The sequence below is a fragment of the Pseudoduganella violacea genome, from assembly GCF_014191875.1.
In the GTDB taxonomy this organism is placed as follows: domain Bacteria; phylum Pseudomonadota; class Gammaproteobacteria; order Burkholderiales; family Burkholderiaceae_D; genus Rugamonas; species Rugamonas violacea_A.
In genome coordinates this window covers 1-54,741 of record NZ_JACHXD010000005.1, presented here as the reverse complement: position 1 = coordinate 54,741, position 54,741 = coordinate 1, and the positions used below count along the sequence as shown (strand labels likewise).

The window sequence follows — 54,741 nt, the reverse complement described above, 5'->3', positions numbered from 1 at the left end:
CATATGGCGGCTGTGGCGCCGGTCACGCCAAGCCAGCCATAGCATGCCGGCCGCCGCGGCGGGGACGCGGCGGCAGTGGCCCGCTCAGTGCAGCAGCACCGGCTGGCTCATGAGCAGATCGTAGCTGCCGAGGAATTCGTCGATTTCCTCCATGGTCGGCTCGTTGGCGATGAGTTTGTTGACATCGCGGCGGAACGATTGCGCCAGTGCGCCGGCGATGAAGATTTCGCGCTTGCCGCCCTTGTCGACGATTTCATAACCGCCGAAACGCAGGGCTTCCAGCTCGCGGTCGGGGCCGAATTCGACGACGCTATATTGCTCGCTGTTATAGATGAGGTTCATCACGCTTCCTTCACTCCGGGGCAGCGCCAGAAATGGGGCGCCGCGTTCCATAACGAGGTGGGGCTGGCAAAACTGATTTCAAGGCCGCGCCTGATGCACGGGCTGCCGTCCTACAAAAGACCGCTGCAAAACGGGCGTGGCTAGACGCGGCGACGAAGACAGTGCAGCTTGCACGGCGAGGAGCCGCAACGACGCCAGGGCCGTTTTGAAGCGGTCTTTATACGGCGAGATCGGGGCTGAGACGCAGCAAAGCGTCATACGGCGCCGAAGACAGCGAAGCGCGTAGCCGTTCCAGGTGGCTGGCGTCGGCCAGGCTGATAAAGAGCTGCGCCGGGGGACGGCGCAAGATGCGGTGCAATGTTACCCGTAAGACTAGATGGCCGGCGCAGCACAGGCAGCCTGGGGCAATCCTGATGACTTGCGGCCTGCCATCTGCTGAGGCATCGCTTTCATCATACACCAAGGGAGAATTGGCGTCGGCCAATCCTTCCAAAATAATAGCCGTGTGTCTTCCTGGCACCAGCGCGGCCGCGATCGCGCGTTCACGGTCAGCGGCGCGCGCGCCAGTCACCAGGGTGAGACCGGTCACGCCTGGCTTTTCTTGGCCAGCTTGCCCGGTTCCACGCCCAGTTGCTTGAGCTTGCGGTAAAGGTGGGTGCGTTCCAAGCCGGTCTTCTCGGCCACGCGCGTCATGCTGCCGCCTTCGCGGCCCAGGTGGTGCTCGAAATACATGCGTTCGAAGGCATCGCGCGCTTCGCGCAGCGGCAGGTCGAAGGACAGGTTGAACATCAAGCCTTCGCCGTTCGGACGCGGCGCCATGATGCCTTGCGGCGGCAGCGCGGCGGCCTGCACGCCAAAGCCCACCGGCGCGGCCAGGCTGCCCTCTTCGGCCACCGGCGGCGCGGCTGGACGCGGCGCCACCAGCGGCGCGCGCACCGCTTCCTGCGCGCGGCTCAAGCCGGCTTGCACGGCTTTCAGCAGCTTTTGCATTGCAATCGGCTTTTCCAGGAAGTTGAGCGCGCCGATGCGCGTCGCTTCCACCGCCGTATCGATGGTGGCGTGGCCCGACATCATGATCACCGGCATGGTCAGCAGGCCGTCGCGCTGCCATTCCTTGAGCAGCGTCACGCCATCCGTGTCCGGCATCCAGATATCGAGCAGCACCAGATCGGGCGCGCCGGCGGCGCGCGCGGCGCGGGCCTGCTGGGCGTTTTCCGCCAGCTGCACCGCATGTCCTTCGTCGCCCAGAATTTCCGAGAGCAACTCGCGGATCCCCATTTCATCATCAACTACGAGAATGTTTGCCATCTATCCCTGCCCCTCTCTCTCATTTTTCGCTGATCCCAGGCACTGCTATTGTGCCTGAATTCTTTGCAATGATTTTATTTGTCATTCAATATTACGCCAACTGCACCGGTGCCAACTTTAACAGCAAAATCAGGACCGAAGCGCCACTTCTATCGACATGGTTCTGGATATCGATCCGGCCCCCATGTTCGTCGATAATCTTCTTCACCATCGCCAGGCCCAGGCCGGTGCCGCGCGCCTTCGAGGTGACATACGGTTCAAAGGCCCGCGCCAGGATTTTCGGCGCAAAGCCGGGGCCATTGTCGCTGATGACCAGGCGCACCGCGACACGCGAACCGCCGTCCGCGCTCTGGTAATGGATCGCCTCGGTGGTCACGTCGATGCGCGGCGCCGGATTGCCGCCCGGCTGCTCGACCAGCGCATCCTGCGCGTTCTGCAGCAGATTATGGATCACCTGGCGCAACTGCGTCGGATCGCCCATCACCAGCGGCAGCACCGGCGCCAGGTTCAAGCGGATAATATCGTGTCCTTCGCCGCCCGTGTACATATGCAGGATTTCTTCCAGCAGATCGTTCAGGTCCAGCTCTTCCAGCACGGCCGGCGGCGCTTTCGCATAGTCGCGGAAATCGTCGACCATGCGCTTCATCGCCGCCACCTGGTTGACGATGGTGGTGGCGCTCTTGTTCAGAAGCGCGACGTCGGCCGGCTCGAGCTTGGGTTCAAGCTTCATCTGCAGGCGCTCGGCCGAGAGCTGGATCGGCGTCAGCGGATTCTTGATCTCGTGCGCCAGGCGGCGCGCCACCTCGCCCCAGGCCATCGAGCGCTGGGCCGAAATCACGTCGGTGATATCGTCGAACACCACCAGGTAGCCGCTGCCGTGCTGCTCGAGCGGCAGGCGCGAGCCGCGCGCCAGCAGGATCAGGTCATGCTCCTCTTCGCTGCCGGCCGGGCGCGGAATCTCGATCTGGCGCTGCCAGTGCAGTTGCACGCTGCGGCCGGCCGCCGTGTGCGCGCTCTGCGCCGAGAAGGCGGCGATCACGGCGGCGGCGAATTCCTGCATGCCGGCGACGGCGGCCAGCGGCTGGCCCACCAGCGTCACGCCGGCCTGCTGCAGGATGCGTTCGACCGAATCGTTGCAGGTGACGACGTGGAATTCGCTGTCCAGCACCATCACCCCGGCCGACATATTCGCCAGCACCGACTCCAGGTGGGCCTTGGCGTTTTGCAGCGCGATGCGGTTCTGTTCCACCGTCGTGCGCGCGTCCGACAGCTGGCGCGTCATGGTGTTGAAGGATTGGGTCAAGGTGCCCAGTTCATCGCTGCTGGCGACGATGGGGCGCGGCGACAAGTCGCCCTCGGCCACGGCGCGCGTGCCTTCGGCCAGCAGCAGCAGGGGCTGGGCCAGGTCGTTGGCGATCAGGAAGGCGGCCGCGATGGCGCCGAACACGGCCAGCAGCAGCGTCAGGGTCAGCGTTTCCACATACATCTTGCGCAGGCCATCGCGCGCCACGTAGCGCTGCTTGTATTCGCTGAGCGCAATGCGCAGCAGGTCGCCGTCCTTGGCCAGGCGTTGCGGCGCGGCCTGGATCACCTGCAGATAACGCGGCGCCAGGCGCGAACCGTTCGGCTGCACCGTGTCCGGCACCTCGATCAGCACGCGCAGGCGCAGCACATTATTGGCGTCCGGCTGGGCCGGGACGCCGCCGCCGAAGCGCTCGTCGCCGAGCTCGTTGCCGCCTTCCGGCGCCGCATACGGCGTGCCCGACTGGGCCTGGGCCAGCATCACGGTGTTCGGCAGGTCGGCGCTCAGGTTGACGCGGCGCTCGCCCATGGCGCTGACAATCAGGCCGCCTTCGGCGTCGACGATGATGGCGCTCTGGGTGCCGGGATGGCGCTTGACGAAGCGCGACAGCACGGCCGGCGCCACATAGAACGGCTCCTGCGCCAGCACATTGACGGTCTGGCGCGCACTCGCTTCCAGTTCGGTGAGCTGGGCTTCCAGCGCGGCGCGGCCCAGGTCGACGCCGGCGTCGAGCGCCTCTTCCACCCGCACATTGAACCAGGATTCGATCGAGTGCGACACGAACTGCACCGAGACCAGGAACACCACCAGGCCGGGCAGCACGCCGATGCAGGCGAACAGCAGCACCAGCCGCGTCATCAGGCGCGAGCCGAACTTGCCGCTCTTGTAGCGCGCGTAAAGACGGAACAGGGAGACGCCGACCAGCAGCAGCAGGGCCACGGCCACGGCCGCGTTCAAGCCGAGCAGCCAGGAATAGTAGCGGTCGAAGAAGCCGGAATTATCGGAAGCCGAAGCGAGCAGGAACAGCAGGATGCTGCAGGCAGCGCCGGCGACGACAAACAGATACCGCAAAGCCGACGACACGCTTATTCCGCCCTGTACTGGAAGGATTTCTTGTTTTCCAGGCGCCACTCGCTGTTATTGAAGGCGTTGACCTGGATGGGTTTGGGCAGATAGTCGCGGTCCATGCCCATGCGCAGCGTGACGTTGTAGATCTCGCCCACTTTCAGCGCGCCGCGCGGCGCCACTACCCAGCGGTTGGGACGGCGGATGAAGAACAGGGCGTCGTCCAGCGAGGGAAAGCTCTGCTGCACGCTGCCGATCACATTCACATGGTATTGGCGCGTCAGCACGTTGTAGGCGATGCGCGTGGTGCGCTTGGCCACCACGGCCTTTTCGTCGAACCAGTACCAGCGCCGCCGCGTGAACTCGATGGCGGTGGTGAAGTACAGCTGGATGCCGCTTTGCAGCGCCTCTTCCAGGCCGTGATTCAGGTCGAAGGAATAGGCAGCCGACAGGCGGTAGCCCTCTTCGGCCGCCTCGATATAGGCGCGGGTGATCTCCACGGTTTCATCGGCAGCGCGTGCAGCCTGCGGCAGCAGGCAGGCAAGCAGAAGCAGCAACTGGCAAAGCAGATGTCGAAGAAAGCGTTGGGTCACGTGCGGGGTGCTCTTTAAATCCGTCAGTAAACTCGCCAGAAAACAGGGAAAAAGACTACGCATTTTTCTCGAATAACGCGTAGAACAAGCCATCGTGATCCTGTCCGGCGCCGCCTGCGGGCAGCAACTGACCGGGCGCATCGAGCCGCGTGGCGCCATGGCGCACCGCGAAAGCGGCCGCCTGCGCCTCGGATTCCTGCGGCCACAACGAGCATGTCACGAACAGCAATTTACCATTGGGCCTTAACATCTGCCAAAGATTGTCTAAAATTTTGGCGGAAAGTGTTGCAAGTTGGAGGGTGTCGGACTTGCGGCGCAGCCAGCGGATGTCCGGGTGGCGGCGCACGATGCCGGAGGCGGTGCACGGCACGTCGGCCAGGATGCGGTCGAACTGCTGGCCGTCCCACCAGCCGCGGTCCTGCGCTTCGGCGGCCTGCAAGGTGGCCTGCAATTGCAGGCGGTCGAGATTTTCCTGCACGCGCTGCAGGCGCTTCGGATCGGCGTCCAGCGCTGTCAATTTAACATCAGCCAGCTCCAGGATATGGCAGGTCTTGCCACCGGGCGCGGCGCAGGCGTCCAGCACGCGCATGCCGTCCCGCGCGTCGAGCAGGGTGGCGGCCAGCTGGGCGCCGGAATCCTGCACCGACACCAGGCCCTCGGCAAAGCCCGGAATCAGCTGCACGCCGACCGGCTTGGCCAGGCGCACGGCCTGCGGCCCGATCTGGCTGGCGGCCAGGCCGGCCTGCTCCAGCAGTTTCAGGTAAGCGTCGACCGTGCCCTTGCGCGCATTGACGCGCAGGGTCAGCGGCGGCGGCGCATTGCCCGCTTCCAGCACACCCTGCCAATCCTGGGGATAGGCGGCGCGCACCGCATCCATCCACCACTGCGGATAATTCCATTTGGCGGTGGGCTGCAGCAGGGCCGTTTTCAGCAGATCCTGGCGCTCGCGCAGGAAGCGGCGCAGCACGGCGTTCATCATGCCCTTGGCGCGCGCGGCATCCGGATGGGCCGCCGCAGCCGTCACGGCCTGGTCGACCACGGTGAATTCTTCATACGGCGCGGCCGCCCCTTCGGCCGCCGCCATCAGCGGCAGGGCGCAGGCCAGCAGGGCGCCGACCAGCGGCTCCGGCGCCTTGGGCGTCATCAGCGCGGTCAGGGCTTCGCTGCGGCCCAGCTGGCGCATGGCGCGGTAAGCGATGTCCTGGATCGCGCCGCGCTGCTGGGGCGACGCGCCGCTGCTGGCGAACACCCCGGCCAGCGCTTGCGGCAGCGCCGTGCCGCCGCGCACCTGGACCACGGCATTGGCCGCGCCCAGCAGGGCGAAAGCCAGCGAGTCGGGTTTCAGGTCGGCCTTGAACTGCGTCTGCAAGGCGGGTTTCAGGTCGCGATGGTGGCTGGCCCGCAGCTTGGGACGGTCGGCCGCGGCCGGCTTGGCCTTCAGGGTCAGCGTTGAACGCTTGTTCATATATTAATCCGTGGGTGGCGCGCGCCCGCCCAGCATCGGGGCCGGACGGTCCCTCGTGAGGCCGTGTTGAGCGCGGAATTCTGCAAAGGGTGGATTGTAGCGGTTCGCGGCCGAATATTGCGGATTTCCCTCATTTACGCGCGAAATTCGGCAATCGGCACGCTTCTTGGCACCGCCAGGGTCAGTCTCTGCGATTTGATGCGCTCAATTTCGTGCATGGTCTGCGCACTAAAATAGTCGGCCGCACAATGTGGGCAGTGATACAGCGGGATATTCTCTATCAGCAGCAGATGCTCGTTTCGGCCAAAGTGGCGGATCACGCGGCGTACTTCCAAGCCCACCTCGCCGCAATACACGCAAGGCGCGTCAGACAAGGTAGACGGTGATGACGACAAGGGTGACGTGGTCGAATCCGAGCTTGACAGCGGCTTCAGCGTCCCGTCCATCGCCGGTCCGGCCCCGGATGAGGTATTTGCGTTCTCCCCATTCATAGTCCCGCTGACGTTCGACAATGCGTCCGCTGAGGATAATGCTTTCGAGATCGAAGATCGTGAGGTTGTCATCGTCCAATCCTTCCGCCGCATGCAGGGAAACTACGTAGTTCAGCGAGCGAATGCAGTCCCGAATCCGGCTGATCGAAGCTTGTCCCATCGCTTCATTGTAGCGGAAGTGCGATTCGACGCATTTTCAGGGGAAATCGGGACGATCCCCGCGCGTGTCCATGCCTGTGGCAAACCAGTATAATGTCCCCTCTTTCAGACGTTAGATAGCGCGGCCCGGCCGCCCCCACAGATTATGCTCGCCCAACAAAAACAAGAGATTATTGCCCTGTTCCAGGCCGCCCTCGCACCGATCCTGGCCGGCACCGAAGTGAACGCCAACGTGGTGCTGGAGCGTCCGCGCGATGCCGCCCACGGCGATGTCGCCTGCAATATCGCCATGCAGCTGGCCAAACAGCTGAAAATGAATCCGCGCGAACTGGCGCAGAAAATCGTCGCCGCCGTGCTGGAAAACCCGGCCGGCAAAACCCTCGTCGCCAGCGCCGACATCGCCGGCCCGGGCTTCATCAACCTGCGCGTGACCGAGGCGTCGAAGCAGGCCGTGGTCAACGCCATCCTGGCGCAAGGCGCCGGTTTCGGCCACAGCACCGCCGGCAGCGGCAAGCATGTGATCCTGGAATTCGTCTCGGCCAACCCGACCGGCCCGCTGCACGTGGGCCACGGCCGCCAAGCGGCGCTGGGCGACGCCCTCGCTTCGCTGTTCCTGGCGCAGGGCTTCGGCGTGACCCGCGAGTTCTATTACAACGACGCCGGCGTGCAAATCCAGACCCTGGCTTCCTCGGTGCAGGCGCGCGCGCGCGGCTTCAAGCCGGGCGACGCGGAATGGCCTGAATCGGCCTATAACGGCGACTATATCGCCGACATCGCCGCCGACTTCCTGGCCAGGAAAACCGTGTCGGCTTCCGACAGCGAGCCGGTCACCGCTTCCGGCGATGTGAACGATATCGATTCCATCCGCGCTTTCGCCGTGATCTATCTGCGCAACGAACAGGACATCGACCTGCAAGCGTTCGGCGTGAAGTTCGATAACTACTACCTGGAATCCTCGCTGTACGCCGACGGTAAGGTGGAAGAGGCGGTGGGCGACATGATCGCCAGCGGCCACACCTACGAGGACGGCGGCGCCCTGTGGCTGCGCACCACCGACTTCGGCGACGACAAGGACCGTGTGATGCGCAAGTCCGAAGGCGGCTACACCTATTTCGTGCCGGACGTGGCCTACCATCTGGTGAAATTCCAGCGCGGCTTCACCCAGGCCATCAATATCCAGGGTTCCGACCACCACGGCACCATCGCGCGCGTGCGCGCCGGCCTGCAGTCGCTGAACAAGGGTATCCCGCAGGGCTACCCTGACTATGTGCTGCACAAGATGGTGACGGTGATGAAAGACGGCGCCGAGGTGAAAATCTCCAAGCGCGCCGGTTCCTACGTGACCGTGCGCGACCTGATCGAATGGTCGGGCGGCGGCGACATCACCAAGGGCCGCGACGCGGTGCGCTTCTTCCTCATCTCGCGCAAGGCCGATACCGAATTCGTGTTCGACGTCGACGTCGCGCTCAAGACTTCGGACGAGAATCCGGTGTACTACGTGCAGTACGCCCACGCCCGCATCTGCCGCATGCTGGAACAGTGGGGCGGCGACGAAGCCACGCTGGACAAGGCCGACTTGTCGCCGCTGACCGCGCCGAGCGAGCAAGCCATGCTGGCCACCCTGGCCCAGTATCCGGAAATGCTGGCGCGCGCCCAGGCTGAACTGGGGCCGCACCAGGTGGCCTTCTACCTGCGCGACCTGGCCGCCAACCTGCACAGCTTCTACTTCGCCGAGCGCGTGCTGGTGGACGACGAGGCGCTGAAACTGGCGCGCCTGGCCCTGGTGGTGGCAACCCGCCAGGTGCTGCGCAATGGCCTGGGCCTGATCGGCGTCTCCGCGCCGAACCAAATGTAATTGCGAAGGACTTCCCGCACAATGACTTTCCGCCCTATTTCCGTGCAACGCCAGCAAGGCAACACCCTGGTTGGCATCATCATCGGCCTGGTCATCGGTCTTGGCATCGCCGTCGTGGTGGCGCTGATGATCACCAAGGGCCAGTCGCCGTTCACCGACCGCGCCAGCAAATCCGGCAAGGCCAGCGAACCGGCGGCAGGCCAGATCTCCGATCCGAACAAGCCGATGTACGGCAATAAGGACGCCGCGCGCGACGCGGCCAAGGACTTCGCGCGGGAAGAACCGAAAGCGCCGGTCGTGCGCGAGACGCCGGCGGTAACGCCAGCGCCGGCGCCAGCCGTCGCCAAGGAGACGCCGAAAGCGCCGCCGCAGCCGGACGCGCTGCAGCAGGTGGTGGACCGCATCGAAGCGCAGAACGCGCCGAAGACGGCCGCCAAGGCGCCGGCCACCGGCGCGCCGGCAGCTCCCGCCACGGCGCCCGCCGCCGCCGGCGACGAGAAATGGGTCTATTATCTGCAGGCTGGCGCCTTCCGCGAAGCGGCCGACGCCGAGAACACGCGCGCCAAGCTGGCCCTGATGGGCTTCGAAGCCACCGTGTCCGACCGCAGCACCGACACCGGCGTGCTGCACCGCGTGCGCATGGGGCCATTCACCCAGGTGGAGGCCATGAACAAGGTGCGTTCCAAGCTGTCCGAAAACGGCGTCGATGTCGCCGTCGTCCGCAACCAGCGCTGAACCAGCGCATATTCCTGAACGGAGCCACGATGCAATTGCTGAAGAAGATACTCGCTGTCCTCGCCCTGTGCAGCGTGGCGCTGGGCGCCTGCGCCTCGCCCGCCGATCCGAAAAACGGCGTCGAATACACGACGCTGCCGACGCCGCAGAATACCGACACCGGCAAGAAAATCGAGGTGATCGAGTTCTTCGCCTATTACTGCCCGCACTGCAATGCCTTCGAGCCTTCGCTGGCCGAGTGGGTGCGCAAGCAGGGCGATAATATCGTCTTCAAGCGCGTGCACGTCCCTTACGACAACAACACGCTGCCGCAGCAGCGCCTGTTCTACACGCTGGAAGCGCTTGGCCAGCTGGAGCAGTACCACGCCAAGGTCTTCGCCGCCATGCATAAGGAACGCAACCGCCTGCGCAGCGACGACGCCGTGTTCGAATGGGCCGCCAAGAACGGCATCGACCGCAACAAATTCGCCGATGCCTACAACTCCTTCGGCGTGGCCGCCAAGGTGCGCCGTTCTGGCGCGCTGATGGAAGCCTACAAGATCGACTCCTGGCCCGCCATCGTCATCGACGGCCGCTTCCAGACCGCGCCGCATATGGCGCATTCGGCCGCCGGCGGCGCGCAGGACGAAGCGGCTTACCACCAATCCGCCCTGACGGTGATGGATTATCTGGTAGCCAAGGCCAAGTCTGAAAAGAAGTAATATCCACCCCGGCGCGGCTGGGGATCTGAGCCCATCATGGCACTGAACCGCGTTTTCATTACCGGCGCATCGAGCGGCATCGGCGCCGCCCTGGCCATGCAATATGCGAAACAGGGCGCCACGCTCGGCCTGCTGGCCCGTCGCGGCGACGCCCTGCAGGCGCTGCTCGCCACCCTCCCCAATTCCGAACGCCACCGCGCCTATGCGGCCGACGTGCGCGACAGCGCCGCCCTGCGCGCCGCCGCCGCGGACTTCCTGGCCCATGCCGGCGGCGTGGACGTGGTGATCGCCAATGCCGGCATTTCGCACGGAACGCTGACCGAACTGGAAGAAGACTTGCCGGTATTCGAAGCGGTGTTCGCCACCAATGTCATGGCCACCGTCGCCACCTTCTCGCCCTTTATCGCCGCCATGCGCGCGCAGGGAACGCCGGCGCGCCTGGTCGGCATCGCCAGCGTGGCCGGCGTGCGCGGCTTGCCGGGCGGCGGCGCCTATAGCGCGTCCAAAGCCGCAGTGGCCACTTACTGCGAATCGCTGCGACTGGAAATGCGGCCGTACGGCATCCAGGTGGTTACCATCGCCCCCGGCTATATCGACACGCCGATGACGCAGAAGAATGCCTACGCCATGCCCTTCCTGATGGCGCCCGATCGATTCGCCTCCGCCGCCGTGCAGACGATCGCGCGCGGCAGCCGCTATCGCGTTATCCCATGGCAGATGGGTGTGGTCGCCAGAGTGCTGCGCCTGCTGCCCAATTTTATTTACGACCTGGCCTTTACAAGGGCGCCGCGCAAAGCGCGCAAGACCGCGATATGAACAACGACACCAACACCACGCTGAACGCAGCGGCCATCGCGGCCGGCTGCGCCGCCAGCGCCTCCCGCATCGCCATCGAAGTGGTGGCGGAAACCGGCTCCACCAATGCCGACCTGCTGGCGCGCCTGCCCGGCGCGGCGAAGGCCACCGGCGAAGCCGCCGCGCTTGGCCAGGACGGCCAGGACGCGCTGGGCGATACCGGCCTGCTCGACGGCCCCACCCTGCGCATCGCCCATGTGCAGACGGCGGGACGCGGCCGCGCCGGCCGCCCCTGGCTGTCCGCGCCGGGCGCCTCGCTGACCTTCTCGCTGGCCTGGCCCTTCAAAGGGCCGCTGCAGCAGCTGGCCGGCCTGCCGCTGGCGGTGGGCGTAGCCATCGCCGAAACCGTCGCCTCGCTCGGCGTGCCGGTGCAATTGAAATGGCCGAACGACGTGCTGCGCGACAGCGCCAAACTGGCCGGCATCCTGGTCGAAACCCAGAGCGCGTCCGATGGCCGCATCTGGGCCGTGATCGGCTGCGGCATGAATCTGCTGATGCCCGACGAACTGGAAGCGGGCATCGGCCGCAGCGACGTCGCGGCCGCGCCCTGGCTGGCGCAGATGGAACGCAACGCGCTGGTGGCGGCCCTGCTCAGCCGCCTGGCCGGCGCGCTGGCCGAATTCGACGATACCGGCTTCGCCGCCTTCGCCGAACGCTGGAACGCGCTGCAAGCCTGGCGCGGCGAACCGGTCAGCATCCTCGACCAGGGCCAGATCGTGCAGCAAGGCTTGGCGGCCGGCGTGGACGACATCGGCCGCCTGCTGCTCGACACGCCGGCCGGCCGCGTCGCCGTGCTGTCGGGCGATGTCTCGCTGAGGCGCGCTTCATGAAGCTGTTGATCGACGCCGGCAATACCCGCATCAAATGGGCCTTGGTGGACGAGACGGCCGCCACTCTCGGCGCCTGGCTGGCCTCCGGCGCCGTCATGCACGCCGATGCCGCGCGCCTGGGTGGCGACTGGCAAGCCGCCTTGAGCGCCCTGCCCGGGCGCAGTGTGCACGGCGTGCTGGCCGCGAACGTGGCCGGCGCGGGCGTGCGCGACAACCTCGAACGCATGCTGGCCGCCGTGCCGGGCCTGTCCGCGCTCACGATCGAATGGTTCGCCTCCGTACCCGAACGGGCCGGCCTGCGCAACGGCTATCGCAATCCCGGCCAACTGGGCTGCGACCGTTTCGCCGCCGCCATCGGCGCCCATGCGCTGGCGCCGGGCCGCCCCATCATCGTCGCCAACTGCGGCACCGCCACCACCATCGACGCGGTGACGGCCGACGGCATCTTCCTCGGCGGGATGATCCTGCCCGGCCTGGGCCTGATGGCCACTTCGCTGGCGCGCAACACCGCCCAGTTGCCGCAGATCGCCCAGGACGCCGCCCTGCCCGCAGGCTTCGCCGATAACACCGACGACGCCATCCTGAGCGGTTGCCTGGCCGCGCAGGCCGGCGCCATCGAACGCGCATTTACCCTGCACGGCGCCAGCGAATGTATTATCTCGGGCGGAGCGGCGCCGTATATCGCCCACACCCTCGCCCTGCCGCACCGGCATATCGAGAACATCGTCATGATTGGATTGCACGCTACCGCGCGCAGCGCCTGAAGGATCGACCGTGCTGAAACTGTTCTTCTTCCTGCTGCTCGCCGCCAATGCCGCGCTGTTTGCCTTTGGCGAAGGTTACCTCGGCCACTTCAGTGGCAGCGAACGCGAACCGGCGCGCCTGCAAAACCAGCAGAACGCCGACAAGCTGGCCCTGGTCAGCGCCGCCAAAGCCAGCGCCAACGTCGCCGCCGCCGCGCCAACGCCGCCGCCCGTGGCGAAAGACGAACCGGAAACCATCGCCTGCCTGGAAGTCGGCAACTTCCTGCTGCCCGACGCGCGCCGCTTCGAAGCGCAGATCGCCGCGCTCGACCTGGGCGACCAACAGGCGCGCCGCAACCTGCCCGGCCAGGAAATCACCGGCTACATCGTCTACATCCCGCCGCAAGGCAGCAAAGAAGGCGCCGACAAGAAAGCCGGCGAACTGCGCGCCCTTGGCGTCACCAACTACTTCGTGATTTCCGACAGCGGCCCGCTGCGCTGGGCCATCTCCCTGGGCGTGTTCAAGACCGAGACCGCCGCCCAGAACCTGCTGGCCGCGCTCAACAAACAAGGCATCCACAGCGCCCGCAGCGCACCGCGCATGAGCGCCAGCAAGCAGATGGCCTTCCAATTCCGCGGCATCAGCCGCGAAACCAAAGCCAGCCTGCTGCAAATCGCCGAGAAATTTCCCGCCCAAGAAAGCCGCGCCTGCAAATAAGCCCGGCCCGCCATTTGCGCAATATCAAACAATGTCCACCCTGGTGTCAGGCACCACGGTCGGACATTCTTTGATCTAACGCAAACAATGTCCTACTCTGGTGCCTGACACCAGGGTGGACATTGTTTGCGCTGGATCAAACGCTGTGGCGGGCTTAGCGCTGGATGATGAGGGGTTTGAGCTTGAGCGTCGTGGGCAGGCGCTGGGCGGCTTGGGCGGCATCCTGGCGGCTGGCGAAGGGGCCGCCGTACAGGCGATAGATGCTGCCAACCTGGACGATCTCGTAGTCAGGACCACTGCCGGCGGACATCAGCTGGGTGCGCGCGGCTTCGGCGTTTTCCTGGCGCGAGTAGGCGCCCAACTGCAGGTAGAAGTTGCCTTGGCCTGCGGCGGCGCTGGCCGGTGCCGCCTCACCGGCTGCCTGTACGTTGTCGCTGGCGGCCTGGATGCCGCCGGTGTCGGTACCGGCTGCGCCAAGCGGGCTCGCTTGCGCTGCCGGTGCGGCGTCCGACGAGCTGCGGCTGACAGCCAGCATCGGCGCGGCTTTGGGCATCGCGCGCGGGGTCTGGCCGCCTTGCTGCCAGGCTGGCGGCTGCGCAGCCGCTTGCGCGGCTTGCACCGAGGCAGTCTGCACGGATGCGGATTGCTCGGACGGCAGCGCCGTCAGGCGCGCGCCATTGTCGCCGCTTTTCTTGCGCGCGTCCGCCATGGCCGCCATATCGGATGGCAGCAGGCGCACCACTTCCAGCTGGTGGCTGCCTTTGGCCAGCAGGCCCAGTTTCAGCGCAGCGGTGTAGGAGACGTCGATGATGCGGGTCGAGTGGAATGGTCCGCGGTCGTTGATGCGCACCACCACCACGTTGCCGTTGTCCAGGTTCGTGACCTTGGCATAGGATGGAATCGGCAGCGTCGGATGGGCCGCCGTCATCTTGTACATATCGTATAGCTCGCCGGACGAGGTGCGCTGACCATGGAATTTCTTGCCGTACCAGGTGCCCAGGCCGCGCTGCACGAAGGGCTTGTCGCCGGAGATCGGCGTGTAGGTTTTGCCCAGCACCACGTAGGGGCGGTTGGCGCGCGGCAGCGGCGGCTCTTCGCGCGGTTCGGCGTCCGGGGTTTGCAGCAGGTTGGGCGGCGGATTCTCGCCCGGGCCGTCATCCTTATAGTAGCCGCCGCGTCCGGAGTTCGCCGGCGGCAGCACCGGCACGCCGGGTTCCTGGGCGCGCGGCTTGGCGGCGGGCGGCGTGGGAGCCGGCTTGGCGGGAGGATTGAGCGGCACGCTGGTACATCCGGCCAGCGCCAGCAGGGCCAGGGCGAGCGCACCGGCCGCGCAGCGTTGAAGGGTGTTTTGCATCATGTCTGTACCAGCTTTCTGTGACGTTGAATACTCATCAGGATGCCCGAGGCCAGACCCAGCGTCAGCAGCGCGGTGCCGCCGTAACTCATGAATGGAAGAGGCACCCCGACGACCGGCAGAATGCCGCTGACCATGCCCATATTGACGAAGGCATAGGTGAAGAAAATCATGGTGATGGCGCCTGCCAGCAGGCGCGTGAAGAAGTTGGGCGCGCCGCCGGCGATCATCAGCCCGCGCCCGATCAGCAGCAGGTAAAGGAACATCAGGAAGAGATTGCCCGCCAGGCCGAATTCTTCCGAATACACGGCGAAGATGAAGTCGGTGGTGCGCTCGGGGATGAATTCGAGGTGGGCCTGTGTGCCCTCTTTCCAGCCCTTGCCGAACATGCCGCCCGAGCCCACGGCGATGGTGGACTGGATGATGTGGAAGCCTTTGCCCAGCGGGTCGGAAGTGGGATCGATCAGGGTCAGCACCCGTTCGCGCTGGTAGTCGTGCAGCATGGACCAGGCCACCGGCATGCTGGCCGCGCCCATCAGCACCAGCGCCGCCAGCGCCTTCCACGACAGGCCGCCCAGGAAGATCACGCAAAAGCCGGCGGCGATCACCAGCATGGCCGTGCCCAGGTCGGGCTGGCGCATGATGAGCACAGTCGGTACCAGCAGCAGCACGGCGGCAATGGCATACGCGTGCCAGCGCAACTGGCCCTGGTGCTGCTGGAAGAACCAGGCCAGCATCAGCGGCACGGCGATCTTGGCGAATTCGGAAGGCTGGATGTCGATGACGCCGATGTGCAGCCAGCGCCGCGCGCCCAGCTTGATCACGCCGAACAGCGCCACCGCCACCAGCAGCATCACCGTGACCACATAGGCGGGCAAGGCGATGCGCATCATGGTCTGCGGCGAGACGTTCGCCACCACCCACATGACGAAGAAGGACATGCAGATATTGCGGATCTGGTCCTCGATCTTGCCGGGAATGCCCATGCTGGCCGACATCAGCGTGAACAGGCTGGTGGTCAGCAGCATGATGAGGATGAGCATCAGCGGTATGTCGAAGACCGCGAAATAGGGACGCAGACGGCGCGCCAGGGAACGTCGTTCATTGATGGACATGCTTACCTCACTCTTTCTGGCGCGGCGGCACCGTGGCGGGCGGCCGCTGCGCCGGCTGCGGCGCGGGCCTCGGCCCCGGCGCGGCTTGCGCGGGCGCTGTCGCAGCGGCAGGCTTGCCGGCAGGCGTAGCGGGGACTGCTGGATGGGCTGGCGCGGCGCCCGGCTTGGCGCCATGGCTGTGCGGATGCGCGTGGCCGGCAGCGGCGGGCGGCGTGACCGGCGACATCAGCGGCGGCTCGGCCTGTGACTGCTCGGCGCGGCGCTGTTCCATGATGGCGGCGATTTCCTCCTCCTCGCTCAGCTCCTCGATCGGTTGCAGCGATTCGGCGTCCTCCTTCGGCACCTTGGTCGTATCCTTCTCGGTCGGGCGTTTGCCCAGCAGGTAGAAGTCCAGCACCTTGCGCGCGATCGGCGCCGCCACCTGGCCGCCGAAGCCGGCATTTTCCACGATCATGGCCAGCACGATGCGCGGCTTGTCGGCCGGGGCGAAGGCGGTGAACCAGGCGTTGTCGCGCAGGCGTTCCGGCATGGTGGCCGCGTTGTACTTCTCGTTGGCCTTGATCGCCACCACCTGCGCCGTGCCGGTCTTGCCGCCCACGGTGTAGCCGGCGCCGCCGAATGAGCGGAAGGCCGTGCCGCCAGGTTCGCTGGTCACGCCCACCATGGCTTCCTTGATGAAGTCGATGTTTTCCTGCTTGAGCGGAATGCGGTAGCTTTCCTTCGGCACGGTCAGCTTGCGCGCCTTGGTGGCGCCGTCCTCGACGATCTTCACCAGGTGCGGCTTCATCACCACGCCGTTATTGGCCAGGATGGACACGGCATGGGCCACCTGCAAGGGCGTATAGGAGTTGTAGCCCGAGCCGTTACTGACCGAGATCGTGTCGCCGCCCACCCATTTGCCGGCACGCGGATTTTTCTTGAAGCGGTTCTGCTTCCATTCCTGCGAGGGCAGCACGCCAGATTTTTCGTTTTCGAGGTCGATGCCGGTCGGCTGGCCGAAACCGAAGGGCTTCATGAAGTCGTGGATATTGTCGATGCCCATATCGCGGCCCAGGGCATAGTAGTAGGTATTGCAGGACACGACGATGGACTTGCGCATATCGACGGTGCCGTGGCCATACACCACGTCGTCGCGGAATTTGTGGTTGCCCAGGTAGTAGTAGCCAGGATCGTGGATCGCCTGGCTGGTGGTGCGCTTGCCCAATTCCAGCGCGGCCAGCGCCATGAAGGGCTTGAAGGTGGAACCCGGCGCATAGGTGCCGGACAGCGGACGGTTCACCATCGGCTTGTCGAGCGAGGTATTCAGCTCGTTCCAGCTTTGCTGGTCGATGCCGTCCACGAACAGATTGGGGTCGTAGCCGGGACGCGAGACATAGGCCAGCACGTCGCCGGTCGACGGCTCGATCGCCACCAGCGCGCCGCGCCATTCGCCGAAGGCCTCTTCCGCTACTTTCTGCAGTTCGATATCGATGGAGAGAATCAGGTTGCTGCCCGGCGTGGGCGCCTTGCGCGACAAGGTTTGCACGGCGCGGCCGCCGGCGGACACTTCCACCTCTTCGTAGCCGGTCACGCCATGCAAATAGCGCTCGTAGCTCTTTTCCAGGCCTTCCTTGCCGATGTAGTCGGTGCCGTTGTAGTTGGAGGCATCGTCGGACGCTTCCAGCGTTTTCTTTTCGTTCTGGTTGATGCGGCCGATATAGCCGATCACGTGGGAGGCCACCTCGCCCAGCGGATACTGGCGGAACAGGCGCGCCTGGATTTCCACGCCAGGGAAACGGAAGCGCTGGGCCGAGAAACGCGCCACCTCCTCGTCCGTCAGACGGGTGCGCAGCGGCACGCTCTCGAAATTCTTGGAGTCGTCCAGCAGCTTCTTGAAGCGGCGCCGGTCCTTGGGCGTGACCTCGACCAGGTTTGCCAGTTCGTCGATGGTGGCGTCCAGCGGAATGCGCAGCTTGGACGGAGTGATCTCCAGCGTGTAGGCCGAGTAATTGCGGGCCAGGATCACGCCGTTGCGGTCCAGGATCAGGCCACGGTTGGGCACAACCGGCACCAGGGCAATGCGGTTGTCCTCGGCCTTGGCGGCGTAGTGGCTGTGCTGAATGACCTGCAGCCAGATGAAGCGCGCCAGCAGCAGGCCAAAGCAGACAAAGACCAGCAAGCCGATCACCGCCAGACGGCGGCGGAACAGCTGGAGTTCGCGTTCGTTATTCTTCAGTTCTGTCATTGCAGCGCTACTCAGATCGGACGCGTATGGTCTTTATCGACGGCGCGCCGCTGCGGCGCCAACAGCAAGGCGCTGACCACCGGCCAAAGCATGACAGCCACGAAGCTCTCGATGAAGTAATACCAGCTGGGGAATTTGCCGGACACGATGAAACGCACCGTCAGCTGCACGGTCTGGGCCAGCAACAGCAGCGGCAGCACATGCAAGGCCTGGGTCGAGACGCGGAACCAGAGCACGCGGCGGTGGATCATGATCGCCAGATAGGACAGCAAGGTGTAGGCCAGCGCATTTTCGCCCAGCAGCGTGGCGTCATGCACATCCATCAGCAGGCCAAGCAGGAAGGCGGTGCCGATGCCGACCTTGCGCGGCTGGTGCACGCCCCAAAACACCAAGGTCAGCGCCACGAAGTCCGGCACGCCGACGAAGCGGCCCCAGGGCAGGAGATTCAGCAGGAAGGCGCAGAACAGGCTGAAGGCAATGAACAGGGGGCTGACCGGCAGCAGAATATATTGGGGGCGGTTCATCGCGCGGTCTCCCTGGCGTCATGCGGTTTAACGGCTTGCGATACGGCTGCAGGTGATGCGGCGGCCGCTCCCGCAGGGCGCGGATTCGTGCCGGGAGCGGTTCCGGACGGCGCAGCGGCGGCGGTGGGACGCAGGTTGGGCACTGGCGCGGCAGCAGGTGCAGCGGCGTTGCCGGCGGGACGCAGCGCAGCCGCAGGAGCGGCTGGTGCGGCAGCCGAGGGGCTGGCGCCGGCCGGCGCGGTGGCAGCGCCGGGAACCGCTGCAGCGGGGGCGGCAGCACCGGTTGCGGCGGCCGCGCTGGCAGCCGGGCCTTTCTTCTTGCCGGGCTTGATGACTTCTTCGGCCGGCGGACGTGGCAGCATGTCGGGCGGCGACATCAGGACCAGCAGTTGGCGGTTGCGTTCGATGCCGGCCAGCGGCTGGCACACCACGCGGCCGAACGCGCCGTTGGCATTGTTCTCGACCTGGATCACGCGCGCCACGGCCAGACCGGCCGGATACACGCCGTCGATGCCGGAGGTGATCAGGATGTCGCCGACCTGCACGTCGGCATTCGGCGCCATGAAGCGCAAATCCAGGTTGCCGGACTGGCCACGGCCATAGGCCACGCTGCGCAAGCCATTGCGCAGCAGTTGCACCGGAATGGCCTGCTCCTTATCGGTCAGCAGCGTCACTTCGGAGGTAAAAGGGAAAACACGCGTCACCTGGCCGACCACGCCTTGGCTATCGATCACGGGCAGGCCCAGGGCCATGCCCTGCTGGGTGCCGCGGTCGAGCACCACCTTGCGGGCGGCAGCGTCGCGCGCCTCATACAGGATCTCGGCCAACATCGACTTGCCCGGCACGTGCTCGCGCGCGTCGAGCAGGCGGCGCAGCTGGTTGTTCTCGGCGAGCAGGAGCTGGGCCTGCTGCAAAGTCTGGGACGTGGCGATCTGCTGCTGGCGCAGATCGCGCACCTGCTTTTCCATGGCCGACAGCGTGGAGAAGTAACTGCCCACCCCATTCATCGCGTCGCGCGGCAGCAGGGCCGCCATCTGCAGCGGATACAGCACCGTGCCGACTGCCTGGCGCACCACGCTCAGGGCGCCCAGGCGGGCGTCGGCCAACAGCAGTCCGATCGAAATAAAGGCGAATAGCATCACCTTGGCGCGGGCGGATGCGCCTTGCTTGAAAAGCGGCGGAGGACTGTATTCCATGACTTCCAATAAGGAAGGGCGGCTCGCGCCGCCCTCTTAAACAACTTACTCGTAGGAGAAAATGGACCCCAGCTGGTCCATGCGCTCCAGTGCCATGCCCGAGCCGCGCACCACGCAGGTCAGCGGATCTTCCGCCACCAGCACCGGCAGGCCGGTTTCTTCCATCAGCAGGCGGTCCAGGTCGCGCAGCAGCGCGCCGCCGCCGGTCAGCATCATGCCTTTTTCGGCGATGTCGGCGCCCAGTTCCGGCGGGGTCTGTTCCAGCGCGTTCTTCACGGCCGACACGATATTGTTCAGCGGGTCGGTCAGCGCTTCCAGGATCTCGTTGGACGAGATGGTGAAGGAGCGTGGAATGCCTTCCGACAGGTTGCGGCCCTTGACTTCCATTTCCTTGACTTCGGAACCAGGGAAGGCGGAGCCGATGGCTTTCTTGATCGCCTCGGCGGTTTGTTCGCCGATCAGCATGCCGTAGTTGCGGCGGATGTAGTTGACGATGGCTTCATCGAATTTGTCGCCGCCCACGCGCACCGAACCTTTGTACACCATGCCGCCCAGCGAGATGATGCCCACTTCGGTGGTGCCGCCGCCGATGTCGACCACCATCGAGCCGGTCGCGTCGGACACGGGCAGGCCGGCGCCGATCGCCGCCGCCATCGGCTCTTCGATCAGGTAGACCTGGGAAGCGCCGGCGCCCAGCGCCGATTCGCGGATCGCGCGGCGCTCGACCTGGGTCGAACCGCAGGGAACGCAAATGATGATGCGTGGCGAAGGACGGAAGAATTTGGAGTCGTGCACCATGCGGATGAACTGCTTGAGCATCTGCTCGGTGACGGTGAAGTCGGCGATCACGCCGTCCTTCATCGGGCGGATCGCCTCGATATTGCCAGGCACTTTGCCCAGCATCTGTTTTGCTTCCTTGCCGACCGCCTGGATCGTTTTCTTGCCATTCGGGCCGCCTTCCTGGCGGATGGCTACGACCGATGGTTCATCGAGCACGATGCCCGAACCGCGGACGTAGATAAGGGTGTTGGCCGTGCCCAGATCGATGGCCAGATCGGAAGAGATATACCTGCGTAAAAAACCAAACATGAGTGTCCTGTAGCGCTGTGCCCGCGCGGTGGGCAGTTATCGGGAGTCCTGTGCAGATGCCGCAGCGCGGGAATTCAGCGCCAGCAACGCATCAACCCGCCATTCTACCTTATAATCTGCGTGTTATTTGGCAAAAATCCACAGGAAAATGCGGTCCCGCGAGCCAGATTTTGCGGGCTATTCGCCGGGGTTTATACGTCAGATAGCAGAAATTTTAAGTAAATTATCAATAACATAATTAACGCGCGGCCCCGCCCGCGCTTCACGCCATGTCCCTGACACCATCCGACGTAAAACGCATCGCCCATCTGGCCCAACTGGAAATGGATGAGCAGCACTCCGCTGCCATGCTGGATAAGCTGAACGGCATCTTTGCGCTGGCCGAGCAGATGCAGGCGGTGGACACCGACGGCGTTGCGCCGCTGAGCCATCCGCTGGCCGCCCACATGGACAATATCGCCCTGCGCCTGCGCGAAGACGCGCCGACCGAGCCGAATCGCCGCGAAGCCTACCAGCAGGTCGCGCCGAAGACCGAAGACGGCCTATATCTGGTGCCGAAAGTGATCGAATAAGCCCGCGCCCCGCTCTGCTTCTTCGCGCCGCACTGCCCCGCACCGCCGAACCGAATTGACGAAACCCATGCATACCAAAACGATTAAAGAGCTCTCCACGCTCCTGCAAAACAAAGAGATCAGCGCCACCGCGCTGGCCACGCATTTCCTCGACCGCATCGAGGCGAGCGACCTGAATGCCTTCCTGCACGTGGACCGCGCCCTGACCCTGGCCCAGGCGGCCGAAGCCGACCAGCGCCTGGCCGCCGGCAATGCCGGCCCGCTGACCGGGGTGCCCATCGCCCACAAAGACATCTTCGTCACCAAGGACTGGCGTTCCACCGCCGGCTCGAAGATGCTGGCCAACTATGTCAGCCCCTTCAACGCCACCGTGGTCGAAAAATTCAACGCCGCCGGCATGGTCACGCTGGGCAAGCTCAATTGCGACGAATTCGCCATGGGCTCGGGCAATGAGAACTCGGCTTTCGGCCCGGTGCTGAATCCCTGGGACAAGAAAGCCGTGCCGGGCGGCTCCTCGGGCGGCTCCGCCGCCGCCGTCGCCGCGCGCCTGGCGCCGGCCGTCACCGGCACCGACACCGGCGGCTCGATCCGCCAGCCGGCCGCCTTCTGCGGCATCACCGGCATCAAGCCGACCTACGGCCGCGTGTCGCGCTTCGGCATGATCGCCTTCGCCTCCTCGCTCGACCAGGGCGGCCCGATGGCGCAGACGGCGGAAGACTGCGCCCTGCTGCTGTCGGCCATGGCCGGCTTCGACGAGCGCGATTCCACCAGCCTGTCGCCGGAACAGGGCGGCGTGCATGAAGACTTCAGCCGCGACCTGGAGCAGCCCCTGACCGGCCTGCGCATCGGCGTGCCGCGCGAATACTTCGGCGAAGGCCTGGCGGCCGACGTGGAAAAAGCCGTGCGCGCCGCGCTGCAGAAATACGTGGAACTGGGCGCCACCCTGGTCGATATCTCGCTGCCGAACACCAAGCTGTCGATTCCAGCCTACTACATGATCGCCCCGGCGGAAGCCTCGTCCAACCTGTCCCGCTTCGACGGCGTGCGCTTCGGCCACCGCGCCGCCGAGTACAAGGATCTGCAGGACATGTACCGGAAAACCCGCGCCGAAGGCTTCGGCCCCGAGGTGCAGCGCCGCATCATGGTCGGCACCTATGTGCTGTGCCACGGCTACTACGACGCCTACTACCTGAAGGCGCAGAAGATCCGCCGCCTGATCGCCCAGGACTTCGAAGCGGTGCTGAACGGCCCGAACGCCGTCTGCGACGTGATCATGGGTCCGGTGGCGCCGAGCGTGGCTTGGGACATCGGCGACAAGGCCGACGATCCGGTGGCCAACTACCTGGCCGACATCTTCACCCTGTCCACCAGCCTGGCGGGCCTGCCCGGCATGTCGATCCCTTGCGGCTTCGGCGAAGGCGAGAAGAACGGCAATCGTCCGGTCGGCCTGCAAATCATCGGCAACTACTTCAGCGAAGCGAAGCTGCTGAATGTCGCCCACCAGTACCAGCTGGCGACCGACTGGCACAAGCGCGCGCCCCAGGGCATCTAAAAGAACACAGGAATAGCGAGAACAATATGGAATGGGAAGTCGTTATCGGTCTTGAGAACCACGTGCAGCTCACGACCGGCTCCAAAATTTTCAGCGGTTCGCCAACCACTTTCGGCGCCGAACCCAATACCCAGGCCAGTCCGGTGGACCTGGCCCTGCCCGGCGTGCTGCCGGTGATGAACAAGGCGGCCGTAGAGCGCGCCATCCGCTTCGGCCTGGCCGTGGGCGCCAAGGTCGCGCCGCGCTCCATCTTCGCGCGCAAGAACTACTTCTACCCCGACCTGCCGAAAGGCTACCAGATCAGCCAGTTCGAAGACCCGGTGGTGCAAGGCGGCCAGCTGACCTTCGGCTACGAGAAGGATGGCGAATTCGTCACCAAGACGGTGAACCTGACGCGCGCCCACCTCGAAGAAGACGCCGGCAAATCGCTGCACGAGGACTATCACGGCATGTCGGGCATCGACTTGAACCGCGCCGGCACGCCGCTGCTGGAAATCGTGTCCGAGCCTGAAATCCGCAGCGCCGCCGAAGCCGTGGCCTACGCCAAAGCCCTGCACGGCCTGGTGGTCTGGCTCGGCGTCTGCGACGGCAATATGCAGGAAGGCTCCTTCCGCTGCGACGTCAACGTGTCCGTGCGCCCGAAAGGCCAGAAGGAGTTCGGCACCCGCTGCGAGATCAAGAACCTGAACTCCTTCCGCTTCATCGAGGAAGCCGTGCACGTCGAAGTGCGCCGCCAGATCGAGCTGATCGAAGACGGCGGCAAGGTGGTGCAGGCGACCCGCCTGTACGATCCGGACAAGAAGGAAACCCGCGCCATGCGCAGCAAGGAAGACGCGCAGGATTACCGCTACTTCCCCGATCCGGATCTACCGCCGCTGACCATCTCGCCCGAGTGGATCGAGCAGGTGAAGGCCGATATGCCCGAGCTGCCGGCATCCATGCGCGCCCGCTTCATCGAGCAATACAAGCTCTCCGAGTATGACGCGCTGATCCTGACCTCGTCCAAGGCCATGGCCGGCTACTACGAAGCCGTGGTGGCGCAAGCCGGCATGGACAACGCCAAGGTCGCGGCCAACTGGCTGATGGGCGACGTCTCCTCGACGCTGAACCGCGCCGACGTCGGCATCGAAGAAGCGCCGGTCACGCCTGCGCAGCTGGGCAATATGCTCAAGCGCATCGCCGACGGCACCATCTCCAACAAGATCGCCAAGGAAGTCTTCGGCGCCATGTGGGAAGCCAAATCGGCCGACGACAACCTGGTCGACGCCATCATCGAAGCCAAAGGTCTGAAGCAGATTTCCGACGTCGGCGCGCTGGAAGCCATCGTCAACGAAGTCATCGCCAACAACGAGAAGTCCGTTGAACAGTACCGCGCCGGCAAGGAAGCGGCCATCAACGCCCTGATCGGCCAAGCCATGAAAGCCTCGAAAGGCAAGGCCAACCCCGGCCAGCTGACCGAGCTGCTGAAGCAAAAACTGGCGGGCTAAGCCAGCCGCATCAGCGCTTTATTGACTTTTATCCCCGCTCTGATAACTTTATCAGTGTGGGGATAAAAGGAGATAAAGCGTGTCCGCCTTCTACTATCCACGTCCCGCCCTGGTACAAGCCCTTCTCGACGCCATGTCGGGGCAAGACCCGTTCAGCGATGCCGCCAACGGCATTTTTCTATCGGCCCCACGCCGCACCGGCAAGTCCACTTTCTTGCGCAACGAATTGCTGCCCGCGCTTGAGTCGGATGGCAAACTGCTTATCTATGTCGATCTCTGGAGCGATCGCAAACGCGATCCCGCCGCGCTCATTGCCAGCGAAATCTGCGCCGCATTGAAACACCATCTGCCAGCGCTCGTCCGTGGCGCCCGCAGCGCCGGCGTCAGTCAGTTGACCATTGCCGGCTGGCTGAAAATCGATCCCGCCAAGGTAGGGACGATCGAAGGCCTGACCCTGCCCGACGCGCTCAAAGTCCTGCACGCCGCCGCTGGCAAAGCCATTGTCCTCATCATCGACGAAGCTCAGCATGCGCTCAGCAGCGAAGATGGCGAGGCGACAATGATGGCGCTGAAGTCGGCGCGGGACCAGCTCAACCGGCCGGGAGATACCAAGCTATTCCTCATCATGTCGGGCAGCGACCGCGATAAATTCCTGCGCCTGCTGAATAGCAGCGCAGCGCCCTTCTACGGTTCGGCCATTTCAAAGATGCCGCTGCTGGACGCCGCCTTCATCGCCCAGGCCGCAGCAAAGATTGAAGCTGCGGCACCTCATCTCATGCCGGTCAACAGGGATAAGCTGGAGCGTGCCTTTGCCCGGTTTGGTCATAGACCCCAGGCTTTTCTTGCCGCGTTGAGCGAGGCTGCAAACGCCCTGCACCAGCCCAGTCCAGGATTCGAGGATGAAGTGCTGCACGCGGCGGAACGGCAGAGCGCAGAAGAGGAACAAGGAATGGCGAATTTGTATCTGGCCCTGCGGCCGCTGGAACAAGCCCTTGTCTGGCGCATGCTTGAGCAAGGCGGCCGTTTCCGCCCGTATGATGCCGCGGCCTTGGCTTTCTACAGTGAGCATGCTGGCGAAAAGGCCAGCACCGCACAAATCCAGAACATCATCGAGGCACTACGCTCCCAGTCCCCGTCCCTCGTGCGGAAATCAGCCAAGGGGGAATATGCCATCGAAGATGTCGGCATGTACGAATGGTTCCAGCGCCTTGTCGCCGCCGGCGCCTGGCCGCCAATGGCGGAGAACTAGGCCGCGATGGCCAGGCGCTCGCCCATCCAGCGCAGGATGTCGGCGAAGATGGCATCGCGGTTGGTTTCGTTGAAGTTCTCGTGGTAGTTGGCCGGGTGGCGGTGATAGTCGAGCAGCTTGCCGTCGATGGTCTTCAGCATGGCTTCGCTGGCGTCGGCGTTGGCCAATTTGTCGTCGCCGGCCACCACGGCGTAGATAGGGAAGCGCCAGGTCGGCATCTGCTCCACCAGGCCTTTTTGCGCCTGCTGCAGGGCGTAGCCGAAGCGCGCCGTGATTTCGGTGGCGCGGATATTGTCGCGCTCATCGGCGTAGTGGCGCGCGGTGATGGTCTTGTCGTGGGTCAGCTTGTCGGTCAGCGATTCCAGCGGCACTTTCATGGTCGGCATCACCGCCGCGATCAGGCCGGACAAGGCGACCAGGATGCCCGGCACCTTGATCGCATTCACATAGTAGGGCGAGGACAGGATGAAGCCCTTCACCGTCTCGTCGCGCTGCAGGCGCTCCAGTCCCAGGCGGGTGGCGATCAGCGCGCCCATCGAATGGCCCATAATGAAGACCGGCAGGCCGTGGTAATGCAGGCGCACCCAGTGCAGGAAGAGTTCCGCCTCGTCGAGGAAGATGTCGAAATCGGGAATGTCGACGCGGCGCGCGTTTTCGTGGCCGCACATATCGAAGCTGACGGTGGCGAAGCCGTACTGGCGGAAGTAGAGCGCCGGCGTCACGTAATCGCCCGCATGGGCCATGCCGCCGTGCAGGGCCAGGATCACCGCATGCGGCTGCGCCGTTTCCCACACATGCACCTTGCGCTCCACGCCGCCGCGGCCCTTGAACTGCGCGATCCGGTCTTCCGAAAATCTCATCCCTGCTCCTTATTAGAATAATTATTGGCCGCCGCCCGCCGGTTTCCAATTGCGGCACATGCGCTCCGAAGCCATCTTCACGTATTCTTCCAGCGGCGGCATGCCCATCTCGGCGCGTCGCTGCGCCAGCTGCTCGGGCGCATCCACCGGTTTGGGCTGCCAGACACCCGCTGCCACACAGCCTCCTTGCGTGCCATAACTTTGCATGCCACCGCCGTTGACGGCGACACGATCGCGCAGATACGCCACTTCCTTACGGCTGACCTGATGCGAAGGCAACAGCTTTTCCATCTGCGCCAGGGCTTCGCGCTGCCAAGCCGGATTGGCGTCGTCGTGCTGCGCCAGCAGCCAGGCGCCCTGCGCAGCCTGCGGTCCGACCATGGACAACGCAGGCCAGCCATGCTGGCGCACGATCTGCTGCAAGCGCCGCGTGTGCGCAGCCTGCAGCTCGGCCAGCTTCTGTTCGCCCATCGCCGTCGCTTTCAGGGCTTGCTGGTCGCGCTCGCCCAGCCGCAGCAACTCATCGCGCAGCGCGGGATGACTGACGTCCAGCCCCAGCGCCGGCAAGGCCAGCATGCAGGCCAGCAGCACGCCCGGATTTCGCCATCTTCCTTGCAAACCGATTCCCTCCACAATTGCTTAGCATCCAAGATCCTGGCTCAGTATAGCCAGAATTGCAACGGACGGGCAAGCTGGCGCAAATGCCTACGCCGGCCGGATAGGAATGGTTCCGGCGTGGCGGCGCGCGGCCGTTTGCGCGGCGAGGGCGGCGCGAATGCCGTCCAGGCGGCGGCCGTCGCGGTACAGCAGGTTGTAGCTTTCAAACGGAATCATCTTACCGTCCGGCTGGGCGAAATGGACGCAGGATTTCTTGAGCGCCCGCACGTCGAGCGAATAGGCATCCATGAACTGCACGATCAATACGCGGAACACATTGTCGTAGCGCAGTTCGGACGGCGCAGCCACCAGCGGCAGGCAGCACATCAGCTCCGACAGGCAGTTGGCCTGCGATTCGGGCGAATGGTTGGTGGAGAACAGCTTGAAAACCTGCTCCTTCACCATGCCATGCATGGCCGGGTCGCGCTCGAACACGATGGTGTTGCCGCTGCCCTCGACCAGGGTTTGCGGGTCGAGATAGCGCGTCAGCGGCAGCGCCTTTCCGGCGCTCTTGATGGCATAGGCCATGGCCAGGGTATCGGGGTTGCAGGGCACCGGCACCACATCCTGCAGGGTAAACAGGGCGCTCTGCTCGGCGATCTTGCGGCGGATTTCCGATACCGTCAGACGATGCAGGCGCGGATCATAGTGCTCCACCCTCCCCGCATCCTGGATCGGCTGCAGGGTCACGCCACGCACACAGGGCTGCTGCAGGGCGAAATCGATGATGCTGCCGATTTCGCCGTCATTCAAGCCCTTCTTCAGCGTCACGACCAGGGTGGTGGAAAGGCCGGCTTCATTCAGGTTGGCCAGTGCCTGTTGGCGGATGCGGCTCAGGTCCGCGCCGCGCAACTCGCGGTGCACCTCGGCGTGCAGGGAGTCGAACTGCAGGTACACTTCCACGCCCGGCGCATAGCCGGCCAAGCGCTGCACGAAGGCCTTGTCCTGCGCCAGCACGATGCCGTTGGTATTCACCATCACATGCTTGATGGGGCGCGCCTTGGCCGCGTCCAGGATCTCCCAGAACTGCGGATGCAAGGTCGGTTCGCCGCCCGAGAGCTGCATCACATCGGCCTCGCCTTCATTCGCCACCACGGTGTCGAGCATGCGCAGCACTTCCTCCAGCGGTTTGTGGCGTTCGCGGTGGGTGCCGCTTTCGGCGTAGCATACCGGGCAGTTCAGATTGCAGTTATCGGTGATTTCCACCACCGACAGGCAGGAATGCTGCATATGGTCGGGACACAGGCCGCAGTCATAGGGACAGCCATATTCCATGCGCGTATTGAAGCGCTGCGGCATTTCCGGATGCTTGACGAAGACCTCGCGGCACAGCCGGTAGTATGCGACGTCGTCGCTGACCAGCACCCGCTCGGCGCCATGGGCGCTGCACCATTTGTCCATGAACACCTGGCCGTCCTTGAAGAGGATCTTCGCCTCAACCGGATGCAGGCAGCTGGAACACACCGAGGTGGTGGTGTCGTAAAACAAATAGGGGCGGGTTTTTCTGCTCACGCGGGGACTCTTCGGGCTTGTTGAACAATCAGCGGGGTGTAGCACAGCAGCGCCAGCAGGCAGACCAGCTGAATGCCGCTCAGGCCCGCGCCATAATCGTAGGGCAGCGGCTTGATGGCGTCGACCAGCAGGCGCCAGGCCAGATAGCCCGCCAGGTAAAGTTTGAAGGCGAAGCCGGATTGACCGGCCCAGCGCGGTCGCTGGCGCAGCAGCCAGCCTCCCCAGGCCAGCACGAACAGCATATCGTAGAGCTGGGTAGGATGGCGGGCCACGCCGTCGCCGAAGTCCACGCCCCAGGGCAAGGCGGTGAGCAGGCCGTAAGTGCCGTCGTTCAACCCTGCCAGGAAGCAGCCGATGCGGCCGATCACGGTGCCGACGATCAGCGGCAGGATGAACTGGTCGCCAGTGGAATGGCGCACACCCGCCATTTTCTTGGCCAGCTCCACCCCCAGCAAGCCCCCCAGCAGGCCGCCGACGAGCGATTGTCCGGCCGCCCAGGCGCCCAGGCTGGTCGCCGCGCTTTGCCATAGGTGGGGATATTCGATCCAGAACACCAGCTTGTTGCCGATGGCCGCGCCCAGGATGCAACCCAGGACCACGGCGAAGGAGCTGCCTTGCAGGACGCCCTCCTGGCTGGCGCGGCGGCGCTGCCAGCGATACAGCTGGAAGCCGCCGGCCAGGGCCAGCCATTCGCATAGCAGATGAACCCATTGCGCCGTCTGCGGCGTCAGGAGCAGGGCCTTCATGCCTCCGGTTTGCGGCCGGTATCGGCGCCGGCGGCTGCGCGGCGGAACAGGAGCCGGTAGATGACCAGGCCGCAGCCGGCCGCGATGAGCAATCCCAGCGCGCCAAGCAAGAGCAACGCTGACGCGTACCCTTCGCTGCCCAAGGTCAGGCCCAGGGCGCCGCACAGGCCGAAGCCCACCATCAAGACGCTGCAGGCGATCACGCACAGGGCGCGGGAAAGAGGCGTCATCGCGTCAGGAAGTGATGCTCAGGGTGATGCCCATTTCCGTCAGCAGGCTCAGATCGGCCAGGGAGAAATCCAGGCTGTTGGCGCCCTGTTCGGGCTCGGCGACGGTGAAGGCGATACGCAGCTCGGCCGCGATCGACGCCACGTCGAAGGTGATGCCGCGCGCCTCGCACTCGTGCAGGTAGGCGCGGATCTGGCGCATCAGGGTGTCGGGATTGCTTTCCTCGCCCAGATTGACATAGAAGCCGTTGTCGATGCGCACCCGGCCATCGGGCCGCACATCGCCCTTCTTCCAGTCGCTTTCCGGCTCGCTGGGCAGACCATCCCGCACGTCGGCCACGGTGGTCTCGTCACCGTAGACTTTCAAGCTAGCGATATTCATTCTTGCTCCGTTCTAATGTTGTAGCAAAGCAAGTACAGTCTAGCATAGGACGCGCCGCTGTCCAGCGGCGCACCGCAGAAGGCCTGCGCCAAATCAGGCCACGCCGTAGCGGCTGCGGTAGGCGGCCACCGCGTCGGTATATTGCTGCAACTGCGGATCGGCGGCGGCACCCGACAGGTAGCCGAACAAATCGTCCAGGTTGCCGATCGAGATGACAGGAATTCCATAGTTCTGGCTGACTTCCTGCACCGCCGACAGTGCCGACATCTGGCCGTCCTTGCCGGCGCGCTCCATGCGGTCCAGCGCGATCAGCACGGCGCAAGGCTCGGCGCCAGCGGCGCGGATCATCTCCACCGATTCGCGCACCGAGGTGCCCGCCGAAATCACGTCGTCGATGATCACGACCTTGCCTTGCAGCTTGGCGCCCACCAGGGTGCCGCCTTCGCCGTGGTCCTTGGCTTCCTTGCGATTGTAGGCGAAGGAGGTGTTGCGGCCCTTGCCGGCCAGCGCCATCGAGGTGGCCGAGGCCAGGGTGATGCCTTTATAGGCGGGGCCGAACAGCATGTCGAATTCCACGCCCGAGTCGAGCAGGGTCTGGGCGTAGAAATCGGCCAGGCGCGCCAGGGTGGCGCCGTCGTGGAACAAGCCCGCGTTGAAGAAATAGGGCGATTGGCGCCCTGCTTTGGTCGTAAACTCGCCGAAGCGCAGCACACCCGCCGCGACGGAAAACGCGATAAACTCTTGCCTCAAATTGCTCATAATGCCTTATCCAGTAGTGAACTGCCTGTATTTTAATCTCCCAGCCAACCTATGCCAAAAATCATTTCCGCAAACCTGAACGGGATCCGCTCCGCCGCCAAAAAAGGCTTCTTCAACTGGATGGGCACGCAGTCGGCCGATTTCATCTGCGTGCAAGAGCTGAAAGCCCAGGCCTCCGACATGACCGAGGAATTCCTCAACCCGCACGGCTACCACGGCCACTTCCATTACGCCGAGAAGAAAGGCTATTCCGGCACTGGCATTTATAGCAAGATTGCGCCGGACTCGGTGCAGATCGGCTTCGGCAGCCCGGAATTCGATGCCGAGGGCCGCTACGTGCGCGCCGATTTCGGCGACCTGACCGTGATCTCGGTCTACTGCCCTTCCGGCTCCTCCTCGCCCGAGCGCCAGGAAGCCAAGTTCCGCTTCATGGACCTGTTCCTGCCGCACCTGCTGCAGCTGCGCGCCGAAGGCCGCGAAGTGGTGATCTGCGGCGACTGGAATATCGCGCATAAAGAGATCGACCTGAAAAACTGGAAAGGCAACCTGAAAAACTCCGGCTTCCTGCCCGAGGAGCGCGCCTGGATGACCAAGATTTTCGACGAAGTCGGTTTTGTCGACGTCCACCGCAGCATCGATCCGCGCGAAGAGCAGTACACCTGGTGGAGCAACCGCGGCCAGGCTTACGCCAAGAACGTGGGCTGGCGCATCGATTACCACGTCGCCACCGCCGGCATTGCGGGCAAGGCCAAGACCGTCAGCGTCTACAAGGATGAGAAGTTCTCGGATCACGCGCCGCTGATCATCGAGTACCATTGAGGGTATGAATACCGTACTTGTACTTTTCTTCCTCACCATCCAGAGCAGCTACCAGCGCAACGAGGAGTCGGAAGCCACGGAAGAGGCTTTCGACACCATCCAGTTCATCGTGACGGACAAGGGCGCATGGCGCGTGAAGACCTTTGCCAGCGACCAGGATGTGCACGCCTGGGCCATCCAGGAAGTGCCGGACGATATCATCGATCTGGCCGTGGACAGCACCAACGAGGAATACGGCGACGTGATCGCGCAAGCCTTCATCCTCGAAACCAACAAAGGCATCGCCGGCCTGCAGCGCGAGCTGCGCCAGCGCGGCCTGTCCGAGCATCTGGAAATCGCCCGCACCGGCATGCCTTACTGGACGCCGGAAGGTTCCAGCTACAGCGCCAAGTCCTCGCCCAACAAGCCGCTGGCCCATTAAGCGGCGAGCTTACAGGCTGCGCCGGCTTTCGAAGTAGCGCCATTCCCCGGTCAAAGGATCGGGGAAGCCGATGGCGCGCGCCAGCAGCTTGAGCGGCTGCGACACATCGTCTTCCTTGCAGGGCAAGGCCACCGGGTAAAACGCATCGTTGACGATGGGGATGCCCAGCGCCGCCAAGTGCACGCGCAGCTGGTGCTTGCGCCCCGTGTGCGGCCATAGCCGGTACAGCACCTGGCCGTCGGCGCGCCGCTCGGCCACGTCGATCATGGTTTCCGAATTGGGTTCGCCCGCCTCTTCCTTCATGATGAAGAACTTGTCGCCATCGACCATGCGGCTGCGGTAGAGGAAGGGGAAGTCGCGGCCGTCCAGCGCGCCAGCCAGCGCCTCATACTCCTTCTGCACCAGGCGTTTCTGGAACAGCGACTGGTAAGCGCCGCGGCTGTTCAGGTTCGAGGAGAACACCACCACGCCCGCCGTTTCACGGTCCAGGCGGTGGATCGGCACCAGATCCTCGATGCCCAGCTTGCGGCGCAGGCGCACCAGCAGGGTTTCCTGCAGAAAGCGGCCGGTCGGAATGGTGGGCAGGAAGTGCGGCTTGTCGGCCACCACCAGGTGCTCGTCCTGGTAGATGATCTCTTCCTCGAAGGGGATGGGCGTTTCCGCCTCCAGCTCGCGGTAGTAGAAGATGCGCAGATTGCGACGGTAAGGGCTGTCCGGCCCCAGCGCCCTGCCCTCGCCATCCACCACGTCGCCGCGCGCCATGCGTTCGCGCCACTGTACCTCCGTCACGGCCGGGTAGTTATGCGCCATGAAACTGATCAGGTCGGGCCAGTCGCCCTCGGGCAGCCACAAATAGCTGGGCGTGACGCCGTCGCGCATGGGCAACGGCGCCTTGCCGTGAAACTTGACGGTGGAGGACATCTCAGCGCTTGTTCGGCAGCGGCGTCGTGCGGTAAGGCGGCAGCGCGGCCACCGTGGTGCCGCGCGAGCGCGCATACACCGGCAGCACCAGGGGCATGCTCTTGTTCATATCGGCGATGCGCGAATCGCCGCTCGGGTGGGTCGAGAGGAATTCCAGCGGCTGGCGCGCATTGATGGCGCCCATCTTCTGCCACAGCGCCACGCCGGCGCGCGGATCGTAGCCGGCGCGCGCCGCCAGGTCGATGCCCACCAGATCGGACTCGGTCTCGTCGCCGCGCGAATACTTCATCACCAGCACCTGGGTCACGGCGCCCGCGCCGGCGTCGGTCAGGCGCGGATCGATGCCCAGCCAGGCCGACAGTGCCGCCCCGCCCACCTTGGTGGCGATGGACGTCAGCTGCGAAGCGCCGGCCCGCTTGCGCGAGTGCTCGCGCAGGGCGTGGGCGATTTCGTGCCCCATGACCATGGCCACTTCATCGTCGGTCAGATTCAGTTTGGTCAGGATGCCGCTGAAGAAGGCGATGCGCCCGCCCGGCATGCAGAAGGCGTTCACCTGGTCGGAATTGAGCAGGTTCACCTCCCATTTCCAGTCGGCGGCGGCCGGATTCCAGCGCGTGGCATGCGGAATGATGCGCTGGGCGATGGCGCGCAGGCGCTGCACCTGGGGATGGCTGGCGGGCACCAGCGCATCCTTTTGCTGCGCCTCTTTCAGCAGCTGAGTGTATTGCAGCTTCGACTGTTCCTCGAACTGGTGGTCGTCGGTAAAAGCGCGCAGGCGCGACAGGCGGGTGACGGGGATGCCGTCCGCCTGCTCGTTCTGCGGCAAGGGTTGCTGTGCCTGGGCCAGGCCGGCGCTGAAGGCCAGCGCCAGCACCGCCAGGCGGTGTTTATACGTCTTCATGTCTGCGTTTCCCGTTTGCCGCCTGGCCGTGCCGGCGGCTTTTAGTTGCCTTTCCTTTTGCGCAGGCGGAAGACGGCCAGGTCGCCGCGTAAATTCGGCAGCACGCTGACGATATTGCCTTCCGCCAACGCCACGCATTCAATCACTTCCAGACCGCACTCCTCGGCCAGCTCCTGGAAGTCCTTGATCGTGGCGCAGCGCACGTTGGGCGTATCGTACCACTGGTAGGGCAAGGATTTCGATACGGGCATGCGGCCGCGCAGCAGCGCCACGCGGTGCGGCCAGTAGGCGAAGTTGGGGAAGGAGATGATGGCCTCGGCGCCGACGCGCACGATATCGCGCAGCAGCCTTTCCACATGCTGCATCATCTGCAGCGAGGAAAGACACAGCACGGTGTCGAAGGAATTGTCGCCGAAGATGCCCAGGCCGTTTTCCATATCCTGCTGGATCACGCGCACGCCGCGTTTGGTGCTTTCCAAGACCTTGTCATCGGCCAGTTCCAGGCCATAGCCGGTGCAGCGCTTGCCGCTTTGCAGATACTCCAGCATCACGCCGTCGCCGCAGCCCACATCCAGCACGTGGGCGTTTTCCGGCACCCAGTGGGCGATGAAAGCCAGATCGGGACGGGCTTTTTTCAGATCGTCGAAAGTCATGCCTGCAGCTCCTTCCACACCTGCTCGTAGTAGGCGCGCACCATATTCATGTATCGGGGGTCTTCCAGCAGGAAGGCGTCGTGGCCGTGCGGCGCGTCGATCTCGGCGTAGGTGACTTCGCGCCGGTTCGACAACAGGGCCTGCACGATCTCGCGGCTGCGTTCCGGGGAGAAGCGCCAGTCGGTGGTGAAGGAAGCGAGGAAGAACTTGGCCTTGGTCGCGGCTAGGGTTTTCGCCAGGTCGCCGCCATGGGCGCGCGCCGGGTCGAAATAGTCGAGCGCCTTGGTGATCAACAGATAGGTGTTGGCGTCGAAGTATTCGGAGAACTTGTCGCCCTGGTAGCGCAGATAGGATTCGATCTCGAAATCGATGCCGAAGCCGAATTTGTAGTCGCTGCTTTCGGCGATATCACGCAGCTTGCGGCCGAACTTCTCGGCCATATCGTCGTCCGACAGATAGGTGATGTGGCCCACCATGCGCGCCACTTTAAGGCCGTTTTTCGGCACCACGCCGTGCTCGTAAAAATCGCCGCCGCGGTAATCCGGGTCGCTCAGGATGGCCTGGCGCGCCACGTCGTTGAAGGCGATATTCTGCGCCGACAGCTTGGGCGTGGAGGCGATCACCATGCAGTGGCGCAGGCGCTCGGGATACATGATGCTCCAGGCCAGCGCCTGCATGCCGCCCAGCGAGCCGCCCATGACGGCGGCGAACTGGGTGATGCCCAGTTCATCGGCCAGGCGCGCCTGGGCCGCCACCCAGTCCTCCACCGTGACCACGGGGAAGGCGGCGCCATACGGCTTGCCGGTGGCGGGATTGGCGTGCATCGGACCGGTCGAACCGAAGCAGGAGCCCAGGTTGTTGACGCCGATGACGAAGAATTTATTGGTGTCGAGCGGCTTGCCGGGACCAATCATATTGTCCCACCAGCCCACGTTCTTGGGATTGTCGGCATACACGCCGGCCACGTGGTGGGAGGCGTTCAGTGCGTGGCAGACCAGCACCGCGTTCGACTTGTCGGCATTCAGGGTGCCGTAGGTTTCATACATGAGCATATAGTCGCGCAGCGAGGCTCCGCTTTGCAGCTGGAGCGGCGCGGCAAAATGCATGGTTTGCGGCGATACGATTCCTATGGAAGACATGTGTTAATCAGGTAGCTGTGAAGGTACAGCGCGGCCCCACGGGCCATCTATCGATGCGGCCTCCCGTGATGATGGGCGCCGCAGACTAGCCGCGCGCGCCGCCACAATGGCTGGCGCCGCGCGCGGGCGGATTTACATCGTTTGCAAGGCCTGAACCGCTTCGGCGATCGCGGCCGGTTCCATGGCGCGCAGGATCTTGCGCGTCTGCGGCACGACCGTTTCCAGATCGCTGTTCAGGATTTCCTGCTTGACCGACAAGAGCTGCGCCGGGTGCATCGAAAACTCGCGCAAGCCCATGCCCAGCAACAGACGGGTCAATTTGGTATCGCCCGCCATTTCGCCGCATACGCCGACGTCGATGCCGGCCTTGTGGCCTGCGGCGATGGTCATGGCGATCAATTGCAAGACGGCGGGATGCAGGGGATTGTAAAGGTGCGCCACCTCATAATCAACCCGGTCGATGGCCAGGGTGTACTGGATCAGGTCATTGGTGCCGATCGAGAGGAAGTCCATGCGCTTGACGAACATGGGCAGGGCCAGGGCCGCCGCCGGAATCTCGATCATGGCGCCGACCTGCACTTCCGGGTCGTATTTGATGTCCAGTTCGCGCAGCTGGGCCTTGGCCTGCTCGATCATGGCCAGCGACTGGTCGATCTCGAAGGCGTGCGCCAGCATCGGGATCAGGATGCGCACCTTGCCGAAGGCCGAGGCGCGCAGGATGGCGCGCAGCTGGGTCAGGAAGATCTGCGGCTCGGACAGGCAGTAACGGATGGCGCGCAGGCCCAGCGCCGGATTGAGCGCCGTGTGCTCGCTCTGGTCGAGCGGCTTGTCGGCGCCGATGTCCAGGGTACGGATGGTGACGATGCGGCCCTTCATGGCGGCCACGGCGCGCCGGTACTGCTCGAACTGCTCGTCCTCGGACGGGATATCGCTGGCGCGGCCCATGAACAGGAATTCGGAGCGGAACAGGCCGACGCCGCTGGCGCCCGCCTCCAGGGCAGCCGGGCAGTCGTCGGGCAGCTCGATATTGGCCAGCAGGGTGATGGCCGTGCCATCCTTGGTGACGGCCGGGGTTTTCTTCAGTTTGCTGAGCTTCTTGCGCGCGCGCAGGGCGGCCTGCTGGCGTTCGCGGTACTGCTCCAGCACCAGGGCGCTGGGCGTGACGATCACCACGCCGGCATCGCCGTCGATGATGACCCAGTCGTCCTGCTTGATCAGCTGGGAAGCCTGGGACATGCCGACGGCGGCCGGAATATCCAGGCTGCGCGCCACGATGGCGGTGTGCGAGTTCTGCCCGCCCACATCAGTGACGAAGCCGATGAAGGAGCGGTCGCGGAATTTGAGCATGTCGGCCGGCGAGATATCGTGGGCCACCACGATCATCTGGGCCTGGAATTCGTCGCCGGCGGCCGGCGTGATGGCGGTGGGCAGCGGCTCGCTGCCCATCAGCACCTTCAGCACGCGCTCGGCCACCTGCTGGATGTCGGCCTTGCGTTCGCGCAGATAGGGGTCTTCGATTTCGTCGAACTGGGCGGAAAGCTCATCGATCTGGGTCAGCAAGGCCCATTCGGCGTTGTAGTGGCGGCTGCGGATGATATCCAGCGGCGCCTCGGAAATCATGGGGTCGGACAGGATCAGGGCATGGACGTCGATGAAGGCGCCCAACTCGGTCGGCGCGTCCTTGGGCAGTTCATTCCACAGCGTTTGCAGCTCGCGGTGCACGGCGGCCAGGGCCTGCTGCAGGCGCTGCACCTCCGCTTCCACATTTTCTTCGGCAATCAGATAGTGCCGGACATCGAGGGCCGCAGGCGTCAGCAGGTGGGCGCGGCCGATGGCGATGCCGCGCGATACCGGAATGCCGTGGAGCGTGAACGATGCCATGGGCGGATAGGTATGGGTTCGCGGATGGCTGCGGTCCCTCGGCATTACTCGCCTTCGCCGAATTTGTCGTTGACCAGGGCGGCCAGGGCGTTGATGCAATCCTGCTCGTCGGCGCCGTCGGCTTCCAGCGTCACCTTGGCGCCCTTGCCGGCGGCCAGCATCATCACGCCCATGATGGACTTGGCGTTGATGCGGCGCGCATTGCGGGTCAGCCAGACGTCGCTCTGGTATTTTGCGGCCAGTTGGGTAAATTTGGCGGAAGCACGCGCATGCAGTCCAAGCTTGTTGATAATCTCAAGTTCTTGCTGAATCATATAGTCTGTCTTCTCAATCAGGGATGCGCTGCAAAAACCGCCGCTGCCAGCCGGAGCTAACGGCGGCTACTGTGGGCCTGCATCAGACCCTTATCCTGTTATCGACCCGCACCGCGCCGCTTTGGGCGCCGGCCAGGGCCATCTCCACCACCACATCGAGCGTGTCGCGCCGGTAGGTGATCGCGCGCAGCAGCATCGGCAGGCTGATGCCGGCGATGACTTCCACGCGGCCCGCGTCGGCCAGCTTGTTGCAGCAGTTGGCGGGCGTGCCGCCTTTGATATCCGTGATCACCAATACGCCCGAACCGTCGTCCAGGCGCAGGATCGCTTCGCTCGCCATTTTCTGCACTTCGCCCAGATCCTGGTCCGCCACCACGTCGATGGCTTCCAGCCGCTCTGTCTGGCCGCGGAACACATGGGCCACCGCGGCCAGGAAAGCCTGGCCCAGCGGCGCGTGCGTCAACAACAATATGCCAACCATATCCTCGTTATCCTTGCTGGCCCGCTGCCGCTTCCAGCGCGTCGATGAACATCGCGGCCACCTGGAAGCCGCTTTGCTGGGTGATCTCCTGGAAGCAGGTCGGGCTGGTGACGTTTACCTCGGTCAGGCAATCGCCGATCACATCTAATCCTACCAGCAAGAGGCCACGCGCTGCCAGTACGGGGCCGAGGGTTTCGGCAATTTCACGGTCGCGCGCCGACAGGGGCTGGGCCACGCCCGTGCCCCCGGCGGCCAGATTGCCGCGCACCTCGCCGGCTTGCGGAATGCGCGCCAGCGAATACGGCACCGGTTTGCCGCCGATGACGAGGATACGCTTGTCCCCCTTGACGATTTCGGGGATGTATCGCTGCGCCATGATGGTGCGGCTGCCGTTGGCCGTCAGGGTCTCGATGATGGAACCCAGGTTCAGGCCGTCGGCCTTGACGCGGAACACGCCGGCGCCGCCCATACCGTCCAGCGGCTTGAGGATCACATCGCCATGCTCGGCGTGGAAGGCGCGCAGGCGGGTCTCGTCGGACGTCACCAGGGTCGACGCGGTGAACTGGGAAAACTGCGCGATCGACAGCTTCTCGTTATGGTCGCGGATGGCGGACGGCTTGTTGAACACGCGCGCACCCTGGTTTTCCGCCAGCTGCAGCAGATAGGTGCCGTACACGTATTCCATATCGAAAGGCGGGTCCTTGCGCTGGACAATGGCGTCGAATTCGGTCAGACGCATCTCCTGCGACTCCTCGGCGCGATACCACTCGTCGGCGGCGCCGGTCAGGATGATGCGGGCGGCGTAGGCCGTCACCACGCCGTTAGTCAGCGCCATATGATGCTGCTGGAAGGCGTACACCTCGTGGCCGCGGGCGGCCGCCTCGGCCATCATGGCGTAGGTGGAATCCTTGTAGATCTTGAAGCTGTCCAGCGGGTCGGCGAGAAAAGCGATTTTCATGGGCGCGTCCATTCGAAGTAATGGCTGATTTTAGCCGAGATTCCCAAGCGGCATCGGCGGGCGCCCGCGCTGGCGCGCCCCCGGCCTGCGCCTTAATACACTTCGGGGTTCGGGTCGGTGCGTTCCATTTCCAGCGAAGCGGCCAGCAAGGCCAGGCGCGCCACCACGCCATACACGTAGAAGCGGTTCGGCGCGGCGGTGCCCGGCTTGGCTTTCAGGTCCGGCACGGCGTGCTGCTGGGCGAAGGCCAGCGGCACGTATTCGGAACCGGGCGCGTTCAGGTTCTGGTCCACGCCACGCTCGGCGTGCACGCGGTAGAAGCCGCCCACCACGTAGCGGTCGATCATATACACCACCGGCTCGGCCACCGCATCCTTGATGCTCTCGAAGGTCGGCACGCCCTCCTGGATATTCAGGTCGGTGACAGCCTTGCCGTCCTTGATGACGAACATCTTCTCGCGCTGCGCCTGGCTCAGGTCTTTCAGTTCGGCCGCGTCGCGGATGCTGATGATGCCCTTGCCGTAGGTGCCGGCGTCCGGCTTGATGATGACGAAGGGCTTTTCCTTGATGCCATATTCCTTGTGCTTCTTGCGGATCTTGGCCAGCAGGGTGTCGACATTGGCGGCCAGGGCTTCCTGCCCCTCCCCGCTCTGGTAGTCGACCTGCTCGCATTTGGCGTGGAAGGGATTAAGCATCCACGGGTCGACGCCAATCAGCTTGCCGAACTTCTTCACCACCTCGTCGTAGGCGGTGAAGTGGTTGCTCTTGCGGCGCAGCGCCCAGCCGGCGTGCAGCGGCGGCAGCAGGCTCTGTTCATGGATATTCTCCAGGATCGAGGGAATGCCGGCCGACAGGTCGTTGTTCAGCAGGATGGTGCAGGGATCGAAGTCCTTCAGGCCCAGACGGCGGCCATTGGGGGAGCGCAGCAGCGGCTCGACCACCAGCATATTCCCGTCCGGCAGCGCCAGCGGCGTCGGCTGGGTCACTTGCGGATCGAGAGAGCCGAGGCGCACATGCAGGCCGGTCTGGCGGAAGATCTGCATCAGGCGCGCCACGTTCTGCCAATAGGTCGGGTGGCGCTGATGGATTTCCGGGATCATCAGCAGATTGCGCGCGTCGGGACAGTATTTGTCGATGGCGGCCATGGCCGCCTGCACCGACAGCGGCAGCATCTCGGTGGCCAGGTGGTTGAAGCCGCCGGGGAAAAGATTGGTGTCCACCGGCGCCAGCTTGTAGCCGGCATTGCGCAGGTCCACCGAGCAGTAGAACGGCGGCGTGTGTTCCTGCCACTCCAGACGGAACCAGCGCTCAATGGCCGGCGTCGCGGCCAGGATTTTTTCTTCGAGATCGAGCAGCGGTCCAGTCAAGGCCGTGACGAGGTGGGGAACCATGCTTACATCCTTGTCAATAAACGGGTGCGGTTAATAACGCATCAAACGACGCACCTAGCGAATTCACCAGATTGGGGCAAAACATGCAATTAAAAGCCTTCAAATGCAAAAAAGGCGCCCTGGTGCGGGGCGCCTTGAACGAACCGCGCAAGGGCGGTCCGGCTGTGCTCAGGAATGGTAGGCCGATTCGCCGTGGCTGGTGATATCCAGGCCTTCGCGCTCCTCTTCTTCCGGCACGCGCAGGCCGATCACCATATCCACCAGTTTGTATGCAATAAAGGCAACAACGGCGGACCAGACGATGGTGATGCCCACCGCCGTGGCCTGGGTCGTTACCTGGCCGGCGATCGAATAGTCAGCCGATGCCTTGTTGGCAACATAATCCCATACGCCCTGGCCACCGAGCGACGGCGCGGCAAACACGCCGGTCAGGATGGCGCCGAGAATACCACCTACCCCGTGCACGCCGAACACATCGAGCGAATCGTCAGCGCCAATCAGGCGTTTCAGTCCATTCACGCCCCACAGGCAGATAATACCAGCCAGCAAGCCGATGACCAAGGCGCCCATCGGGCCGACGTAGCCGCAAGCCGGGGTGATGGCCACCAGACCGGCCACCGCGCCCGACGCCGCGCCCAGCATGGAGGGCTTGCCTTTCAAAATCCATTCGCCGAACAGCCAGGAGGTGGCGGCGGCGGCCGTCGCCAGCAAGGTGTTGATGAAGGCCAGGGCGGCGATGTCGCCCGCTTCCAGCGCCGAACCGGCGTTGAAGCCGAACCAGCCCACCCACAGCAGCGAGGCGCCGACCATGGTCAGGGTCAGGGAATGCGGCGCCATGGACTCGCGGCCATAGCCGATGCGCTTGCCGATCAGGATAGCGCCGATGATGCCCGCCACAGCGGCGTTGATGTGCACCACGGTGCCGCCCGCGAAGTCGAGCGCGCCCTTCTGCCAGATGAAGCCTGCCTTGGCCGTTTCCGTGGCCAGGGCGTTGGCGTCGGTGATGGCGTCCGGGCCGGTCCAGAACCAGACCATATGCGCCACCGGCAGATAGGAGAAGGTGAACCACAGCACGACGAAGGCCAGCACCGCGCTGAATTTGGCGCGTTCGGCGAAGGCGCCGACAATCAGACCGCAAGTGATGGCGGCGAACGTGCCCTGGAAGGCGACGTAGATGAACTCGGGGATCACCACGCCCTTGCTGAAGGTGGCGGCGGTCGTAAAGGCGCCCTTGGCCGGATCGTAGATGCCCGCCAGCAGGGCGCGGCCGCCGCTGCCGAAGAAGGCGTTGCCCTCGGTGAAGGCAAGCGAGTAGCCGTACAAGCACCACAGCACGATGATCAGCGAGAAGATCATGAAGACCTGCAGCAGCACCGACAGCATATTCTTGGTGCGTACCAGGCCGCCATAGAACAGTGCCAGCCCGGGGATGGTCATCAGGATCACCAGCAGGGTGGCGACGAACATCCAGGCGGTGTCGCCCTTGTTCGGCGTGGGCGCCGGCGCGGCGGCGGATGCAGGAGCCGGGACTGCCGCCGCTGGGCTGGCGGCGGGCGCCGTAGCAGCAGCGGCAGCAGCAGCCGGCGCAGCATCGGCCGGGGGCATGGCTGGCGCGGCGGCCGTGGTCTCAGCCGGGACTGCCGCGGCGGCCGGTTTGGCATCCTGCGCCGGCGCGGCATGGAAGAAGCCCAGCGCCAGCACGACCGCCATCCCCGCGAAAACTGTTTTTATAGTTTTTTTCATTCAGATTCCCCTTAGAGCGCATCGTTGCCGGTTTCGCCGGTACGGATGCGGATAACTTGTTCCAGGTTGTAGACGAAGATCTTGCCGTCGCCGATCTTGCCGGTGCGCGCGGCGCGCTCGATGGCCTCGATGGCCTGGTCGACGATGGCGTCGTCCACGGCCGCCTCGATCTTGGTCTTGGGCAGAAAGTCGACCACGTATTCCGCGCCGCGATACAGCTCGGTATGGCCTTTCTGGCGGCCGAAGCCCTTCACCTCGGTCACGGTGATGCCTTGCACATTGATGTTGGAGAGCGCTTCGCGCACCTCATCCAATTTGAAGGGCTTGATAATGGCGGTGATCATTTTCATTTGGGCCTCGCTTAGAAGATTTTCGAAATCGTGAAGACGGCGCCGCCCTTGCCCAGGTTCTTGCCGTCGCGGCCCACATAGGCTTCGGTGTTGGTGCCCACATAGGCCAGGGCCAGCGTGGCGACGCCGAAGTCCTTGCTGACACCCACCTTCCAGTCGGTATAGCTGGACGCGCCATTGTTTTTCACGCGCTGGCGGCCCACATGCAGGTTGAGGGTATAGCCTTGGTAGACGTCGTAGTTGATGGCGCCATCCAGATAGCCGCTGTTCTTGCTGTCGGCAAAACCGAACAGATTGGTCAGCGAATGCGAATACTTGAGCGTGGCCGGGCCGAAACCGATCTGGCCATACAGCTCAAAGGTGTTCGCGCTCGGATGCAGCTTATTGGAAGGATAGATATAGCCCAGGCCACCGACGTCGTAGCTGACGTCCTTGGCGATTTCGCCGCGCTTGCCGGCATAGACATCGGCCTCAATGCTGCCGTCGCCATTGGCATCCTTGATCCACTTGATGGTGGAGAGCCAGGCGCCGGCATACAAGCCGCTGGGGTTATTCACCCAGTCCGCGCCGCCTTGCAGCGCGGGTTTCAGGCGCGTTTGCGAGATACCGCGGTAACGGTAATCGCTGGTCACGGCCAGATTGTAGGAGAACTCGTTGTCCGGTTTCGCCTCGGGTGCGGCTTGCTGCGCATGGGCCAGGCCTGCTCCAAAAGTTGCCAGGGCAAGCAATGCGGAGGCGAGAGTCAGGTTCATGGTCTTATATTTCATGGCGATTTCCTTTGGATGAACTTTTAATGCGGTTTAAAATTCAGGGGATCGACAAGCTTCACCACGACTCATTAGCAGAATGCGTGCCAGCAAGTGTTGACACGCGGACAGCTGATTACATAGCAATTTTGCATTGTTTCGCACCAAATGGATGCTGGAATCGCACTGGCGTGGTGCAAATCCAACCAAAGCACGGAATGACCATGGACATGAACAACTTCTTTAATGACTTGCAAAGCAAGATCAATCAGGCCATCGAAAACTCGCCGGCCAAAGACATCGAAAAAAACGTGAAGGCGATGATGACCCAGGGCTTCGCCAAACTCGATCTGGTCACGCGCGAGGAATTCGAAATTCAGGCGCAAGTGCTGGCCAAGACCCGCGCCCGCCTGGAACTGGTGGAAGCCCGCCTGGCCGAAATCGAAGCCAAACTGGCGGATGAGAAGTAAGCAGAGAGAATTGCCCCGCGATGGCGCAGACGCGCCATCCATTTCAGTGCAGGCTCAAGGCAGAGGACAATCGGCGCTAAGCTGCTCATGCAGCACGCCGTCGATGCTGTCGTCGCCCGCAATCACCAGGCGCCCCGCGCCGACCGGCCGCTCGTCGTCGGCACGCCAGACCACGTTGGCAAAGGCCGAACGCCCTTCCCCGATCACATACACCTGATGCAGCGTGCAGCTGACGCCTGCGCCTTTTTCTATGCTTTTATGACGCAGGGGAACAATGCGCTGCACGCCGCCAAAGAGATGCTCCGATTGCCGGATCAAGGCGGCGGCCTGCGCGTATTCGTCGCAGAAAAGGATTTCCCAGCACATGCCGCCAAGCACGGCGAACACAAAACCGCTGAGAACGATAAGACTTTTTTTCATGCTAGGTCTTCCAGCCGATTTACAAACATTTCTGGAATGAAATAGCAGTGTACCCGTTTAGCGCAACTTTGTCAAAGTTGCAATAATTACTCCATCCACTGCGCCGCGCTTCGCGAAGGGTGCTTGCCGCCCAGCGCCTCGGTCAAATAGCTGACGAAGGAGGTGATGCGCGAGGACAGCGCCGTGTTGCGGTAGTAGACGGCGTGAATCGGCTGGCGCACATCCTGCGTGTGGCGCGCCAGGATCTGCACCAGCTGCCCGGTGGCGCGATCCTGCTCGGTCATGAAGTCCGACAGGCAGACGATGCCGGCGCCGTCGAGCGCCAGCTGGCGCAGCGTTTCGCCGCTCGATGAGCTGATCGCGGGCGTGATGCGCAGCGGCTCGCCATCGGTACCGAGGATGGGCCAGACATTCAGCGACTCGGGCTGGGTGAAGCCGAGCAGCGCGTGCTTGGCCAGATCCTCGGCCTTGCGCGGCGTGCCGTGGGCATCGAGATATGCCCGGCTGGCCAGGATGCGCACCCGGCTGCTGCCGATCGGGCGGCTGTGCAGGGTGGAGTCCTTCAGGCGGCCGATGCGGATGGCGACGTCGGTGCGCCGCTCCAGCAGGTCGATGATGCCTTCATTGCTGTTCAACTCCAATTCCACCTGCGGGAAGCGCTCGCGGTAGCCGCGCACCAGCGGCACCACCACATGCAGCATGAAGGGTGAGGCGGCATCGACCCGCAAGCGGCCGGACGGCAGCTCGCGCCGCGCCAACATCTGCTCCTCCGCGTTTTCAACCGAGGCGATGATGGCGCGCGCGTTCAACAGGAAGGCATGGCCCTCCTCCGTCAGTTCCAGGCGGCGCGTGGTACGGCGCAGCAGCGTGGTGGCCAGCTTCTCCTCCAGCCGCCCCAGCGTGCGGCTGGTGGCCGACACGGTGAGGCCGAGCTGCTGCGCGGCGGCGGTGATGGAACCGGAATCCACCACGGCGGTAAAGGCCTGGAGTTCGTCGAGCGTGATTTTCATTTTTGATTTCAAATCAAGATAATTTCGCTTATCTACTAGTTTTTCTGCAAAAGTATAGCAGCTAGACTGCGCTCCATTCCTCATCAAACCATGGATGCCCAGCATGCCACTTGCTCTTCTCGCACTGACCATCAGCGCTTTCGCCATCGGCACCACCGAATTCGTGATCGTGGCGCTCGCCCGGTTATGAATCGCTGATCGTGGCACGCATTCTTACCGGTCTGGCGCACGGCGTATTCTTCTCGGTCGGCGCCATCATCGCCACGACGCTGGTGCCGAAGGAAAAAACCGCCAGCACCATCGCCACCATGTTCAGCGGCATGACGGTGGCCTTTGTCGCCGGCATCCCGCTCGGCACCTTCATCGGCCAGCACTTCGGCTGGCGCGCCGGCGCCACTGCTGCGTCAACTCAGCGTGCTGACGCAACCACGCCTGCTGCTGGTGTACGCGACCGCCGCCCGCTGGACGAGACGCTGGCGAAGATCGGGGCCGAGGTTCTTCCGGTTTTCCATATTTGATCTGAAATCAAATATTTTTGACTTTTAACAGCGTTTATCTCATCAGAAATCAAGTCCAGAATACTGGCAGATCACAACGATCCATTCAATTCAAGGAGCACATAGTGAGCACTATCCCCGCCTTCGGCCTCGGCACCTTCCGCCTGCAAGACCAGGTTGTCATCGACTCGGTCAGCAACGGCCTGGAACTGGGCTACCGCGCCATCGACACCGCCCAGATCTACGGCAATGAAGCCGAAGTTGGCGCCGCGATCGCCGCGTCCGGCGTGCGCCGCGAAGACCTGTTCCTGACCACCAAAATCTGGGTCGACAACTACAGCCCCGAGAAGCTGGTGCCGAGCCTGAAGGAAAGCCTGGCCAAGCTGCGCACCGACTATATCGACCTGACCCTGATCCACTGGCCGGCCCCCGGCAATGGCGTGGAGGTCGAAACCTTCATGAAGGCGCTGGCCGAAGCCAAGGCGCAAGGCCTGACGCGCCAGATCGGCATCTCGAACTTCAATATCGAGCTGACCAAGCAAGCCATCGCCGCCGTCGGCAAGGATGCCATCGCCACCAACCAGATCGAACTCAGCCCCTACCTGCAAAATCGCGCCCTGGTCGAATTCCTGCAAAGCGAAGGCATCCACGTCACCTCCTACATGACGCTCGCTTACGGCAAGGTGTTGAGCGATCCGGTGGTCGGCGCCATCGCGCAACGCCTGAACGCAACCCCGGCCCAGGTGGTACTGGCATGGGCGCTGCAACTGGGTTACTCGGTGATTCCATCGTCCACCAAGCGCGAGAACCTCGCCAGCAATCTGCTGGCGCAAACGCTGCGCCTGGGCGCCGAAGACATGGCGCAGATCTCCGCGCTTGAGCGCAACGGCCGCGAAGTCGATCCAGCCGGCCTCGCGCCGCAGTGGGACTGATCGCAGCACCACTCTCCGTCAACCGTCCGCGGCCCACGGGCCGCGGCAATTCCAGGACCACATCATGACCCAGGACACCTTGTTCCAACCGCTGCAACTCGGCGCGCTGACCCTGCCGAACCGCATCGTCATGCCGCCGATGACACGATCTCGCGCCAGCCAACCCGGTGACGAAGCCAATGAGCTGATGGCCGCCTACTACGCGCAGCGCGCCAGCGCCGGCCTGATCGTCAGCGAAGGCACGAACATCGCACCGCTCGGCAAAGGCTATGCGTGGACGCCCGGCGTGCACACGCCAGCGCAAGTGGCCGGCTGGCGCAAGGTGACCGACGCCGTGCATGCGGCCGGCGGCCGCATCTTCGCCCAGCTCTGGCACGTCGGCCGCTTGAGCCATACCAGCCTGCTGGGTGGGCAGCAGCCGGTATCCTCCTCGCCGCTGCAGGCCAAAGGCGTGAATGTCTTCATCGCCGGCGACGACGGCAGCACGCCGGGCTTCGTCCAGGCCTCCGAGCCGCGCGCCCTCAGCGTGGCGGAAATCGCCGAAGTCGTGGAGCAGTACCGCGCCGCCGCCCGCAATGCGCTGGCCGCCGGCTTCGACGGCGTGGAACTGCATGGCGCCAACGGCTATCTGGTGAACCAGTTTATCGATTCGAATGCCAACACCCGCACTGACGCCTACGGCGGCTCGCTGGAGAACCGCCTGCGCTTCCTCGGCGAAGTGGCACAGGCGCTGATCGCGGCCATGGGCGACGCCTCGCGCGTCGGCATCCGCCTGGCGCCGCTGACCACGCAAAACGGCTGCGTCGACGACGATCCGGAAACCACCTATCTCGCGGCGGCCAAACTGCTGGGCGAACTGGGCGTCGGCTACATCCATATCGCGGAAGCCGACTGGGACGATGCGCCGCTGATGCCGCTGGAATTCAAATGGAAGCTGCGCGAGGTGTATTCCGGCGTGCTGATTTATGCCGGCAAATACACGGCGGAACGCGCCCGCGAAGCGCTGGCCGCAGGCTGGGCCGACCTGATCGCCTTTGGCCGCCCCTTCGTCGCCAATCCCGACCTGCCCGAGCGCCTGCGCACCGGCGCCCCGCTGGCCCAGCACGACCGCGCCACGCTGTTCGGCGGCGGCGCTGCCGGCCTGACCGACTATCCGGCGCTGGCCGCGGCCTGAAAGCGGCAGTCGCGGCAAGCCTGACAGACTTGCAATGATCGCCGACAAACGGAGTCCATATTTGCGGATGGGCTCCGTTCTGTTTTTGCGGCAGCGCAAAGCCGGCAGCGGGCGCGCTTTTACGATAGCCGGACACTGTTCCCGTCTGGAGGTAAACCGATGAGCCTCGCCGTTCTGCGCAGCCGCGCCTTGGCCGGCATGGACGCCCCCGAAGTCGGCGTCGAAGTGCATCTGGCAAACGGCCTGCCCGCCTTCCATATCGTCGGCCTGGCCGAAACCGAAGTGAAGGAGGCGCGCGACAGGGTGCGTGCGGCGATCCAAAATGCGGGCTATGAAATGCCTGCCCAGCGCATCACCGTCAGCCTGGCTCCGGCCGATCTGCCAAAAGAGTCGGGCCGCTTCGACCTGCCTATCGCCATCGGCATTCTGGCCGCATCGGGCCAGATTCCCACGCGCGGCCTGGAACAATATGAATTCGCCGGCGAACTCTCCCTGACGGGCGCCCTGCGCCCCATACGCGGCGCGCTGGCGATGGCCTTCGCCATGCGGCGCAAGCAGACCAGCAAGACACGGGCATTCATCCTGCCGCTGGAAAATGCCGAGGAAGCGGCGTTGGTGAGCGAAGCGCTGATCCACCCTGCCCGCTCGCTGTCACAGGTGTGCAGCCATCTTTGCGCCGTGACCGAGGAGGGGCGCCTGCCGCGCCATATTGCGGCGGCCTTGCCGCTGCCCCCCTGCTATCCCGACTTTGCCGAAGTCAAAGGCCAACGCGTGGCCAAGCGCGCGCTGGAAATCGCGGCGGCCGGCGGCCACTCGATCTTGCTGGTCGGCCCACCCGGCAGCGGCAAGACCATGCTGGCCAGCCGCTTCGCCGGCCTGCTGCCGCAGATGACGGATGAAGAGGCGCTGGAGGCAGCGGCGGTACAATCGCTGAGCGGCAAGTTCCAGGCCGCGCTGTGGAAGGTGCGGCCCTATCGCGCGCCCCACCATACCTCGTCAGGCGTGGCCCTGGTTGGCGGCGGCAGCTGTAAAAATTCAAATTAAATGAGAATGTTCAAATTAAATGAGAACGTTCGAATTCGGTGAGAAAACCTAAGTTATCCTCGGGCTGATCAATAATAAGCGGCTTATCGCTGTTCGCGGAAAGCATCAACGCAAGGAGGATAGACTGCTGCTGGCCAAGTGAAGCTTCGAGAATTCACGCCGAACGGTTCGTGGCTCGCCCGCGTCGTCGAAAACCTGTTTGCTAACCTGTAGCTTCGGAACGTCATACAGCGCAACACGCTCGAGCGCAAAGCGAATCGATGGAGGGGAGAGCCGTTCCAATACTCCCCTTGCCTCAGCGGCGTCGAAGGCTTATGCGCCGTCTTTAGTCCGCAATTCTGTCAGCGGTGTGGGGTCGTTTGCTTCGATCGACTCAAGCAATTAGACCAGCTTGGCGATCTCAGCCATCCGGTAACTCAACAATGAACGAGGGATCAAACTGCGCATTCTGGGCGCCGCCATCACGGTTAATATAGCCGCACGGATTGCATACGACCCGACATTTGCCAATTCGGTAGTCCATTGTTTCATGCATATGTCCGTGTACCCAGAGATCGGCTTGCGCGACTAAGTCCTCCATCTGAGATGCGTAAGCTGCAGACGACAAATCGCTCCGGTATTGCCCCGGAACAGAGCGCATTGATGGGGCCATATGTGTGATCACCACAGTGCTGCCAGCGAACGGCTCTGCAAGCTTCTTTTTGATCCAAGACTTGTGCGCCGCGTGGAGTTGCGCCGTATCAGCTGCACGCAGCTTCCTATACCCTTTCTTCGCCAGGCGAATACGCTTGTAATCGGTCATGGCTGATTCCGCCTCACGCATTGCGTCGGCCCGTGTATCATCGCCAAACAGCTTGAAGTCGGTCCACAAAGTCGCACCTATAAATCGAACGCTGCCATGGATGTACTCGCTGCAGTTCAAAAAATGTACGGTGGGGGCTCCCATACAGGCGGCCTCAATGTCATCCTGGATGTCGTCAAGATTTTTACCGTACGCTTCGTGGTTGCCTGACACATAGAGAACAGGGGTGCCAGCGAATGCGTCGGTGGCCCACTGCACAGCTTTGACGCCACTGCTGATGTCGCCGGCCAGTACGACTATGTCGGGACGACTGAGCGTTAAATCGATTTGTGGCGCTTTTTCACGCCACAGCTCATGGTGGAGATCTGACAGTATCAGTAGGCGCATCGATCAGCTTGTATGAATTGGAAAGGCGGGTGCGGCTCAGTGCACTCGACCGGAGGCTGTGTTGGACGCATGTGTCCACGTACCCGGCCGATACTGAGATATTAGCCGCATAGGTAGCGCATGCCCCGCGTCTTCGGCGGATTATGAGTTCAGCACAGCGTTCATGCGGGCCAACCACAGCTCAGCAGTGGCGTGATCGTACAAGCGGATTTTATAGAGAGGCTGCTGCGCGTTGCGCGTCTTGAAAACAAGGACGTTCTCGGTCTTCGACAGCTGGCCATTACTATTCGATTTGGTGACCCACTGGTGCTCGCACCCGAGGATGTCAGCCCGGTCATAGACTTGATAGGACATGGTGGCCGGCGTAACAAAAACAACTTTTCCAGACACCGAGTCAACTGCAAGCTCGCGACGGAGCTCTAAATCTGCCTTGATGCCATGCTTTTCCAAATGTGCTTTTGCGGTTGCGAAGCTTGTCTTGAGGCTGGAATGCCGCCGCACGCCTCTGATGGCCGCTATTACGGCAAAGCCCGCGATCGACGCGAGCACAACCGTACTCGTGTCGTCTGATAATGCCTGGGCCACACAGCCAGGAAGAGCAACAAAAACCGCGAGGTCAATCAGCCCAATAGTTTTGGCGAGCGGTACTGTCGTGTATTGGATAGTCTCAAATGCCATAAGCTGCTACCTTAAAAATGCCGACCTCACGGCTTGGTCGGCGTTATTGCGTTAGTGTGGGCCCGACGACGGAAGCGAGTAAGCAAGGCCGGTTCTGTTGGTGAGGATCTTTCCCATCGTCAGATGAAGAGCACGCTCCAGATCGTCTTTTTCAACGTCGGAAACGGCCACGTTATGCAGCTCTAGGGTCTTCAGGCGGTAGACCTTCCTATTGGTATCCAAGGTATGTCGGAAGAGATCAATATCGGACTTAGCCCACATGTGAAGATCCGCCAAACTGTCGATCCATCCTTCCAGGCGAAGGATCATGCGGTCTTGGGCCTGAAGGACGGCCTCCAGTGGCGGCCCACGTCGACGGAGGCTGTCGTTGAGTGCTTCTTGCAATTGCTGGAAGCGTAAAGAAAAGGCGGTTTTTGTCAGGTCTACGCAGGGCAGAGATTTTCTATTGCTCATCCGTCGATCATTTTGGCTGCTGCAGCGGTGCCATCTAAAACAGGAGAAGACGGTCGGTTGATGGCAAACGACGCTATTTTTCGGAAAACCTGCCGGCAGCGCTGGAATTTACCAATATATTGTGAAGACTAAATGATAGCCGAAGCCCACCATTTCTACCAATATATTGGGAGAAATGTTTGGATCCAGGCGTCGCATTCGGTCAGGTTCTTCGTGCGTTAAGACGAGATGCAGGGTTGTCGCAAGAACAACTCGCGTTCGCAGCCGAGATCGAGCGAAATTTCGTGAGCCTGATCGAGAGAGGCGTCAACCAGCCATCCATTCGCGTAATATTCAAACTTGCCCAAGCGTTGGGGCTGCCGCCATCAAAAATGATTTTTTTGGTCGAAGAAAAGTTAGAAAGCTCTGCATAGGCCGGCGCATGGCGTTCAAGCTGCCGTAGAGCATGCCGATGATGCGCCAGGGACGATGAAGTCAGGTTACGGCGGCGTTTGAATAGGCTTAAGCTTTAGTTGCCGCACTACACGCAGCCTGATAACGCTCCGCAAGTTGACGCTTGAGGTCATCGCTAAAGTTAGCGCTCGCAGAATCGAGGGAGGTCGTGATTTCTGCCAAATGAACATTATCTTCCTGCCCGAACCACTCTTCCACGTAACTACCATCTGTATAGCCGTGTTCTTGCCGAAAGATATTGAGGACATTTTTTGATACGTACTGGACGTACACTTGGTTCCAAGTCATATTCATCGCACGAAAACAAGCTTCTAGCACACGCAATTCGCTGCGCCGCACCGACGCCAATCCGGCCAGCAACTCAAACAGCGAACGCGGGTCATCATCGAGCAGATGGGCCTTACCATCGAATTGCACCGATGTCTGATGCGGCTTCGAGACTGCCACAAGACGCTCAGCCGCCAGCTCAATATCACCCTTTGCCTGAACCAGCTCGTGTGAAAGCAGGAAATGGAGGATGTCGATCAGCTCAATGGAAGCTTGAGCTTCATCGGCTACCTGCTTTTTCCACCACTTCCAGCCAAGATGGTCTAGCGCCTCGCCCACTTCTACGACAATTGCTCGGAGAAATGGATAACCGCCCCCCCCTAACTGATGGCGGGAAATTATGAGTCAACCAATCAAGAATAAACTACAGATTTCAGCCTGTACCATTATCCTATCGCATATCAATTCTTCGCAAATTCCAGCGAACACAAAATTATTCGCTCACGACGAAAAGTAAGACAATCGGGATGTAGAATAGTGGCCTCCTAGTGTTCACCCACTGAAATTTCCAAAGCAAAACACACTTTAACAATCAAGGCGATGACAAAGCACTCATTCGGAGGTCCTTGGACATACATCAAGCTGGAGCTACTCGAACGCTACCTCACCTTTTTCAACACGGCTTTGCAGCGACGTCCCACGCCAGAATCGCCGTTTTCTAGGGTGTATATCGATGCGTTTGCCGGGACGGGGGAGTGTGAAATCAAGCTACCGAATGGGACGCTATCTACCATTCGCGGATCGGCGAGAATCGCCATAGAAACATCTCCCGCATTCAATCAGGTCCACCTGATCGACCTCAAGGCCAAGCATGTCGCGGAGCTGCAAGCGCTAGCGGCTTCCCAGGCACAGACCACTGTTATCGTGCACAAGCAAGATGCCAACTTGGCTCTGCAAGCGATCTTGTCCAAGCTGAACTGGCGGAATACCCGAGGCGTGTTGTTCCTGGACCCATACGGCATGCACGTTCAATGGAGCACGCTGGAAAGGATTGCCGCCACGCGCGCCTTGGACGTGTGGTATCTCTTCCCGCTGAGCGGTGTATACCGCCAAGCGGCCAAGGACTTCACTAAGGTGGATGAGAGCAAGGCTGCATCGCTTGATAGCGTGCTTGGGACAACGACCTGGCGGCAAGCGTTCTACGAGCAACCAGCTCAGCGTAGCTGTTTAGAAGATAATGGGCCTGCAATACGCACATCAGGTCCCGCGCAGATAGCGACATTTGTGCATACCCGGCTCAGCGAGCTGTTCAAAGGTTGGGTAAGCGAGCCCATCTTCTTACCAGAAAACGGGCCGCCGATCTTTGCTTTATTCTTCGCGGTATCGAACCCTTCGGACGTAGCCATTACGCTGTCGAAAAAGGGAGCAGATCACTTATTCTCTATGCTCAAGAATAAGAAGATTGGAAAAAGCCTCAACTCAATAGAGCATAACCAGAAAAATTTATTCTAGCCGAGGGGCAGCCGGAATAAAGCAGAGCATGACACATAATCTCAAAAATAATAAATGAGCACCCGCTTATGCGCTGTGAAAGGTAAAACGGCCGTGGCGCAGATATACTTCCCTCGCAACACATCCACCTTGGTACTGTGCCACTTCCTGCTTTGTCCCGGCTGCCCCCCCAGCCAACTCATGCCCACTTGATTCCCTTTGACAATCCATCCACGTTAGAAAAACACGACTTTCTATTTCAGAAGAAAAAGCTTTTCTGCGTAGGTGCAATGATCTGATCCGATGTTTTGATCTGTTTGGCAGCCCGGCGTTTCACACCATCCTCGCCAACAATCTCGACAGCGCCATGAGCAACCAGGCGCTCCAGAGCCTCTTGATAGATTTCCCCGGAAGCTGGAGAATCATTGCACGTCGTCGCGTACAGCACGCCATAGCTCACGCCCTCCTCGTGAGCAAACACAACCTTGGGGATTTGCTCCATCAACGTACGGACGCTGGCCTCGCGCGCCAGCGGATCAAACTCGAAGCCCAGCTCGCTCTGGCCGTGGTGCGCCGAATCGAACTTCGGATCGTAGCCCAGCATGTTGAACATGTTCAGGCCCGCACCGCCATAGTGGATGAAGTAGTTCTGGTTCTTCCAGTGCACGTCCGTCATCACGTCGCGCGCTCGATGATGCTGAGACAGGTGGATCAGCCAATAATCGCCATGGCCACTCTTATTCCGAACAAAGAAAGGCGTGTAGTGCTTGGCACCGCACTGCTGCACCAAGCTGGCATAAAGCGTGGATTGGATCAGCAGCCTCCAGTCCTTATCCGAGGCTTTGATCTCGCGCAAGGTGCGCCCGGCCAGCAGATCGGGAAGCTGAAGGCGCTTCAGCCCCGAGTTGAAATTCTTCTCGTCGGCGAAGTTGAGAAAGGAGTCAACCGCAAAAGTCAGGATGACCTCCGCGCCCGGCAGGGTGTTCAGAATTTTCTTGATCAGGCTGGTCGGGACCGCACGATAGCCGAATTGATCCAGGGCGAAGATCGAGCGGCCATTGCGTGGACTCTTCTTCTTGACGAAGTCGATGATAGCCTGGGCCTCGTTCTCGAACTTCCCATGCCGCATGTGGATGTTGCTGCCGATCCGATGGCCGTATCCAGCTTCGCGCAGAACCTTGTCTAGGGAAGCACTGATTAATTCATCAGGCGCTGCTCCGCGCGGCAGTCGGACCTGAGACAATAGCGGCATCCCCACTGTTCGCCATCGGCCATGC

At 63.0% G+C, this 54,741-nt stretch carries 58 protein-coding genes and 3 pseudogenes; 20 read left to right on the top strand and 41 right to left on the bottom strand.

Annotation, left to right across the window (positions count from 1 at the left end; genetic code table 11):
- Positions 1-84: 84 nt before the first annotated feature.
- From FHS03_RS10525 to FHS03_RS10490, 8 genes are all read right to left on the bottom strand, one after another.
- Positions 85-342 (bottom strand): BTH_I0359 family protein, encoded by a 258-nt coding sequence (locus FHS03_RS10525; RefSeq protein ID WP_176349056.1) that lies wholly within the window; start codon positions 340-342, stop codon positions 85-87.
- A 217-nt stretch (positions 343-559) separates the two neighbouring features.
- Positions 560-931, bottom strand: a complete 372-nt coding sequence (locus FHS03_RS10520; protein WP_183440944.1) for a GTPase — start codon at positions 929-931, stop codon at positions 560-562.
- Positions 928-1,650 (bottom strand): response regulator, encoded by a 723-nt coding sequence (locus FHS03_RS10515; RefSeq protein ID WP_183440943.1) that lies wholly within the window; start codon positions 1,648-1,650, stop codon positions 928-930. The genes FHS03_RS10520 and FHS03_RS10515 overlap by 4 nt, the downstream gene beginning before the upstream one ends.
- A 91-nt stretch (positions 1,651-1,741) precedes the next feature.
- A complete protein-coding gene (locus FHS03_RS10510; protein WP_183440942.1) occupies positions 1,742-4,036 on the bottom strand; it encodes a sensor histidine kinase in 2,295 nt (764 codons plus the stop codon).
- Positions 4,037-4,038: 2 nt separating this feature from the next.
- Positions 4,039-4,674, bottom strand: coding sequence for a DUF4390 domain-containing protein (locus FHS03_RS10505; RefSeq protein ID WP_183440941.1), 636 nt, complete (start codon positions 4,672-4,674; stop codon positions 4,039-4,041).
- The gene (rsmB, locus tag FHS03_RS10500; RefSeq protein ID WP_183440940.1) at positions 4,667-6,076 is read right to left on the bottom strand and encodes a 16S rRNA (cytosine(967)-C(5))-methyltransferase RsmB; all 1,410 of its coding nucleotides are present in this window, start codon (positions 6,074-6,076) and stop codon (positions 4,667-4,669) included. The genes FHS03_RS10505 and rsmB overlap by 8 nt, the downstream gene beginning before the upstream one ends.
- 134 nt (positions 6,077-6,210) lie before the next feature.
- Entirely contained in the window at positions 6,211-6,522 is a 312-nt protein-coding gene (locus tag FHS03_RS28390; protein WP_183440939.1) for a YgiT-type zinc finger protein, read from the bottom strand.
- Entirely contained in the window at positions 6,443-6,727 is a 285-nt protein-coding gene (locus FHS03_RS10490) for a DUF4258 domain-containing protein (protein ID WP_183440938.1), read from the bottom strand. Before FHS03_RS10490 ends, FHS03_RS28390 begins: the two co-directional genes overlap by 80 nt.
- A 144-nt stretch (positions 6,728-6,871) precedes the next feature.
- Between FHS03_RS10490 and argS the strand changes: the two genes are divergently transcribed.
- Genes argS through FHS03_RS10455 form a run of 7 tightly spaced genes read left to right on the top strand, consistent with a single transcriptional unit; the run spans position 6,872 to position 13,163 of the window.
- Positions 6,872-8,581: an arginine--tRNA ligase gene (gene argS / locus FHS03_RS10485; protein WP_183440937.1), complete on the top strand. Its 1,710-nt coding sequence runs from the start codon at positions 6,872-6,874 to the stop codon at positions 8,579-8,581.
- Positions 8,582-8,602: 21 nt separating this feature from the next.
- A complete protein-coding gene (locus FHS03_RS10480) occupies positions 8,603-9,316 on the top strand; it encodes an SPOR domain-containing protein (protein WP_183440936.1) in 714 nt (237 codons plus the stop codon).
- 29 nt (positions 9,317-9,345) lie between these two features.
- Positions 9,346-10,017, top strand: coding sequence for a thiol:disulfide interchange protein DsbA/DsbL (locus tag FHS03_RS10475; protein WP_183440935.1), 672 nt, complete (start codon positions 9,346-9,348; stop codon positions 10,015-10,017).
- A gap of 36 nt (positions 10,018-10,053) precedes the next feature.
- On the top strand, positions 10,054-10,833 hold the full coding sequence (locus tag FHS03_RS10470) for an SDR family oxidoreductase (RefSeq protein WP_183440934.1): 780 nt from the start codon (positions 10,054-10,056) through the stop codon (positions 10,831-10,833).
- Positions 10,830-11,702 (top strand): biotin--[acetyl-CoA-carboxylase] ligase, encoded by an 873-nt coding sequence (locus tag FHS03_RS10465; RefSeq protein WP_183440933.1) that lies wholly within the window; start codon positions 10,830-10,832, stop codon positions 11,700-11,702. Before FHS03_RS10470 ends, FHS03_RS10465 begins: the two co-directional genes overlap by 4 nt.
- Entirely contained in the window at positions 11,699-12,466 is a 768-nt protein-coding gene (locus tag FHS03_RS10460; RefSeq protein WP_183440932.1) for a type III pantothenate kinase, read from the top strand. Before FHS03_RS10465 ends, FHS03_RS10460 begins: the two co-directional genes overlap by 4 nt.
- 10 nt (positions 12,467-12,476) lie before the next feature.
- Positions 12,477-13,163: an SPOR domain-containing protein gene (locus tag FHS03_RS10455; protein ID WP_183440931.1), complete on the top strand. Its 687-nt coding sequence runs from the start codon at positions 12,477-12,479 to the stop codon at positions 13,161-13,163.
- A gap of 154 nt (positions 13,164-13,317) precedes the next feature.
- On the opposite strand, the gene FHS03_RS10450 is transcribed toward FHS03_RS10455, so the two are convergent.
- The 6 genes from FHS03_RS10450 to FHS03_RS10425 are packed head-to-tail and all read right to left on the bottom strand — an operon-like array spanning position 13,318 to position 20,665.
- A complete protein-coding gene (locus FHS03_RS10450) occupies positions 13,318-14,520 on the bottom strand; it encodes a septal ring lytic transglycosylase RlpA family protein (RefSeq protein WP_183440930.1) in 1,203 nt (400 codons plus the stop codon).
- Positions 14,517-15,632: a rod shape-determining protein RodA gene (gene rodA, locus FHS03_RS10445; protein WP_183440929.1), complete on the bottom strand. Its 1,116-nt coding sequence runs from the start codon at positions 15,630-15,632 to the stop codon at positions 14,517-14,519. The genes FHS03_RS10450 and rodA overlap by 4 nt, the downstream gene beginning before the upstream one ends.
- A 7-nt stretch (positions 15,633-15,639) precedes the next feature.
- On the bottom strand, positions 15,640-17,856 hold the full coding sequence (gene mrdA, locus FHS03_RS10440) for a penicillin-binding protein 2 (protein ID WP_183440928.1): 2,217 nt from the start codon (positions 17,854-17,856) through the stop codon (positions 15,640-15,642).
- An 11-nt stretch (positions 17,857-17,867) separates the two neighbouring features.
- The gene (mreD, locus tag FHS03_RS10435; protein ID WP_050409487.1) at positions 17,868-18,380 is read right to left on the bottom strand and encodes a rod shape-determining protein MreD; all 513 of its coding nucleotides are present in this window, start codon (positions 18,378-18,380) and stop codon (positions 17,868-17,870) included.
- On the bottom strand, positions 18,377-19,576 hold the full coding sequence (gene mreC, locus FHS03_RS10430; protein WP_183440927.1) for a rod shape-determining protein MreC: 1,200 nt from the start codon (positions 19,574-19,576) through the stop codon (positions 18,377-18,379). Before mreC ends, mreD begins: the two co-directional genes overlap by 4 nt.
- Positions 19,577-19,621: 45 nt before the next feature.
- Positions 19,622-20,665 carry a rod shape-determining protein gene (locus FHS03_RS10425; RefSeq protein WP_050409489.1) on the bottom strand — a complete coding sequence of 348 codons (1,044 nt, stop codon included), beginning with the start codon at positions 20,663-20,665 and terminating at the stop codon, positions 19,622-19,624.
- Positions 20,666-20,934: 269 nt separating this feature from the next.
- Between FHS03_RS10425 and gatC the strand changes: the two genes are divergently transcribed.
- The 4 genes from gatC (at position 20,935) to FHS03_RS10405 (ending at position 25,525) form a co-directional block, all read left to right on the top strand.
- Positions 20,935-21,237: an Asp-tRNA(Asn)/Glu-tRNA(Gln) amidotransferase subunit GatC gene (gatC, locus tag FHS03_RS10420; RefSeq protein WP_183440926.1), complete on the top strand. Its 303-nt coding sequence runs from the start codon at positions 20,935-20,937 to the stop codon at positions 21,235-21,237.
- Positions 21,238-21,304: 67 nt separating this feature from the next.
- Positions 21,305-22,789: an Asp-tRNA(Asn)/Glu-tRNA(Gln) amidotransferase subunit GatA gene (gene gatA, locus FHS03_RS10415; protein ID WP_183440925.1), complete on the top strand. Its 1,485-nt coding sequence runs from the start codon at positions 21,305-21,307 to the stop codon at positions 22,787-22,789.
- Between the two features lie 26 nt (positions 22,790-22,815).
- A complete protein-coding gene (gene gatB / locus FHS03_RS10410; RefSeq protein ID WP_183440924.1) occupies positions 22,816-24,276 on the top strand; it encodes an Asp-tRNA(Asn)/Glu-tRNA(Gln) amidotransferase subunit GatB in 1,461 nt (486 codons plus the stop codon).
- Positions 24,277-24,355: 79 nt separating this feature from the next.
- A complete protein-coding gene (locus FHS03_RS10405; protein ID WP_371871647.1) occupies positions 24,356-25,525 on the top strand; it encodes an AAA family ATPase in 1,170 nt (389 codons plus the stop codon).
- Here the strand turns inward: FHS03_RS10405 and FHS03_RS10400 are convergent.
- The 7 genes from FHS03_RS10400 to pyrE form a co-directional block, all read right to left on the bottom strand.
- Complete coding sequence (locus FHS03_RS10400; protein WP_183440923.1) at positions 25,522-26,385, bottom strand: alpha/beta fold hydrolase; 864 nt, start codon at positions 26,383-26,385, stop codon at positions 25,522-25,524. The two genes, FHS03_RS10405 and FHS03_RS10400, sit on opposite strands and share 4 nt — an antisense overlap.
- Positions 26,386-26,406: 21 nt before the next feature.
- On the bottom strand, positions 26,407-27,003 hold the full coding sequence (locus FHS03_RS10395) for a DUF6624 domain-containing protein (protein WP_183440922.1): 597 nt from the start codon (positions 27,001-27,003) through the stop codon (positions 26,407-26,409).
- 87 nt (positions 27,004-27,090) lie between these two features.
- On the bottom strand, positions 27,091-28,554 hold the full coding sequence (locus tag FHS03_RS10390; protein ID WP_183440921.1) for a radical SAM protein: 1,464 nt from the start codon (positions 28,552-28,554) through the stop codon (positions 27,091-27,093).
- Positions 28,551-29,300, bottom strand: coding sequence for a prolipoprotein diacylglyceryl transferase (locus FHS03_RS10385; RefSeq protein WP_183440920.1), 750 nt, complete (start codon positions 29,298-29,300; stop codon positions 28,551-28,553). Before FHS03_RS10385 ends, FHS03_RS10390 begins: the two co-directional genes overlap by 4 nt.
- Entirely contained in the window at positions 29,297-29,530 is a 234-nt protein-coding gene (locus FHS03_RS10380) for a hypothetical protein (RefSeq protein WP_183440919.1), read from the bottom strand. The genes FHS03_RS10385 and FHS03_RS10380 overlap by 4 nt, the downstream gene beginning before the upstream one ends.
- Before the next feature lie 4 nt (positions 29,531-29,534).
- Complete coding sequence (locus FHS03_RS10375) at positions 29,535-29,909, bottom strand: hypothetical protein (RefSeq protein ID WP_183440918.1); 375 nt, start codon at positions 29,907-29,909, stop codon at positions 29,535-29,537.
- Between the two features lie 93 nt (positions 29,910-30,002).
- Positions 30,003-30,668 carry an orotate phosphoribosyltransferase gene (gene pyrE, locus FHS03_RS10370; RefSeq protein ID WP_183440917.1) on the bottom strand — a complete coding sequence of 222 codons (666 nt, stop codon included), beginning with the start codon at positions 30,666-30,668 and terminating at the stop codon, positions 30,003-30,005.
- A 51-nt stretch (positions 30,669-30,719) separates the two neighbouring features.
- Here pyrE and FHS03_RS10365 point away from each other — a divergent pair, with 51 nt between their 5' ends.
- The gene (locus tag FHS03_RS10365) at positions 30,720-31,487 is read left to right on the top strand and encodes an exodeoxyribonuclease III (RefSeq protein ID WP_176348994.1); all 768 of its coding nucleotides are present in this window, start codon (positions 30,720-30,722) and stop codon (positions 31,485-31,487) included.
- A 4-nt stretch (positions 31,488-31,491) separates the two neighbouring features.
- On the top strand, positions 31,492-31,908 hold the full coding sequence (locus tag FHS03_RS10360) for a hypothetical protein (protein WP_183440916.1): 417 nt from the start codon (positions 31,492-31,494) through the stop codon (positions 31,906-31,908).
- Positions 31,909-31,917: 9 nt separating this feature from the next.
- Here the strand turns inward: FHS03_RS10360 and FHS03_RS10355 are convergent, their stop codons facing one another.
- The 12 genes from FHS03_RS10355 to FHS03_RS10300 all read right to left on the bottom strand — a co-directional run bounded on the left by FHS03_RS10355 (position 31,918) and on the right by FHS03_RS10300 (position 43,407).
- On the bottom strand, positions 31,918-32,829 hold the full coding sequence (locus FHS03_RS10355; RefSeq protein ID WP_229426150.1) for a pseudouridine synthase: 912 nt from the start codon (positions 32,827-32,829) through the stop codon (positions 31,918-31,920).
- Between the two features lies 1 nt (position 32,830).
- The gene (locus tag FHS03_RS10350; protein WP_183440915.1) at positions 32,831-33,730 is read right to left on the bottom strand and encodes a M48 family metallopeptidase; all 900 of its coding nucleotides are present in this window, start codon (positions 33,728-33,730) and stop codon (positions 32,831-32,833) included.
- A 41-nt stretch (positions 33,731-33,771) separates the two neighbouring features.
- The gene (gene metW, locus FHS03_RS10345) at positions 33,772-34,383 is read right to left on the bottom strand and encodes a methionine biosynthesis protein MetW (protein ID WP_183440914.1); all 612 of its coding nucleotides are present in this window, start codon (positions 34,381-34,383) and stop codon (positions 33,772-33,774) included.
- A complete protein-coding gene (gene metX, locus FHS03_RS10340) occupies positions 34,380-35,522 on the bottom strand; it encodes a homoserine O-succinyltransferase MetX (RefSeq protein ID WP_183440913.1) in 1,143 nt (380 codons plus the stop codon). The genes metW and metX overlap by 4 nt, the downstream gene beginning before the upstream one ends.
- Before the next feature lie 132 nt (positions 35,523-35,654).
- Positions 35,655-37,403, bottom strand: coding sequence for a phosphoenolpyruvate--protein phosphotransferase (gene ptsP / locus FHS03_RS10335; RefSeq protein ID WP_183441176.1), 1,749 nt, complete (start codon positions 37,401-37,403; stop codon positions 35,655-35,657).
- A gap of 44 nt (positions 37,404-37,447) precedes the next feature.
- On the bottom strand, positions 37,448-37,717 hold the full coding sequence (locus tag FHS03_RS10330) for an HPr family phosphocarrier protein (RefSeq protein WP_050409503.1): 270 nt from the start codon (positions 37,715-37,717) through the stop codon (positions 37,448-37,450).
- Between the two features lie 82 nt (positions 37,718-37,799).
- Complete coding sequence (locus FHS03_RS10325) at positions 37,800-38,198, bottom strand: PTS sugar transporter subunit IIA (protein ID WP_183440912.1); 399 nt, start codon at positions 38,196-38,198, stop codon at positions 37,800-37,802.
- Between the two features lie 7 nt (positions 38,199-38,205).
- The gene (gshB, locus tag FHS03_RS10320; protein WP_183440911.1) at positions 38,206-39,156 is read right to left on the bottom strand and encodes a glutathione synthase; all 951 of its coding nucleotides are present in this window, start codon (positions 39,154-39,156) and stop codon (positions 38,206-38,208) included.
- Between the two features lie 92 nt (positions 39,157-39,248).
- Positions 39,249-40,547: a glutamate--cysteine ligase gene (gshA, locus tag FHS03_RS10315; RefSeq protein WP_176348986.1), complete on the bottom strand. Its 1,299-nt coding sequence runs from the start codon at positions 40,545-40,547 to the stop codon at positions 39,249-39,251.
- 168 nt (positions 40,548-40,715) lie between these two features.
- On the bottom strand, positions 40,716-42,290 hold the full coding sequence (locus FHS03_RS10310; protein WP_183440910.1) for an ammonium transporter: 1,575 nt from the start codon (positions 42,288-42,290) through the stop codon (positions 40,716-40,718).
- 11 nt (positions 42,291-42,301) lie between these two features.
- Positions 42,302-42,640: a P-II family nitrogen regulator gene (locus tag FHS03_RS10305; protein WP_050409507.1), complete on the bottom strand. Its 339-nt coding sequence runs from the start codon at positions 42,638-42,640 to the stop codon at positions 42,302-42,304.
- Positions 42,641-42,651: 11 nt separating this feature from the next.
- The gene (locus FHS03_RS10300; RefSeq protein ID WP_183440909.1) at positions 42,652-43,407 is read right to left on the bottom strand and encodes a TorF family putative porin; all 756 of its coding nucleotides are present in this window, start codon (positions 43,405-43,407) and stop codon (positions 42,652-42,654) included.
- A gap of 203 nt (positions 43,408-43,610) precedes the next feature.
- Here FHS03_RS10300 and FHS03_RS10295 point away from each other — a divergent pair, with 203 nt between their 5' ends.
- Positions 43,611-43,856, top strand: coding sequence for an accessory factor UbiK family protein (locus FHS03_RS10295; protein WP_050412521.1), 246 nt, complete (start codon positions 43,611-43,613; stop codon positions 43,854-43,856).
- 54 nt (positions 43,857-43,910) lie between these two features.
- Here FHS03_RS10295 and FHS03_RS10290 read toward each other — a convergent pair whose 3' ends face one another.
- Positions 43,911-44,276: a hypothetical protein gene (locus FHS03_RS10290; RefSeq protein WP_183440908.1), complete on the bottom strand. Its 366-nt coding sequence runs from the start codon at positions 44,274-44,276 to the stop codon at positions 43,911-43,913.
- 86 nt (positions 44,277-44,362) lie between these two features.
- Positions 44,363-45,286 (bottom strand): LysR family transcriptional regulator, encoded by a 924-nt coding sequence (locus tag FHS03_RS10285; protein WP_183440907.1) that lies wholly within the window; start codon positions 45,284-45,286, stop codon positions 44,363-44,365.
- A gap of 103 nt (positions 45,287-45,389) precedes the next feature.
- Here FHS03_RS10285 and FHS03_RS10280 point away from each other — a divergent pair.
- The 4 genes and pseudogenes from FHS03_RS10280 to FHS03_RS10265 all read left to right on the top strand — a co-directional run.
- Positions 45,390-45,745, top strand: a pseudogene (locus tag FHS03_RS10280) (MFS transporter); the annotation flags it as partial.
- Positions 45,746-45,908: 163 nt separating this feature from the next.
- Positions 45,909-46,715, top strand: coding sequence for a 2,5-didehydrogluconate reductase DkgB (gene dkgB / locus FHS03_RS10275; protein WP_183440906.1), 807 nt, complete (start codon positions 45,909-45,911; stop codon positions 46,713-46,715).
- Positions 46,716-46,779: 64 nt separating this feature from the next.
- Positions 46,780-47,889 carry an alkene reductase gene (locus FHS03_RS10270; RefSeq protein WP_183440905.1) on the top strand — a complete coding sequence of 370 codons (1,110 nt, stop codon included), beginning with the start codon at positions 46,780-46,782 and terminating at the stop codon, positions 47,887-47,889.
- 159 nt (positions 47,890-48,048) lie between these two features.
- Positions 48,049-48,912, top strand: a pseudogene (locus FHS03_RS10265) (YifB family Mg chelatase-like AAA ATPase); the annotation flags it as partial.
- A 70-nt stretch (positions 48,913-48,982) separates the two neighbouring features.
- Here FHS03_RS10265 and FHS03_RS28630 read toward each other — a convergent pair.
- The 4 genes and pseudogenes from FHS03_RS28630 to FHS03_RS10250 all read right to left on the bottom strand — a co-directional run.
- Positions 48,983-49,314: pseudogene (locus tag FHS03_RS28630) on the bottom strand (TrlF family ATPase); the annotation flags it as partial.
- Positions 49,315-49,333: 19 nt separating this feature from the next.
- Positions 49,334-50,122: a metallophosphoesterase family protein gene (locus FHS03_RS10260; protein ID WP_183440903.1), complete on the bottom strand. Its 789-nt coding sequence runs from the start codon at positions 50,120-50,122 to the stop codon at positions 49,334-49,336.
- 141 nt (positions 50,123-50,263) lie between these two features.
- Positions 50,264-50,800 (bottom strand): hypothetical protein, encoded by a 537-nt coding sequence (locus FHS03_RS10255; protein WP_183440902.1) that lies wholly within the window; start codon positions 50,798-50,800, stop codon positions 50,264-50,266.
- 51 nt (positions 50,801-50,851) lie between these two features.
- Positions 50,852-51,253 (bottom strand): hypothetical protein, encoded by a 402-nt coding sequence (locus FHS03_RS10250; protein ID WP_183440901.1) that lies wholly within the window; start codon positions 51,251-51,253, stop codon positions 50,852-50,854.
- Between the two features lie 179 nt (positions 51,254-51,432).
- On the opposite strand from FHS03_RS10250, the gene FHS03_RS10245 reads away from it, so the two are divergent.
- Positions 51,433-51,666 carry a helix-turn-helix domain-containing protein gene (locus FHS03_RS10245; protein WP_183440900.1) on the top strand — a complete coding sequence of 78 codons (234 nt, stop codon included), beginning with the start codon at positions 51,433-51,435 and terminating at the stop codon, positions 51,664-51,666.
- An 88-nt stretch (positions 51,667-51,754) separates the two neighbouring features.
- On the opposite strand, the gene FHS03_RS10240 is transcribed toward FHS03_RS10245, so the two are convergent.
- Positions 51,755-52,324: a dUTP diphosphatase gene (locus tag FHS03_RS10240; protein WP_371871656.1), complete on the bottom strand. Its 570-nt coding sequence runs from the start codon at positions 52,322-52,324 to the stop codon at positions 51,755-51,757.
- A gap of 249 nt (positions 52,325-52,573) precedes the next feature.
- Between FHS03_RS10240 and FHS03_RS10235 the strand changes: the two genes are divergently transcribed.
- Positions 52,574-53,485, top strand: coding sequence for a three-Cys-motif partner protein TcmP (locus tag FHS03_RS10235; RefSeq protein WP_183440898.1), 912 nt, complete (start codon positions 52,574-52,576; stop codon positions 53,483-53,485).
- A gap of 238 nt (positions 53,486-53,723) precedes the next feature.
- Here FHS03_RS10235 and tcmP read toward each other — a convergent pair.
- On the bottom strand, positions 53,724-54,741 hold a 1,018-nt coding region (gene tcmP, locus FHS03_RS10230), incomplete at its 5' end, for a three-Cys-motif partner protein TcmP (RefSeq protein ID WP_221208106.1).

Bases quoted from the DNA above. Each gene is read 5' to 3' on its own strand.
- pyrE (WP_183440917.1), bottom strand. From the start codon at position 30,668: ATGAGCAATTTGAGGCAAGAGTTTATCGCGTTTTCCGTCGCGGCGGGT.
- FHS03_RS10325 (WP_183440912.1), bottom strand. From the start codon at position 38,198: ATGGTTGGCATATTGTTGTTGACGCACGCGCCGCTGGGCCAGGCTTTC.
- mreC (WP_183440927.1), bottom strand. From the start codon at position 19,576: ATGGAATACAGTCCTCCGCCGCTTTTCAAGCAAGGCGCATCCGCCCGC.
- FHS03_RS10355 (WP_229426150.1), bottom strand. From the start codon at position 32,829: ATGTCCTCCACCGTCAAGTTTCACGGCAAGGCGCCGTTGCCCATGCGC.
- argS (WP_183440937.1), top strand. From the start codon at position 6,872: ATGCTCGCCCAACAAAAACAAGAGATTATTGCCCTGTTCCAGGCCGCC.
- FHS03_RS10295 (WP_050412521.1), top strand. From the start codon at position 43,611: ATGGACATGAACAACTTCTTTAATGACTTGCAAAGCAAGATCAATCAG.
- FHS03_RS10380 (WP_183440919.1), bottom strand. From the start codon at position 29,530: ATGACGCCTCTTTCCCGCGCCCTGTGCGTGATCGCCTGCAGCGTCTTG.
- FHS03_RS10350 (WP_183440915.1), bottom strand. From the start codon at position 33,730: ATGAAGACGTATAAACACCGCCTGGCGGTGCTGGCGCTGGCCTTCAGC.
- FHS03_RS10300 (WP_183440909.1), bottom strand. From the start codon at position 43,407: ATGAAATATAAGACCATGAACCTGACTCTCGCCTCCGCATTGCTTGCC.
- FHS03_RS10255 (WP_183440902.1), bottom strand. From the start codon at position 50,800: ATGGCATTTGAGACTATCCAATACACGACAGTACCGCTCGCCAAAACT.
- FHS03_RS10480 (WP_183440936.1), top strand. From the start codon at position 8,603: ATGACTTTCCGCCCTATTTCCGTGCAACGCCAGCAAGGCAACACCCTG.
- FHS03_RS10305 (WP_050409507.1), bottom strand. From the start codon at position 42,640: ATGAAAATGATCACCGCCATTATCAAGCCCTTCAAATTGGATGAGGTG.
- rsmB (WP_183440940.1), bottom strand. From the start codon at position 6,076: ATGAACAAGCGTTCAACGCTGACCCTGAAGGCCAAGCCGGCCGCGGCC.
- FHS03_RS10260 (WP_183440903.1), bottom strand. From the start codon at position 50,122: ATGCGCCTACTGATACTGTCAGATCTCCACCATGAGCTGTGGCGTGAA.
- FHS03_RS28390 (WP_183440939.1), bottom strand. From the start codon at position 6,522: ATGGACGGGACGCTGAAGCCGCTGTCAAGCTCGGATTCGACCACGTCA.
- gatC (WP_183440926.1), top strand. From the start codon at position 20,935: ATGTCCCTGACACCATCCGACGTAAAACGCATCGCCCATCTGGCCCAA.
- gshA (WP_176348986.1), bottom strand. From the start codon at position 40,547: ATGGTTCCCCACCTCGTCACGGCCTTGACTGGACCGCTGCTCGATCTC.
- ptsP (WP_183441176.1), bottom strand. From the start codon at position 37,403: ATGGCATCGTTCACGCTCCACGGCATTCCGGTATCGCGCGGCATCGCC.
- FHS03_RS10330 (WP_050409503.1), bottom strand. From the start codon at position 37,717: ATGATTCAGCAAGAACTTGAGATTATCAACAAGCTTGGACTGCATGCG.
- FHS03_RS10365 (WP_176348994.1), top strand. From the start codon at position 30,720: ATGCCAAAAATCATTTCCGCAAACCTGAACGGGATCCGCTCCGCCGCC.
- FHS03_RS10400 (WP_183440923.1), bottom strand. From the start codon at position 26,385: ATGAGATTTTCGGAAGACCGGATCGCGCAGTTCAAGGGCCGCGGCGGC.
- FHS03_RS10470 (WP_183440934.1), top strand. From the start codon at position 10,054: ATGGCACTGAACCGCGTTTTCATTACCGGCGCATCGAGCGGCATCGGC.
- FHS03_RS10425 (WP_050409489.1), bottom strand. From the start codon at position 20,665: ATGTTTGGTTTTTTACGCAGGTATATCTCTTCCGATCTGGCCATCGAT.
- FHS03_RS10290 (WP_183440908.1), bottom strand. From the start codon at position 44,276: ATGAAAAAAAGTCTTATCGTTCTCAGCGGTTTTGTGTTCGCCGTGCTT.
- gatB (WP_183440924.1), top strand. From the start codon at position 22,816: ATGGAATGGGAAGTCGTTATCGGTCTTGAGAACCACGTGCAGCTCACG.
- mrdA (WP_183440928.1), bottom strand. From the start codon at position 17,856: ATGACAGAACTGAAGAATAACGAACGCGAACTCCAGCTGTTCCGCCGC.
- metW (WP_183440914.1), bottom strand. From the start codon at position 34,383: ATGACTTTCGACGATCTGAAAAAAGCCCGTCCCGATCTGGCTTTCATC.
- FHS03_RS10270 (WP_183440905.1), top strand. From the start codon at position 46,780: ATGACCCAGGACACCTTGTTCCAACCGCTGCAACTCGGCGCGCTGACC.
- FHS03_RS10250 (WP_183440901.1), bottom strand. From the start codon at position 51,253: ATGAGCAATAGAAAATCTCTGCCCTGCGTAGACCTGACAAAAACCGCC.
- FHS03_RS10385 (WP_183440920.1), bottom strand. From the start codon at position 29,300: ATGAAGGCCCTGCTCCTGACGCCGCAGACGGCGCAATGGGTTCATCTG.
- FHS03_RS10450 (WP_183440930.1), bottom strand. From the start codon at position 14,520: ATGATGCAAAACACCCTTCAACGCTGCGCGGCCGGTGCGCTCGCCCTG.
- rodA (WP_183440929.1), bottom strand. From the start codon at position 15,632: ATGTCCATCAATGAACGACGTTCCCTGGCGCGCCGTCTGCGTCCCTAT.
- mreD (WP_050409487.1), bottom strand. From the start codon at position 18,380: ATGAACCGCCCCCAATATATTCTGCTGCCGGTCAGCCCCCTGTTCATT.
- FHS03_RS10505 (WP_183440941.1), bottom strand. From the start codon at position 4,674: ATGCGTAGTCTTTTTCCCTGTTTTCTGGCGAGTTTACTGACGGATTTA.
- FHS03_RS10375 (WP_183440918.1), bottom strand. From the start codon at position 29,909: ATGAATATCGCTAGCTTGAAAGTCTACGGTGACGAGACCACCGTGGCC.
- gatA (WP_183440925.1), top strand. From the start codon at position 21,305: ATGCATACCAAAACGATTAAAGAGCTCTCCACGCTCCTGCAAAACAAA.
- metX (WP_183440913.1), bottom strand. From the start codon at position 35,522: ATGTCTTCCATAGGAATCGTATCGCCGCAAACCATGCATTTTGCCGCG.
- FHS03_RS10465 (WP_183440933.1), top strand. From the start codon at position 10,830: ATGAACAACGACACCAACACCACGCTGAACGCAGCGGCCATCGCGGCC.
- FHS03_RS10475 (WP_183440935.1), top strand. From the start codon at position 9,346: ATGCAATTGCTGAAGAAGATACTCGCTGTCCTCGCCCTGTGCAGCGTG.
- FHS03_RS10310 (WP_183440910.1), bottom strand. From the start codon at position 42,290: ATGAAAAAAACTATAAAAACAGTTTTCGCGGGGATGGCGGTCGTGCTG.
- FHS03_RS10490 (WP_183440938.1), bottom strand. From the start codon at position 6,727: ATGGGACAAGCTTCGATCAGCCGGATTCGGGACTGCATTCGCTCGCTG.
- FHS03_RS10285 (WP_183440907.1), bottom strand. From the start codon at position 45,286: ATGAAAATCACGCTCGACGAACTCCAGGCCTTTACCGCCGTGGTGGAT.
- gshB (WP_183440911.1), bottom strand. From the start codon at position 39,156: ATGAAAATCGCTTTTCTCGCCGACCCGCTGGACAGCTTCAAGATCTAC.
- FHS03_RS10360 (WP_183440916.1), top strand. From the start codon at position 31,492: ATGAATACCGTACTTGTACTTTTCTTCCTCACCATCCAGAGCAGCTAC.
- FHS03_RS10515 (WP_183440943.1), bottom strand. From the start codon at position 1,650: ATGGCAAACATTCTCGTAGTTGATGATGAAATGGGGATCCGCGAGTTG.
- FHS03_RS10525 (WP_176349056.1), bottom strand. From the start codon at position 342: ATGAACCTCATCTATAACAGCGAGCAATATAGCGTCGTCGAATTCGGC.
- FHS03_RS10460 (WP_183440932.1), top strand. From the start codon at position 11,699: ATGAAGCTGTTGATCGACGCCGGCAATACCCGCATCAAATGGGCCTTG.
- FHS03_RS10235 (WP_183440898.1), top strand. From the start codon at position 52,574: ATGACAAAGCACTCATTCGGAGGTCCTTGGACATACATCAAGCTGGAG.